This is a genomic window from Caulobacter sp. GW821-FHT11E11, assembly GCF_058808315.1.
Window position 1 is genome coordinate 271,672 of the sequence record NZ_JBXARO010000007.1, and the last position, 56,591, is coordinate 328,262.

Annotated in this window: 47 protein-coding genes, 1 tRNA gene and 2 pseudogenes (2 of these 50 only partly in view); 24 read left to right on the forward strand and 26 right to left on the reverse strand. The window is 67.7% G+C overall.

From position 1 onward, the window contains the following. On the forward strand, positions 1–2,090 hold the 3' portion of the coding sequence (locus AC1RR5_RS18995; protein ID WP_492923907.1) for a TonB-dependent receptor. Its footprint begins 217 nt before the window's first position; 2,090 of the gene's 2,307 nt are visible here — the last part of the coding sequence; its start codon lies beyond the left edge, outside the window; it ends in the stop codon at positions 2,088–2,090. Between the two features lie 66 nt (positions 2,091–2,156). Here the strand turns inward: AC1RR5_RS18995 and AC1RR5_RS19000 are convergent, their stop codons facing one another. From AC1RR5_RS19000 to AC1RR5_RS19010, 3 genes are read right to left on the reverse strand one after another with little or no spacing between them, the layout of a single operon-like run. Continuing rightward, the gene (locus AC1RR5_RS19000; protein ID WP_492923909.1) at positions 2,157–2,309 is read right to left on the reverse strand and encodes a hypothetical protein; all 153 of its coding nucleotides are present in this window, start codon (positions 2,307–2,309) and stop codon (positions 2,157–2,159) included. Positions 2,310–2,357: 48 nt separating this feature from the next. Then, the gene (locus AC1RR5_RS19005) at positions 2,358–3,476 is read right to left on the reverse strand and encodes a PepSY-associated TM helix domain-containing protein (RefSeq protein WP_492923911.1); all 1,119 of its coding nucleotides are present in this window, start codon (positions 3,474–3,476) and stop codon (positions 2,358–2,360) included. After that, positions 3,476–5,635: a TonB-dependent receptor gene (locus AC1RR5_RS19010; RefSeq protein ID WP_492923913.1), complete on the reverse strand. Its 2,160-nt coding sequence runs from the start codon at positions 5,633–5,635 to the stop codon at positions 3,476–3,478. Before AC1RR5_RS19010 ends, AC1RR5_RS19005 begins: the two co-directional genes overlap by 1 nt. 168 nt (positions 5,636–5,803) lie before the next feature. Between AC1RR5_RS19010 and AC1RR5_RS19015 the strand changes: the two genes are divergently transcribed. The 5 genes from AC1RR5_RS19015 to AC1RR5_RS19035 all read left to right on the forward strand — a co-directional run bounded on the left by AC1RR5_RS19015 (position 5,804) and on the right by AC1RR5_RS19035 (position 11,777). Then, positions 5,804–6,745, forward strand: coding sequence for an amidohydrolase family protein (locus AC1RR5_RS19015; RefSeq protein WP_492923915.1), 942 nt, complete (start codon positions 5,804–5,806; stop codon positions 6,743–6,745). Between the two features lie 270 nt (positions 6,746–7,015). Then, entirely contained in the window at positions 7,016–8,239 is a 1,224-nt protein-coding gene (locus tag AC1RR5_RS19020) for an SGNH/GDSL hydrolase family protein (RefSeq protein ID WP_492923917.1), read from the forward strand. 3 nt (positions 8,240–8,242) lie between these two features. After that, complete coding sequence (locus tag AC1RR5_RS19025; protein WP_492923919.1) at positions 8,243–9,145, forward strand: polysaccharide deacetylase family protein; 903 nt, start codon at positions 8,243–8,245, stop codon at positions 9,143–9,145. A 68-nt stretch (positions 9,146–9,213) separates the two neighbouring features. Beyond that, on the forward strand, positions 9,214–11,430 hold the full coding sequence (locus tag AC1RR5_RS19030; RefSeq protein ID WP_492923921.1) for a S9 family peptidase: 2,217 nt from the start codon (positions 9,214–9,216) through the stop codon (positions 11,428–11,430). 137 nt (positions 11,431–11,567) lie between these two features. Then, on the forward strand, positions 11,568–11,777 hold the full coding sequence (locus AC1RR5_RS19035; RefSeq protein WP_492923923.1) for a hypothetical protein: 210 nt from the start codon (positions 11,568–11,570) through the stop codon (positions 11,775–11,777). On the opposite strand, the gene AC1RR5_RS19040 is transcribed toward AC1RR5_RS19035, so the two are convergent. Continuing rightward, positions 11,758–12,276 (reverse strand): GNAT family N-acetyltransferase, encoded by a 519-nt coding sequence (locus AC1RR5_RS19040; protein ID WP_492923925.1) that lies wholly within the window; start codon positions 12,274–12,276, stop codon positions 11,758–11,760. The genes AC1RR5_RS19035 and AC1RR5_RS19040 overlap by 20 nt on opposite strands. Before the next feature lie 62 nt (positions 12,277–12,338). Here AC1RR5_RS19040 and AC1RR5_RS19045 point away from each other — a divergent pair, with 62 nt between their 5' ends. The 3 genes and pseudogenes from AC1RR5_RS19045 (at position 12,339) to AC1RR5_RS19055 (ending at position 16,629) form a co-directional block, all read left to right on the forward strand. Beyond that, positions 12,339–13,127, forward strand: a complete 789-nt coding sequence (locus AC1RR5_RS19045; protein ID WP_492923927.1) for a thioesterase family protein — start codon at positions 12,339–12,341, stop codon at positions 13,125–13,127. Positions 13,128–13,139: 12 nt separating this feature from the next. After that, positions 13,140–14,730 (forward strand): annotated as a pseudogene (locus tag AC1RR5_RS19050) (amidase). A 99-nt stretch (positions 14,731–14,829) separates the two neighbouring features. After that, positions 14,830–16,629: a vWA domain-containing protein gene (locus AC1RR5_RS19055; RefSeq protein ID WP_492923929.1), complete on the forward strand. Its 1,800-nt coding sequence runs from the start codon at positions 14,830–14,832 to the stop codon at positions 16,627–16,629. Between the two features lie 194 nt (positions 16,630–16,823). On the opposite strand, the gene AC1RR5_RS19060 is transcribed toward AC1RR5_RS19055, so the two are convergent. From AC1RR5_RS19060 to AC1RR5_RS19085, 6 genes and pseudogenes are all read right to left on the reverse strand, one after another. After that, positions 16,824–16,991: a hypothetical protein gene (locus AC1RR5_RS19060; protein ID WP_492923931.1), complete on the reverse strand. Its 168-nt coding sequence runs from the start codon at positions 16,989–16,991 to the stop codon at positions 16,824–16,826. Next, a complete protein-coding gene (locus tag AC1RR5_RS19065; RefSeq protein WP_492923933.1) occupies positions 16,985–17,482 on the reverse strand; it encodes a hypothetical protein in 498 nt (165 codons plus the stop codon). The genes AC1RR5_RS19060 and AC1RR5_RS19065 overlap by 7 nt, the downstream gene beginning before the upstream one ends. Continuing rightward, entirely contained in the window at positions 17,479–19,002 is a 1,524-nt protein-coding gene (locus tag AC1RR5_RS19070; protein ID WP_492923935.1) for a right-handed parallel beta-helix repeat-containing protein, read from the reverse strand. The genes AC1RR5_RS19065 and AC1RR5_RS19070 overlap by 4 nt, the downstream gene beginning before the upstream one ends. After that, positions 18,947–20,504 (reverse strand): annotated as a pseudogene (locus tag AC1RR5_RS19075) (tetratricopeptide repeat protein); the annotation flags it as partial. The gene AC1RR5_RS19070 and the pseudogene AC1RR5_RS19075, both read right to left, overlap by 56 nt. 263 nt (positions 20,505–20,767) lie before the next feature. Beyond that, the gene (locus AC1RR5_RS19080) at positions 20,768–21,991 is read right to left on the reverse strand and encodes an acyl-CoA dehydrogenase family protein (RefSeq protein ID WP_492923937.1); all 1,224 of its coding nucleotides are present in this window, start codon (positions 21,989–21,991) and stop codon (positions 20,768–20,770) included. Between the two features lie 15 nt (positions 21,992–22,006). Next, positions 22,007–23,122: an acyl-CoA dehydrogenase family protein gene (locus AC1RR5_RS19085; RefSeq protein ID WP_492923939.1), complete on the reverse strand. Its 1,116-nt coding sequence runs from the start codon at positions 23,120–23,122 to the stop codon at positions 22,007–22,009. A 147-nt stretch (positions 23,123–23,269) separates the two neighbouring features. On the opposite strand from AC1RR5_RS19085, the gene AC1RR5_RS19090 reads away from it, so the two are divergent. Next, the gene (locus AC1RR5_RS19090; protein WP_492923941.1) at positions 23,270–23,827 is read left to right on the forward strand and encodes a hypothetical protein; all 558 of its coding nucleotides are present in this window, start codon (positions 23,270–23,272) and stop codon (positions 23,825–23,827) included. Here AC1RR5_RS19090 and AC1RR5_RS19095 read toward each other — a convergent pair. Beyond that, on the reverse strand, positions 23,824–24,471 hold the full coding sequence (locus AC1RR5_RS19095) for an OmpW/AlkL family protein (protein ID WP_492923943.1): 648 nt from the start codon (positions 24,469–24,471) through the stop codon (positions 23,824–23,826). The two genes, AC1RR5_RS19090 and AC1RR5_RS19095, sit on opposite strands and share 4 nt — an antisense overlap. 98 nt (positions 24,472–24,569) lie before the next feature. Further along, complete coding sequence (locus AC1RR5_RS19100) at positions 24,570–25,463, reverse strand: CPBP family intramembrane glutamic endopeptidase (RefSeq protein WP_492923945.1); 894 nt, start codon at positions 25,461–25,463, stop codon at positions 24,570–24,572. Positions 25,464–25,564: 101 nt separating this feature from the next. Between AC1RR5_RS19100 and pepN the strand changes: the two genes are divergently transcribed. Beyond that, positions 25,565–28,156, forward strand: coding sequence for an aminopeptidase N (gene pepN, locus AC1RR5_RS19105; protein ID WP_492923947.1), 2,592 nt, complete (start codon positions 25,565–25,567; stop codon positions 28,154–28,156). Between the two features lie 165 nt (positions 28,157–28,321). After that, positions 28,322–30,850 (forward strand): cell cycle histidine kinase PleC, encoded by a 2,529-nt coding sequence (gene pleC, locus AC1RR5_RS19110; RefSeq protein WP_492923949.1) that lies wholly within the window; start codon positions 28,322–28,324, stop codon positions 30,848–30,850. A 25-nt stretch (positions 30,851–30,875) separates the two neighbouring features. Here pleC and AC1RR5_RS19115 read toward each other — a convergent pair whose 3' ends face one another. From AC1RR5_RS19115 to AC1RR5_RS19125, 3 genes are all read right to left on the reverse strand, one after another. Further along, entirely contained in the window at positions 30,876–31,163 is a 288-nt protein-coding gene (locus tag AC1RR5_RS19115; protein ID WP_492923951.1) for a hypothetical protein, read from the reverse strand. Between the two features lie 192 nt (positions 31,164–31,355). After that, a complete protein-coding gene (locus AC1RR5_RS19120; RefSeq protein ID WP_492923953.1) occupies positions 31,356–31,889 on the reverse strand; it encodes a hypothetical protein in 534 nt (177 codons plus the stop codon). Continuing rightward, positions 31,886–32,083, reverse strand: coding sequence for a hypothetical protein (locus tag AC1RR5_RS19125; protein WP_492923955.1), 198 nt, complete (start codon positions 32,081–32,083; stop codon positions 31,886–31,888). Before AC1RR5_RS19125 ends, AC1RR5_RS19120 begins: the two co-directional genes overlap by 4 nt. Positions 32,084–32,905: 822 nt before the next feature. Between AC1RR5_RS19125 and AC1RR5_RS19130 the strand changes: the two genes are divergently transcribed. Together AC1RR5_RS19130 and AC1RR5_RS19135 are read left to right on the forward strand one after the other, a co-directional pair. Beyond that, positions 32,906–33,055 carry a hypothetical protein gene (locus AC1RR5_RS19130; protein WP_492923957.1) on the forward strand — a complete coding sequence of 50 codons (150 nt, stop codon included), beginning with the start codon at positions 32,906–32,908 and terminating at the stop codon, positions 33,053–33,055. Between the two features lie 148 nt (positions 33,056–33,203). Then, positions 33,204–33,545 carry a UrcA family protein gene (locus tag AC1RR5_RS19135; protein ID WP_492923959.1) on the forward strand — a complete coding sequence of 114 codons (342 nt, stop codon included), beginning with the start codon at positions 33,204–33,206 and terminating at the stop codon, positions 33,543–33,545. A gap of 13 nt (positions 33,546–33,558) precedes the next feature. Here AC1RR5_RS19135 and AC1RR5_RS19140 read toward each other — a convergent pair whose 3' ends face one another. Genes AC1RR5_RS19140 through AC1RR5_RS19150 form a run of 3 tightly spaced genes read right to left on the reverse strand, consistent with a single transcriptional unit; the run spans position 33,559 to position 35,649 of the window. Continuing rightward, positions 33,559–34,005 (reverse strand): NUDIX domain-containing protein, encoded by a 447-nt coding sequence (locus tag AC1RR5_RS19140; protein ID WP_492923961.1) that lies wholly within the window; start codon positions 34,003–34,005, stop codon positions 33,559–33,561. A gap of 7 nt (positions 34,006–34,012) precedes the next feature. Further along, positions 34,013–35,041, reverse strand: coding sequence for a phospholipase C/P1 nuclease family protein (locus AC1RR5_RS19145; protein WP_492923963.1), 1,029 nt, complete (start codon positions 35,039–35,041; stop codon positions 34,013–34,015). Positions 35,042–35,061: 20 nt separating this feature from the next. Continuing rightward, on the reverse strand, positions 35,062–35,649 hold the full coding sequence (locus AC1RR5_RS19150) for a glutathione S-transferase family protein (protein WP_492923965.1): 588 nt from the start codon (positions 35,647–35,649) through the stop codon (positions 35,062–35,064). Positions 35,650–35,849: 200 nt separating this feature from the next. Here AC1RR5_RS19150 and AC1RR5_RS19155 point away from each other — a divergent pair, with 200 nt between their 5' ends. Both AC1RR5_RS19155 and AC1RR5_RS19160 read left to right on the forward strand, forming a co-directional pair. Further along, a complete protein-coding gene (locus AC1RR5_RS19155) occupies positions 35,850–36,365 on the forward strand; it encodes a 3D domain-containing protein (protein WP_492923967.1) in 516 nt (171 codons plus the stop codon). Between the two features lie 80 nt (positions 36,366–36,445). Beyond that, complete coding sequence (locus AC1RR5_RS19160) at positions 36,446–38,605, forward strand: acylase (protein ID WP_492923969.1); 2,160 nt, start codon at positions 36,446–36,448, stop codon at positions 38,603–38,605. A gap of 57 nt (positions 38,606–38,662) precedes the next feature. On the opposite strand, the gene AC1RR5_RS19165 is transcribed toward AC1RR5_RS19160, so the two are convergent. Beyond that, a complete protein-coding gene (locus AC1RR5_RS19165) occupies positions 38,663–39,298 on the reverse strand; it encodes an outer membrane protein (protein WP_492923971.1) in 636 nt (211 codons plus the stop codon). Between the two features lie 249 nt (positions 39,299–39,547). Between AC1RR5_RS19165 and AC1RR5_RS19170 the strand changes: the two genes are divergently transcribed. Further along, positions 39,548–40,246, forward strand: a complete 699-nt coding sequence (locus AC1RR5_RS19170) for a response regulator (RefSeq protein WP_492923973.1) — start codon at positions 39,548–39,550, stop codon at positions 40,244–40,246. Continuing rightward, positions 40,243–41,430 (forward strand): ATP-binding protein, encoded by a 1,188-nt coding sequence (locus AC1RR5_RS19175; protein WP_492923975.1) that lies wholly within the window; start codon positions 40,243–40,245, stop codon positions 41,428–41,430. The genes AC1RR5_RS19170 and AC1RR5_RS19175 overlap by 4 nt, the downstream gene beginning before the upstream one ends. Here AC1RR5_RS19175 and AC1RR5_RS19180 read toward each other — a convergent pair. Genes AC1RR5_RS19180 through cobA form a run of 5 tightly spaced genes read right to left on the reverse strand, consistent with a single transcriptional unit; the run spans position 41,427 to position 45,537 of the window. Continuing rightward, a complete protein-coding gene (locus AC1RR5_RS19180) occupies positions 41,427–42,161 on the reverse strand; it encodes a phosphoadenylyl-sulfate reductase (RefSeq protein WP_454714900.1) in 735 nt (244 codons plus the stop codon). The genes AC1RR5_RS19175 and AC1RR5_RS19180 overlap by 4 nt on opposite strands. After that, positions 42,161–42,685, reverse strand: coding sequence for a DUF934 domain-containing protein (locus tag AC1RR5_RS19185; RefSeq protein WP_492923977.1), 525 nt, complete (start codon positions 42,683–42,685; stop codon positions 42,161–42,163). The genes AC1RR5_RS19180 and AC1RR5_RS19185 overlap by 1 nt, the downstream gene beginning before the upstream one ends. Continuing rightward, positions 42,669–44,327, reverse strand: coding sequence for a nitrite/sulfite reductase (locus AC1RR5_RS19190; protein WP_492923979.1), 1,659 nt, complete (start codon positions 44,325–44,327; stop codon positions 42,669–42,671). The genes AC1RR5_RS19185 and AC1RR5_RS19190 overlap by 17 nt, the downstream gene beginning before the upstream one ends. 11 nt (positions 44,328–44,338) lie before the next feature. Beyond that, positions 44,339–44,704 carry a DUF2849 domain-containing protein gene (locus AC1RR5_RS19195; RefSeq protein ID WP_492923981.1) on the reverse strand — a complete coding sequence of 122 codons (366 nt, stop codon included), beginning with the start codon at positions 44,702–44,704 and terminating at the stop codon, positions 44,339–44,341. Continuing rightward, on the reverse strand, positions 44,701–45,537 hold the full coding sequence (gene cobA / locus AC1RR5_RS19200) for a uroporphyrinogen-III C-methyltransferase (protein ID WP_492923983.1): 837 nt from the start codon (positions 45,535–45,537) through the stop codon (positions 44,701–44,703). Before cobA ends, AC1RR5_RS19195 begins: the two co-directional genes overlap by 4 nt. Before the next feature lie 189 nt (positions 45,538–45,726). Between cobA and gcvA the strand changes: the two genes are divergently transcribed. Both gcvA and AC1RR5_RS19210 read left to right on the forward strand, forming a co-directional pair. Continuing rightward, entirely contained in the window at positions 45,727–46,683 is a 957-nt protein-coding gene (gene gcvA / locus AC1RR5_RS19205; RefSeq protein WP_454714894.1) for a transcriptional regulator GcvA, read from the forward strand. A gap of 48 nt (positions 46,684–46,731) precedes the next feature. Beyond that, positions 46,732–47,061: a chorismate mutase gene (locus tag AC1RR5_RS19210; RefSeq protein ID WP_492816786.1), complete on the forward strand. Its 330-nt coding sequence runs from the start codon at positions 46,732–46,734 to the stop codon at positions 47,059–47,061. A gap of 33 nt (positions 47,062–47,094) precedes the next feature. Here AC1RR5_RS19210 and AC1RR5_RS19215 read toward each other — a convergent pair whose 3' ends face one another. Further along, positions 47,095–47,922: a TIGR00266 family protein gene (locus AC1RR5_RS19215; RefSeq protein WP_492923985.1), complete on the reverse strand. Its 828-nt coding sequence runs from the start codon at positions 47,920–47,922 to the stop codon at positions 47,095–47,097. 402 nt (positions 47,923–48,324) lie between these two features. Here AC1RR5_RS19215 and AC1RR5_RS19220 point away from each other — a divergent pair, with 402 nt between their 5' ends. After that, the gene (locus AC1RR5_RS19220; protein WP_492923987.1) at positions 48,325–51,483 is read left to right on the forward strand and encodes a TonB-dependent receptor; all 3,159 of its coding nucleotides are present in this window, start codon (positions 48,325–48,327) and stop codon (positions 51,481–51,483) included. Between the two features lie 121 nt (positions 51,484–51,604). On the opposite strand, the gene AC1RR5_RS19225 is transcribed toward AC1RR5_RS19220, so the two are convergent. Then, on the reverse strand, positions 51,605–51,943 hold the full coding sequence (locus AC1RR5_RS19225) for an Hpt domain-containing protein (protein ID WP_492923989.1): 339 nt from the start codon (positions 51,941–51,943) through the stop codon (positions 51,605–51,607). A gap of 81 nt (positions 51,944–52,024) precedes the next feature. On the opposite strand from AC1RR5_RS19225, the gene AC1RR5_RS19230 reads away from it, so the two are divergent. The 3 genes from AC1RR5_RS19230 to AC1RR5_RS19240 form a co-directional block, all read left to right on the forward strand. After that, a tRNA-Lys gene (locus tag AC1RR5_RS19230) sits at positions 52,025–52,100 on the forward strand. Positions 52,101–52,376: 276 nt separating this feature from the next. Beyond that, positions 52,377–53,678 carry an efflux RND transporter periplasmic adaptor subunit gene (locus AC1RR5_RS19235; protein ID WP_492923991.1) on the forward strand — a complete coding sequence of 434 codons (1,302 nt, stop codon included), beginning with the start codon at positions 52,377–52,379 and terminating at the stop codon, positions 53,676–53,678. 8 nt (positions 53,679–53,686) lie between these two features. Further along, positions 53,687–56,591: the 5' portion of a multidrug efflux RND transporter permease subunit gene (locus tag AC1RR5_RS19240; RefSeq protein ID WP_492923993.1), read on the forward strand. It continues 227 nt past the right edge of the window; only the first 2,905 of its 3,132 coding nucleotides appear in the window; its start codon is at positions 53,687–53,689; its stop codon lies off the right edge, out of view.

The window sequence follows — 56,591 nt, forward strand, 5'->3', positions numbered from 1 at the left end:
CTCTGAAGGCCGTCGACAAGCTGCCGGGCGTCACCTTCCAGTCGGCTGATGCGTTCGGGGCCTACGAGTGGTCGACCCGCATCTCGATCCGTGGCTTCAACCAGAACCAGTTGGGCTTCACCCTGGACGGCGTGCCGCTGGGCGACATGACCTACGGGAACCACAACGGCCTGCACATCAGCCGCGCCACCGCCACCGAGAATCTCGGCCGCGTCGAGCTGGCCCAGGGCGCGGGCGCCCTCGGCACCGCCTCGACCTCGAACCTGGGCGGCACGCTGCAATTCTTCTCGCGCGATCCGCAGGAGACCCTGGGCGGCGAGATCGACGTCACCGGCGGTTCGGACAGCATGCACCGCGTGTTCGGCCGTTTCGAAACCGGCGCAATCGAGCAGCTGGGCGGCCTGCGCGCCTACCTCTCGGTCGCCGACCAGAAGGCCGACAAGTGGAAGGGCGGCGGCGAGCAGAAGCAGCGCCAGTACGACCTGAAGGCCGTGATGCCGCTGGGCGACCGTGGCGAGCTGTCGGGCTTCTACCACCGCTCGGAACGTCGTGAGCAGGACTACCAGGACCTGTCGTTCGAGATGATCAGCCGCCTGGGCCGCGACTGGGACAACACCCAGCCCAACTGGGCGCTCGCGATCGCCGCGGCCCGCGCCTACAACACGCCGGGCGCCACCCTGCCCGCGCCGTTCAAGACGGTCGACGACGCCTACTACGCCGGCGCCGGCATCCGCGACGACGACCTGTTCGGCGCGGCCCTGAAGCTGGACGTGACCGACAACGTCAAGCTGGACGTCACCGCCTACGAGCACAAGAACAAGGGCCAGGGCCTGTGGTACACGCCCTACACCCCCACCCCCGGCTTCGGCGCGGCCGGTTCTGACGCCGCCCCGCTGTCGATCCGCACCACCGAGTACGACATCAGCCGCGGCGGCATCACCGGCGGCCTGACGATCGACCTGGGCGCCCACCGCATCGGCGTCGGCGGCTGGCACGAGATCAACCACTTCAACCAGGCCCGCCGCTTCTACGGCGAGACGATCTCCAAGCCCTCGCGCGATGCGTTGGACTTCCAGGAGAACCCGTTCTTCACCCAGTGGCAGTACCGCTTCGAGACCAAGACCACCGTCGCCCACCTGGAAGACGAGTGGACGATCAGCGACGCCTTCAAGGTCAATTTCGGCTTCAAGTCGATCAAGGTGACCAACGCCGTGACCACCGTCGTCGGCAATCCGCTATCGGGCGAGATCGAGAGCAAGGACAACTTCCTGCCGCAGGCCGGCTTCGTCTGGAAGGCCACGCCTGACTTCGAAATCTTCGGCGGCTACACCGAGAACATGGGCGCCTACGTCTCGGCGGCCACCTCGGGTCCGTTCAGCTCGCTGAACCAGGACAACGTCAACTACGTCGCCAACAAGCTGAAGCCGGAAAGCTCCAAGACCTTCGAAGGCGGCGCCCGCTATCGCACCGACCGCTTCCAGGGCGTGGCCGCCGTCTATCACGTGGCCTTCGACAACCGCATCCTGGCGGTGCAGCAGGGCTCGTCCATCCAGGGCAACGCCCCGGTGCTGTCGAACGTCGGCTCGGTCGAGACCAAGGGCGTCGAGCTGGCCGGCACGTACCGCCTCACCGACGCCTGGAGCCTGTACGGCGCCTATACCTACAACGACTCCAAGTACGACAACGACGTCGTCTCGCTGGACGGCAAGCTGCAGGCCCGCACCAAGGGCAAGACCGTGGTCAACACGCCCAAGAACATCTTCAAGGGCGAGATCGCGTTCGACCAGGCCGGCTTCTTCGGTAAGCTGGGCGTCGCCTACACCGACAAGCGCTACTACACCTATGAGAACGTCGGCGGTCAGGTCCCCTCGACCACCGTCGCCGACCTGACGGTGGGCTACCGCTTCGCCGAGGACAGCTGGGGCAAGGGCTTCGAGATCCAGGCCAACGTCACCAACCTGACCGACAAGGACTACATCTCGACCATCGGCTCGGGCGGTTTCGTCAACAGCGACACCAAGGGTGAAGCCATGACCGTGTTGCCGGCCCCGCCGCGTCAGTTCTACCTGTCGCTGAAGAAGACTTTCTAAGGTCCTTCAGGGTCGAAACGACGAAGGCCGGGAGGGCGACCTCCCGGCCTTTTTCGTGTGTGGTGTTCAGGCTTCCGGCTTCTTGCCGCCGAACTTGATGATGCCGAAGCACAGGGCGAAGCCGACGATGACGCCAATGGCCATGTTGTCGATCAGCGCGCCCAGGATGATCCCGGCGACGATCCCCATGGGGCCGCCAAGGAAAACGGTCTTGTTCATCGGACGCCCCTTACCCTTCAACCCTCGCATGAACCGCGCGGCGGCGGTTCACGTCAAGGTCGCGGCGGCCGGCTTCGGGACGGGCTTGGCCTTTGGCTTCTTGCGCTTGGGCACACCGGCCGGATTGCCCCAGAAGGTGACCACCGCCAGCGTGCCGAGCAGGGTCAGCGCCAGGCCCGAGATCGTCATCACCAGGCGATAGGCCAGGCCGCCGACCTTGGCCGCGTGCAGAGGGTAGTCGAGATTGGCGATGCGCGATCCCAGCGGCATGCTTTGCGCGTCACGGCTGGCGACCATCGCGCCGGTGGCCGGATCGAACCAGGCCATGCTGCGGCCATTGGGCAGCCACTCGGCCTGCTGGCGCAGACGGATCGAGACCAGCGCGCCTTTCTTCTGCGGCAAGCTGATGATCCGCACCTCCGCGCCGGGGAAGCGCGCCTGGGCCTGGCCGATGACCTTGGTCCAATCCATATCCTTGGCCATCTTGCCGCCGTTGATCTTGGGGACGGCCGAGGCCTTCTCCATCACAGCCGCCGACGAGAACGGCGCGCGCAGGGCTTGCGAGAACCACTTCAGGTTCATCGCCGCGCCGGTGGTCAGCGAGAGGATCAGCAACGGCGCGACCAGCACGCCCAGGTCGCGGTGATGATGCACGATCGCCGCCCGCTTCATCATCCGGGGCCAGGCGCGCAGGTGGAACATCCGCCGCGTCGGCCACCACAGGATCAGGCCGGTGATCACGAAGCCCAGGCCGGCAAGGCCCGCGACGCCGCCGACAATCGAGCCGGTGTCATCGGCGAACAGGTGGTGGTGGAAGTCGAACAGCCAGACTTCGGGCCGGGCCCAGTTCGACGTCCAGGCTTGGACGATATCGCCGTCCTGGTCGGCGAAGGCCGCCTGCTGCTCTTTCTTGTAGGCCAGCCTGTGCAGGCCCAGCCGCTCGGTCGCCAGCACGATCGAGCGCGGACGGTCCTGGGCGGCGAAGACCTTGGTCGTCATCGCCGCCAGGGTGGCGGTGTCCTGCCGCTGGGCGTCGGCGGCGTGGGGCACGGTGGCGCGCAGGAAGGCGTCCTCATGCACCAGCAGCGCGCCGGTGAAGCCCAGCAGAGCCAGCAGCAATCCGATCAGGCCGCCGGTCCAGCGGTGCAGCAGGCGCAGGGTCTTCATCAGAAGCGGGTTTCCCAGCCGAGCGTCGCGGTGCGGCCACGGCCAGCGTAGAACTTGTCCCGCGCGGGCAGCGTCGTGTCCGAATGGTAGGTGATGTACTGCTTGTCCAGAAGGTTCTGGACGCCCAGCGACAGCGCCCCGACCGGCAGTTCGTAGCGCACGAAGGCGTCGACCACGGAGTAGCCGTTGAAGTCGTCCTTCACGGTCGCCGTCTGCATGTTGCGCGACATGTACTTCTGCATCTGCAGGCGCAAGGCCCACTTGCCGGTCTGATAGTCGGCGGCCAGGTTCAGGCGGTCGGGCGAGATGTTGGCGCCGTCCAGGTCGGTGTCCATCTTGCCGTCGCGGTTCGTGTCGGTCTGGCCGCGTAGGCGGGCATAGCCGGTCGAGACGTCCAGGCCGGGCACGGGCGTGCGGGCCTTCACATTGACCTCCAGGCCCTCGATGGCCACGCCCTGGCGCTGCACGTCGAAGATGCCGTCGGCATTGCGCACCAGGAACTGGCCATACTTCGACTTGGACCAGAAATAGGCGACGCTGGCGTCGAACGGGCCGCGCTTGACCTCGGCGCCCAGCTCGCGGTTGTTGGACACGATCGGCTCGATCGCCAGGTAGGTGTCGACGTCCTGATTGGGGATGTTGATGCCGCGCAGGATACGACCCACGTCCGGTACGGTGTAACCCTCGGCATAGCTGCCATAGACGCGCACGCCCTTGGCCGGTTCGAAGACGACGCCGCCGTTGATCAGCGTGGACTTGAACTCGGGATTGCCGCCGCCGACCTTGCGCGAGCCATAGGAGGCCAGGGTGGTGAAGTCGTCGACCTTCAGCTCGACGTTCTCGAAACGCACGCCGCCGGCCAGGCGCAGCTTGCCGTCGAACAGGGCGTAGTTGCCCTGGATGAACGGGGCGATGCTCTGGAACTTGGTCGGCGGCACCCAGGCGCGACCGGTGGCGGTCAGCAGTTGCGCGGTGGTGTCGGTCAGGGCGTCCAGGCCGGCGGTGGCGACCAGGCCCTCGATCCCCGGCACGGCGCGCTCGTAGCTCATCCGCGCGCCCAGCTTGCGCGAGCGGTTCGCGGACTGGTCGAACAGCGTGTTGAGCGGCGCGATGCTGGCGTCCTGGAAGGTGGCGCTGATGTCGCCACCGAAGGTGTCGCGCGTGCGGTTGAAGAACAGCTGGGCGTTCAGCACGCCGCCGTAGAGGTCGTCATTGACCAGCGACGCCGAGATGGTCTCGACGCGGTTGGCCGCCGGGTCGCCCGGGACCACGCCGCGGACGGCGGTGGTCGGCAGGCGCAGGGCGATGTTGCCGTCCGTCGGCAGGATCAAGGCGGCCGGCGTACGGCCAGCGGTCGGGGCGGTCACATAGTCGCCGTCGCCCTTCAGCTCGAAGCGGCTGCCGATCACGTCCAGGCGCATGCTGGGGCTGAGCTGCCAGCCCACGCGACCGAACAGCGACAGGGTCTTGCTGTCCTGGACATCGCCCTGGGCGGTGTCCATGCCGATGCGGCGGCCATTGCCGTCGTAAAAGGCGCCGCGCGTTTCATAGGCGACGCCGCCAGTGGTGTCGAAGGCGCCCGAGCGCCAGCCGACCAGGCCGGCGACCTTGGCTCCCACCGAGTCGCCCAGCTTGTTGCCGCCCGAGGCCTGGATCAGCGTGCGGCCCGAGACGCCGTCCGCCTTCGGCGGTCCCACGGTCACCTGGTTGACGACGCCGCCGGTGGCGCCGATGCCCTGCAGGGCGTTGGAGCCGTAGATCAGCTCCACACGATCGATGAAGAACGAGTCGATCGTGTAGCCATCACGCGAGCCGTCGCGGATCGGGGTCGACTGCGGGATGCCGTTGATGGCGTACAGCGGCGAGCGGCCGCGCAGGCTCTCGCCCGCCCCCGACAGCTTCTGGCGGGTGGGCGAGAACGACGGCGACAGGGTCGACACCGCGTCGATGATCGAGCCGCTGATCGCCACCTGCTGGTTCAGGGTCTCGTTGTCGAGCACGTCGACCGTCAGCGGCAGGGCGCTGGCCGGCAGCCGCGTGCGCGCGGCGGTGATCACCACCTGGTCGACATCGCTCCCGCCGGACTGGGCATGGGCCGCGCTGGCGCAGGCCAGGGCCAGCAGGGAGACGGCGGCGAGACGACGGGCTTGGGGCGACATGGGCAGGGATCCGGACAGCGAAGGTCCGGCGGCGGGTATAGCTTTTGCGACTGATTTGCAATATCGAACGTCAGGACGGCAAAGCTTTGAAACATGACCTGCGGGGTCATGTCGCCGCGTCGCCGCCTGCTCTACTCCAGTTCACACACGTAACTCGGGGAGAGACGGATGACCTTCGGACGCAGAACCTTCCTGGCGGGCGCGGGCGCGCTGGCCGCCTCTACCGCCCTCGCGGCGCCGGCAAAGCCGCGCAAGATCATCGACGTGCATATGCACGCCTACCCGGCGACGACGGTCTTCGACGACCCGATCGTCAATCCGATCACCGGCAAGAAGAGCCCGATCCGCACCGGCGCCGACCATATGGAGGCCTGCATCGCCGAGATGAAGCGCCGCAACGTGGTCATGGGCGTGGTCAGCGGCGGCGATGGCGACCGGCTGAAGGCGGCCACTGACTGGCACGACCGCGACCCGGCCCGCTTCATCGCCGGCGCCGGCGTGCGCGGTTCGGACGACACGCCGCTGCCGCCGCTGGACGTGCTGCGCAAGGCCTTCGCCGACGGCAGCCTCAAGGTGCTGGGCGAGGTCACCTCGCAATATGCCGGCCTGCCGCTGGGCGACCCCAAGTACGAGCCCTACCTGGCCCTGGCCGAAGAGTTCGACATCCCGGTGGCCCTGCACACCGGCTCGATGCCGGGCGGCACGACGTTCGACGCCTGCTGCCGCACGGCGCGGGCGCGCCTCGGCAATCCCGAATATGTCGAGGAAGCGCTGAACCGGCATCCCAAGCTGCGGCTGAACCTGATGCACGGCGGCTGGCCCTATCTGGAGCAGACCATCGCCATCCTGATGCTGTATCCGAACGTCAATCTGGACACCGGCGCCCTGGCCTGGCTGCTGCCGCGTCCGGCCTTCCACGGCATCCTGCGCCAGCTGATTGAGGCGGGGCACGCCAAGCGGATCATGTTCGGCTCGGACCACATGTTCTGGCCAGACGCCATCGGCCTGTCGATCGACGCGGTCGAGGCCGCGACCTTCCTCACCGAGGCTCAGAAGCAGGACATCTTCTTCAACAACGCCGCCAAGTTCTACAAACTGCCGGTCGCCTGATTTCACCCCATGCCAGCGGTGACACGCAAAAGAAAAGCCCGGCCAAAACGACCGGGCTGAAAGTTTATAGGGAGGAAACGCCCAGGAAGGGCAGAGGCGCTCGGCGCCTCACGGGATCCTGATAGCGCTACCATCAGCCTAGATGCAAGCGATTCCTGACAGACGCGGCGACCTGCCGCACTTTGATCGCTCGCGACGCTTTACGGCGCGGCCCAGAGGTCATACCAATGTTACCGCTACCGACAGCAAGCCGGGGCGGGAGAAACGCTGATGAAGATGTTCGCGCGGCCTGCGTTCGTCGCCGCTGGTCTGGCCTTCGCGCTCGCCCTGCCCGCCCATGCCGAAACCCAGCGCTGGGTCGGCAGCTGGGCCAGCGCCCAGGTGGCGCCGGACGCCAAGAACAGCCTCGCCGCCGAGGACTATCCCGACGCCACCCTGCGCCAGGTCGTGCGGCTGTCGATCGGCGGCGACAAGATCCGCGTGCGGCTGTCGAACGCCTTCGGGACACAGCCTCTGACGATCAAGGCCGCCCGCGTCGCGGTATCCGCCGCCCTCAATAGCGCCCGCATCGAGCCCGCCACCGACCGCCCCCTCACCTTCTCGGGCCGGACCGAGGTGACCATCCCCGCCGGCGCCGACTACTGGTCTGATCCGGTGGCGCTGAAGGTCACACCCCTCACCTCCCTCGCCATCAGCCTGCACTATGCCGCAGCCCCCAGCGTCCAGACCGGCCACCCCGGCTCGCGGGCGACCTCGTACGTCCTGGCCGGCGACCACACCGCTGACGCCGACCTGCCGGGGGCCAAGACCGCCGACCGCTGGTTCCAGATTTCCAGCGTCGACGTGGTGTCTTCGAAAGCCGGCGTGATCGTCGCGTTCGGCGACAGCATCACCGACGGCTACGGCGTCCAGCCCAACACCAACCTGCGCTGGACCGACGGCCTGCTGGAGCGCCTCAAGGGCAAGAACCTCGGGATCCTGAACCTGGGCATCGGCGGCAACCGCGTGCTGCTCGACGGCTCTGGCCCCAACGCCCTGGCGCGGTTCGAGCGCGACGTCCTCAGCCAGGCCGGCGTCACCCACCTGATCCTGCTGGAGGGCGTCAACGACCTGGGCGTCCTGACCCGCGACGCGCCCGCCACGCCGGAGGCGCACAAGGCTCTCGTCGAGCAGGTCATCGGCGCCTACCGCCAGATGATCGTCCGCGCCCGTGCGAGGGGGATCAAGGTCATCGGCGCGACCGTCCTGCCCTACTCGGGCTCGGCCTATTACCACCCCGGCCCCGAGAGCGAGGCCGACCGCCAGGCGATCAACGCCTTCATCCGCGCGCCCGGAAACTTCGACGGCGTCATCGACTGGGACAAGACCCTGCGCGATCCGGCCCGCCCGACCTATCTGCTGAAGGCCTATGACAATGACGGTCTTCACCCCAACATGGCCGGCTACAAAGCCATGGCGGACGCGATTCCGCTGAGCCTGTTCGAAAGCAAGTAACCGATGCGCCTTGTACTCGCCGCCGCTCTCGCCCTGGTCACCACGACGGCTCAAGCCGCCGACAAACCCGTCATCGCCTTCACCTGGGACGACCTGCCCGCTCACGCGGCCCTGCCGCCGGGCGTCACCCGCACCCAGATCGCCACCGACCTGCTGAAGGCCTCGGCCGACGCCAAGGCTCCGGCGTTCGGCTTCATCAACGGCGTCCAGACCGAGCGCGAGCCCGGCTCCGATGCGGCGCTGAAGCTGTGGCGCGAGGCCGGCCAGCCGCTGGGCAACCACGGCTGGTCGCACCAGAACCTGGCGACCCTGACGCCTGAGCAGTTCGCGGACGAAGCCGCCAAGAACGAGCCGATGCTCAAGGACCTGATGGCCGGCCAGGACTGGCGCTGGCTGCGCTTTCCGTTCCTGTCGGAAGGCGACACGCCGGAGAAGCGTCTCGCCGTTCGCGCTTGGCTGGCGACCAACCAGTACAAGATCGCCAGTGTCACCATGAGCTTCGGTGACTGGGCCTTCAGCGATCCCTATGCCCGCTGCGTGGCCAAGAACGACCAGGCCGCCATCGCCCGGCTGGAGACAATCTATCTGGATGGCGCGGCCGCCGTCGCCGACCGCTCGCGGGCCATGGCCAAGACCCTGTACGGCAAGGACATTCCCTATGTCCTGCTGATGCACGGCGGCGCCTTCGAGGCCCGCATGGCGACGCGCCTCTTCAAGCTCTACCAGGACAAGGGCTATGGCTTCACCACGCTGGAGAAGGCCGAGAGCCACCCGTTCTACAAGACGGACGTGGACCCCAGCCTGCCGCCCGAGCCCACTACCCTAGAGGACGTCCTGAAGGCCAAGGGCCTGCCGGTCCCGGCGCTTCCGATCGACCTGGCGGCTGTGCAGGGAATGTGTCGCTGAGCGACGTTTCAGTTCCGCAACAACTTCCCTGCTGACAACGGCGACGCTCACGCCTAGCGTCCCGCGCCATGATCAAGCCCTCGCTCACGGCGCTCGCGGCCGTCCTCGCCCTCTCCACCCCGGCCATGGCGGAAAAACTCACCCCGGAACGGGTTTTCGCCGATCCCAGCCTGTCTGGCCCGACGGCCAAGGGCGTGGCTCTGTCGCCGGACGGCAAGCGGGTCACCTATCTGAAGGGCAAGCCCGAGGCGGCCAACGTCCAGGACCTGTGGGCCGCGGACGTCAAGGGCGGCGAGCCCTATCGCCTGATCGACAGCGCCGCGTTGTCCTCGGGCGCCAAGGAGCTGTCGGAGGCCGAGAAGGCCCGCCGCGAACGCGCCCGCGTCTCGGCCCGCGGCATCGTCGAATACAGCTGGGACAAGCAAGGCCGCTTCATCCTGGTCCCGCTGGATGGCGACCTCTATCTGGACAGCGTCGCCGACGGCAAGGTCACCCGCCTGACCGAAACGCCGGGCGATGAGGTCGACGCCAAGGTCTCGCCCAAGGGCGGCTACGTCTCCTACGTCCGCGACCAGAACCTCTACATCAAGCCCCTGGCGGGCGGGGCAGAGACGGCCCTGACTACCGAGGGCAAGGACACCTTGTCGTTCGGCGTCGCCGAGTTCGTGGTGCAGGAAGAGCTGGACCGCTTCACCGGCTACTGGTGGAGCCCGGACGAGAGCCGCATCGTCTACACCCGCGTCGACGAAAGCACGGTCGACGTCGTGCCGCGCGCCGACATCGGCCCGGGCGGCGCCACCGTGGTCGAGCAGCGCTATCCCCGCGCCGGCCGCCCCAACGCCGTGGTCGAGCTCTTCGTTCGCGACTTGGCCTCCGGCCAAATCCGCAAGCTCGATTTGGGCGCCAACAAGGACATCTACCTGGCCCGCGTCGACTGGTCGGCCGACGGCAAGACCGTCTACGCCCAGCGCCTGTCGCGCGACCAGAAGACCATCGACCTGATCGCCTTCGACGCCGCCACCGGCGCGGCCAAGACCATCGTCACCGACACCGACGCCCACTGGGTCGAGGCGCGCGACGACTTCTATCCGCTGAAGGACGGCACCTTCCTGTGGTCGTCGGAGAAGGACGGCAACACCCACCTCTACCGCTATGGCGCCGACGGCAAACAGATCGCCCAGATCACCAAGGGCGACTGGCCGATGGCCGGGCTGGAAGGCGTCGACGAGGACCGCAAGGTGGCGATCTTCATCGCCTCGATCGACACGCCGCTGGAGCGCCGTCTGTACGAAGTCAGCTATGCCAAGCCGGGCAAGCCCAAGGCCCTGACCTCGGCCGGCGGCTGGTGGTCGGCCAAGGTCGCCGGCAGCGGCGGCGCCTTCGCCGGCACCTATGAAGATCCCAAGACCCCGCCCCAGACCGCGCTCTACGACAACACCGGCAAGCGCGTGCGCTGGATCGAGGAAAACAAGCTGGCCGAGGGCCATCCCTACTGGCCCTACGCCTCGACCCTGCCGGTTCCGGAATACGGCTCGCTGAAGGCCGCGGACGGCGAGACGCTCTACTACGAGATCCTCAAGCCGCAGAACTTCGACGCCAGCAAGAAGTACCCGGCGCTGCTGGCGGTCTATGGCGGCCCGCACGCCCAGCAGGTCAAGCGGACCTGGCAGAGCGTGTCCGAGCGCACCTATCTGGAAGCCGGCTACGTCGTCTTCCGGATCGACAACCGCGGCAGCGGCAGCCGCTCGGCCAAGTTCATGCGCGCCCTGGATCGCAACCTGGGCACGGTCGAGGTCGAGGATCAGCTGTTGGGCGCTAAGTTCCTCAGCAACCTGCCCTATGTCGACGCCGACAAGCTGGGCGTGATGGGCTGGTCGTACGGCGGCTTCATGACCCTGATGTTGTTGACCGCCGACAACACCCCGTTCAAGGCTGGCGCGGCCGGCGCGCCGCCGACCGAGTGGAGCCTGTACGATACGGCCTATACCGAGCGCTACATGGGCAAGCCGGACGACAACAAGGCCGGCTACGCCTATTCGGATCTCAACACCCGGATCGGCAAGCTGGCGCCCGGCAGCCTGCTGCTGCTGCACGGCATGGCCGACGACAACGTCATCTTCGAGAACAGCACCCGGCTGATGTCGGCTCTGCAGGCCAAGGCCGTCCCGTTCGAGATGGCGCTCTACCCCGGCGAGCGCCACAGCGCGCCGCGCAGCAAGACCAAAGGCCTCAGCGTGCTGACGAAGCACCTGGAGTTCTTCGACCGCAAGCTCAAGGGCCAATAGGCCTGGCGCGCCGTTCGCGTCCTTTAAGGGCGCGGACGGCCTGCGACACCCTGCCCGCCCCCATTGACCTTATGTCGCAGGGTGCTCGGGCCGGGTACAGCTTATGGTTATCGGCGCTGGTTCAGGAAAAACGCGCCATGACCAAGACTACCGAAGCCGCCGTCGAATGGCTGATCGAGACCGTCAAGGAAGCCCTCGAGGAAGGGCGCGCCACCGAGACCGAGCTCGAAGAGTGGCTGCTGGCCGCCATCCTGCTGGAAGAAATGGCCATCGAGGAACAACAGGACGAGCAGGAAGCCCGCACGCTCGGCGCCTGGTTCGCCCAGGCTAACGGGACGCTGCACTAGCGCGCCACGCCTCTGCGTCCAGGCTCAGATAGACGCTGTCGCACCATTCCTCCCCAACCAGCCAAGTCTTCTCCTTTCGCCCCGTCTCCACGAATCCCAGGCGCGTCAGCAGCTTCAGGCTGGCGTCGTTGCGTGGGTCGACGTCGGCGATCGCTTCCGGCCGCGATGCGAGCCCTCGATCCAGCACCGCGCTCAGCGCCTCGCCGGCGAAGCCCCAGCCCCAGTGGTCGGGATGGAAGATGAAGCCGATCTCTGGGTAGCGATAGAAGCCGGCCTTGCCGATCACCACGCCCTGGTGTTCGACGACGAAGTCTTCGCCCTCTGTCGGGTCGATCTCGATCATCCCCGTCAGCCAATCCCGTGACTGCTCCAGCGTCGCGTGCGGCGGCGTCGACCAGAACCGTGTCGCGCGCGGGTCGCTCAGGATCGCGTGGATCGCCGGGAGATCCCCCTCCTCGGCTTTGCGTAAAAGCAGCCGTTCAGTGCGAAGCGTGGTCATGGCCCTCGACTAGCACGACACCCGCTTGACTTCCGTAGCGAAAGAAAACGAACCTTCGTTTCATGACCAGCTACACCGATCTCGTCGCCGCCATCGCCGCCACCGACACTGGCTTCTCGGCCCACGTCTCCGACGACTGGAAGCAGGGCCGCACCACCTATGGCGGCCTGAGCGCCGCCCTGTGCGTCGAGGCGGCCCAGCGGGCGTTTCCGGAGGCGCCGCCGCTGCGTTCGGCCCAGTTCGCCTTCGTGGGCCCGGCCGCCGGCGAGCTGTCGATGCAGGTCAGGACGCTGCGCCAGGGCAAGTCGACGCTGTTCGCCAATATCGACCTGGTCGGCGAACAAGGCGTGGCCACCCACGGAACCCTGACCTTCGGCGCGGCCCGCGAGTCACACCTGGCGCACGAGGACGTCCCCTGCCCGGCCGTCGCGCCGCCGGACCAGTGCGAGCCGTTCCACAAGGGCGACACCAGCCAGGCGCCCAGCTTCATCCGCCAGTTCGACTTCCGAGTCGCCGGCGGCGGCCGGCCAGGCACGGGCGAGCCGCCGGAATATCTGCTGTGGATCCGTCACCGCGACGCGGCCGCGACCTCGCTGTCAGCTCTGATCGCCCTTGGCGACGCCCCGCCGCCGCCGGCCATGACCCTGTTCAAGAAATTCGGCCCGATCTCGACCATGACCTGGGCGCTCGACGTCGTGGGCCTTCCGGGCGAGGACGACGACGGCTGGCGCCTGCTGCGCAGCAAGTCCGAGACCATCGGCGACGGCTATTCCACTCAGGAGATGCACCTGTGGGACAGCCGTGGCCGTCCGCTGATCCTGGCGCGGCAGAACGTGGCGATCTTCGTCTAGCCGCGCACGAACCTGCCCAACGGCCCTTGGCGCGCGCGGATTTTTGACCTCATGCTCCCCATCCGGTCCGCGCCCTGAGAGTCGCGAGGCCAAGTTCGGGGAAACGCTCATGACCAAGATCGCCTGTCTGGCCGGCGTCGCTGCTCTCGCGCTGCTCGCCGGGGCCGCATCGGCCCAGACGTCCGAAGACGCGACCAAGGGCTATCTGGCGGTCATCAAGGACAAGAACCCCGTCCTCAACGCGGTCATCGCCACCAACCCGCACGCCCTGGCCGACGCCCGCGTGCTGGACGCCGAGCGCAAGGCCGGCAAGATCCGCTCGAACCTGCACGGCGTGCCGATCCTCCTGAAGGACAATATCGAGAGCGCCGACGACACGGCCACCACCGCCGGCTCGCTGGCGCTGAAGGACAATGTCACCGGCCGCGACGCCCCGATCGTCAAGCGCCTGACCGATGCGGGCCTGGTCATCCTGGGCAAGGCCAACCTGTCGGAATGGGCCAATATCCGCTCGTCCAAGTCGATCAGCGGCTGGAGCGCGGTGGGCGGCACGGTGCGCAACCCCTACGTCCTGGACCGCAGCGCCTGCGGCTCGTCCAGCGGCTCGGGCGCGGCGGTGGCGGCGGGCTTGGCGCCTCTGGCGATCGGCACCGAGACCGACGGCTCGATCACCTGCCCGGCGGCGATCAACGGGCTGGTCGGGATCAAGCCGACCCTGGGCCTGGTGTCGCGCACCCACATCGTGCCGATCAGTCACAGCCAGGACACCGCCGGCCCGATGACCACGACGGTCGAGGACGCGGCCAAGGTGCTGACCGTCATCGCCGGCAGCGACCCCGCCGACCCGGCGACGAAAGACGCCGACGCCCGCAAGACCGACTACGCCGCGGGCCTCTCCAAGGACGCGCTGAAGGGCGTCAAGCTGGCGGTGGCCCGCTTCTACACCGGCTATTCGCCCAAGACCGACGCGGTGTTCGAGGCGGCGCTGAAGGAACTGCAGGCCCAGGGCGCGATCCTGGTCGACGTCAAGGAGTTCGACGAAGGCCCGATCGGCAAGGCCGAGGGCGTGGTGCTCTATACCGAGCTGAAGGCCGACATGGCCGCCTACCTGGCCTCGACCGATCCGAAGAAGGTGCCGAGCCGCACCCTGGCCGACCTGATCGCCTTCAACAAGGCGACCCCCAAGGAGTTCGAATGGTTCGGCCAGGAGAGCTTCGAACGCGCCGAGAAGACCAAGGGCCTGACCGATCCGGACTACCTGAAGGCGCTGGCCGACTCCAAGCGCCTGGCCGGCCCGGAAGGCATCGACAAGATCCTGAAGGACACCGGCGCGGTCGCCATCATCGCCCCGACCACGGGCCCGGCCTGGACCATCGATCCGCTGAACGGCGACAACTATGGCGGCTCGTCGACCACCCTGCCCGCCGTGGCCGGCTATCCGCACCTGACCGTGCCGATGGGCGCCGTCACCGGTTTGCCGGTGGGCCTGTCGTTCATCGGCCCGGCCTGGAGCGAGAAGCTGCTGCTGAACCTGGGCTACGCCTATGAGCAGGCGACGCACCATCGCAAGCCGCCGCAGTTCTTGAAGACCATCGCGCCGTAGACCGGCGCTGAAATCACCCCTAGGTTGACCTCCCTAGCGCCCAGCTTTCGTCATATTACGATTGTAATTGATTGGGCGTCACAGGCAGGGAGATCGGCCATGGTTCGTCGAGGGCTTCGCGTCGCGGGCGTCAGCCTGCTCTCTCTGGCCATGGTCGGCGCGTCGCCGGCCTCGGCCCTACCGCCCGGCGACGGGATCGTGACGCCGGAGGCCTGCGCGGCCCTGGGCTTCGCGGCCGTCTTGAGCCGAGACGACATCGTCGTATCGGGGGTGCGCAAGCATGTCTCCGGCGTCACCGGCCGGGCCCCCATCGCGGAGTATTCGGCCCGGGTCGGCGCGCCGCCGCCACCGCCGCCGCCTCCCCCACCGCCCGCCCCGGCATACGCGACGCCTCCGCCGCCACTGCCGATCCCGCCGGTGCAGTCGCGCCTCGCCGCGCCCCAGAACATCGGCGCCTTCCCGTCCATCCAGGCCCCACCGCGCGACACCGAGCGCTATCCCAACGCGGCCGCCAACCCGGTCAAGCGCGTGGCCGAGGAGCCGGTCTCGACCTTCTCGATCGACGTCGACACCGCTGCCTACGCCAACACCCGCCGCTTCTTAAACGACGGCGCCGCCCCGCCGCGCGACGCCATTCGCGTCGAGGAGCTGGTGAACTATTTCGACTATGGCTATGCCCGTCCGGCCAGCGCCGAGACGCCGTTCCGCGCCACCGTCGCGGTCGCGCCCTCGCCGTGGTCGAAGGAGCGTCAGATCCTGCATATCGGCCTGCAGGGCTATGCCGCCCCGCGCGCCGCCGATCCGCCGCTGAACCTCGTCTTCCTGGTCGACACCTCGGGCTCGATGATGAGCGCGGACCGCCTGCCTCTGGCCCAGAAGGCGCTGAACGTGCTGATCGACCAGTTGCGCCCGCAGGACCGCGTGGCGATGGTCGCCTATGCCGGTTCGGCCGGCGCGGTGCTGTCCCCGACCGACGGCCGCTCCAAGCTGAAGATGCGCTGCGCCCTGGGCGCGCTCCAGGCGGGCGGCTCCACGGCCGGTGGTCAGGGACTGGAACTGGCCTACGCCCTGGCCAAGCAGAACTTCGCCAAGGGCGCGGTCAACCGGGTGATCCTGGTCACCGACGGCGACTTCAATGTCGGCATCTCGGACCCGACCCGGCTGAAGGACTTCGTCGCCGACCAGCGCAAGAGCGGCGTCTACCTGTCGGTCTACGGCTTCGGGCGCGGCAACTACAACGACACGATGATGCAGGCCCTGGCCCAGAACGGCAACGGCGTGGCCGCCTATGTCGACACCTTGAATGAGGCCCGCAAACTGCTGCGCGACGACTTCCAGGCCAGCCTGTTCCCCATCGCCGACGACGTGAAGATCCAGGTCGAGTTCAATCCGGCGCGGGTCGCCGAGTACCGCCTGATCGGCTACGAGACGCGCCTGCTGAACCGCGAGGACTTCAACAACGACAAGGTCGACGCCGGTGAGGTCGGTTCGGGCGCGTCGGTGACGGCGCTGTACGAGATCACCCCGGTCGGGGCGCGACCGTCGTCGGATCCGCTGCGCTACGGCGAGCAGAAGCCCGCGCCGGTCGCGAGCGGCGAGTTGGCCTTCCTGAAGGTGCGCTACAAGCCGCCGGGCGGGACGACCTCGAAGCTGATCGAGCGCCCGATCGGCAAGGCGGACAGCTACGCCACACTATCGGCCGCGCCGGAATCCACCCGCTTCGCGGTGGCGGTCGCGGCCTATGGACAGAAGCTGCGCGGCGATCCCTGGCTGGACAACGGCTTCGACTGGCCTGCCATCACCACTCTTGCGCAAGGCGCGCGCGGCGATGATCCCGACGGTTTGCGCGCGGAGTTCGTGCAGCTGACCAAGGCGGCGCGGGACGTGAAGGCGCGGTGATCGTCAGCCGAACCAACCAACTTCGCCTTCCTAGGCCTTGTGCCTAGGACCCATCGTTCCGCAGCTGCTGCGCTGACCGGATGCTCGCCTACGCTAGCGGAGCCTCCAGGAAACGGCCGCATCCAGCCGCGCCATGGGTCCTAGGCACAAGGCCTAGGAAGGCAGGTGAGTTGGATAGGTCGGGATTTTCTAGTCTACGGAATACGCGGCCGGATCGTGTCGATCGGCGGCGGGGGCGGCGTCACCTTGTGCGGGTTCGGCGCCGAGGGGGCCGGCGGGCCATGGTACGGCGGATAGGGCCGAGCACCGCAGGCCGCCAGGGCCAGGGCGACGAGGCCCAGGGCCAGGGCGGGTCTCAGCATCGACGGTCGCCCGGGCCGCCCAGGCCCAGGCCCGAACGGAAGCAGCGGTTCTCGTAGCGCGGGTCCCACACCTCGGTGTGGCCGTCGCTGCGGGTGAACTGCCAGCGCTCGCCACGATCGTCGCGGCCCGAGATGCTGACCTGGCCCGGACGGTCCGAGGTCACGCCGTACGACTCGCGGGTGATGCCGTCGACGGCGCAGGACGAGACCAAGCCCGGTCGGCTCAGATCGCCGGTCAGGCCCGCGGCCGAGCCGGTCTGGGCGTTGTAGGTGGCGATGTCGGCGCCGCCACCACGCCCGCCGCCGACGAACACCTGGGTGCCCGTCGTGCTGTCATAGGTCATGATGTCGGGGGCCTGGCCGGTGATCGGCGCGCCGCAGATGTCGCGACGCTTGGGACCGCCCTGCCCCGGCTGGGCCGAGGCCTGGGCCGCGACCAGGGTCGAGGCGGCGACCAGCGTGACCGCGAAAGCGCGAACCAGCTTGCTCATCGGGGAGCTCCTTGAGCCGAGGGCGGCGAGACTTTCTCGTAGGTCGGCGGCGCGCCCACCGGACCGGGAACGGTGCGGTAGACGTCGGGCTTGCGCTGCGGACCGCCGGCCAGGCCGGAGGCGGCGGCGTCATCGGCCAGTTCCGGCGGCGGGTTGGACGCGGCCATCGGGGTCGAGGCCCCGATCGCGTCAGCGGGCCAGTAGGTGTCGTAGTCCAGGCGGGCCCGGTCACGCTGGGTGCGATAAAGCTCCGGCGCCTCGAACCACGGACGGCAGGTCAGCTCGCCGTCGAAGAAGCCGCTGACCAGGGCCTTGCAGCCTTCGGGGCGGGCATAGATGCGGTTGTCGACAGCGCGGATCTGGCCGCCGGCGTCGGCGTAGATGCCCGAGCGCATGACGCCCACGATCTTGTTGTGGCTGGCATAGGCGATGCCCGAGGCCACGTAGAGGCCGACATCGACCGCTTCCAGCTCGCCGTCGTTGAGGCGCAGGTTGGCGTTCTCGACCGTCACGGCCCAGTCGCTGTCGCGGACCACGGGGCGCAGCAGGGTCGTCTCGTCGCCGCCGCCGATGTAGACGCCGCGCGAGAAGCCGTCGACGTACAGGCCGTCGATGGTCACCAGCTGCTGGCGGTTCATGCCGCTGATCACGAAGCCGGCCGAGTTGCGGGTGCGCGACGAGCCTGTCCAGTCGCCCAGGCGGACGATGCGGATGTCGCGCAGGCGGCTGTCGCCGGCGGTCTCGAAGGCGCCGCCGATTGCCGTGGCGGCGATCTCGACGTTCGAGGCCATGATCGTGCCGGTGGCCTTGACCACCGCCGAGCGGGTGCGGCCGATGAAGACGGCGTTGGACAGCTCGATGCGGCTGTCGCCGATGTCGAAGGCCGAGGCGTCGCCGTCGTAGCGGACCGAGACGTCCTTCAGGGCGATCTCGGTGGCGCGGCCGACGATGCACGAGGCCGAACCGCCGCGGCGGGACTCGATGCCCAGGCCTTCCAGCACGACGAACTGCACGCCCGGCGCGATCTTGATGCAGGGCTGGTCGGCCGGGGCCACCAGGATCGGACGGCCCGGCGCGGGCTGGTAGTTGCGCACCACGATCGTCACCGACTGGGTGATGTTCAGCGACTCGACGCAGGCCCCGCCCTCGCTGGAGGTCAGGGTCAGGGTGTCGCCGTCATAGAGGCGCGCCAGCGTGTCGGAGACCTGGCCCGGATAGGCATAGTCGCAGTTGATCTCGCGCGGCACATAACCGCCGCCGCCGGGACCGTAGCCGCCACCGCCGCCCATCACGCAGCGACCGCTGCGGGCGCGATAGTAGCCGCGCGGACAGGGCCTGGGCTTGGCGTAGCGGACCTTGCAGCCATGCGAGAGGTTCGGCTGGATCAGCAGGCCGAAGCAGGGCCGGATCTGCTGGTCGATCTTGGCGTCGGGCGAGGCGAAGGCGACCTCGGGGGCGGCGGCCGTCACGCCGAGGATCAAGGCGGCCCAAAGCGCCATCAGGCGGCTGAGGCGCAGCATCAGTAGTCCCTTTCGCTATACGGACGACCACGATCGGCCGCGGGCCGAGGCGGACGCGAGACCTGGGCCAGCAGCTGTTGCAGGCGGTAGGCCGACGGCTTGAAGCCCGAAAGGGCCCCATCCAGCTGGTAGACCACCGCCTTGGCGCGGTCCTGGTCGGCCACGCCCTGCAGGCCCAGGGAGAAGAAGGTCGACATGGCGTACTTGGCCTCGGCCGAACCCTGGCGCTCGGCTTCCGAGTACCAGTGGTAGGCGCGGGCGTAGTCGCGCGGCACGCCGACGCCTTCGGAGTACATGACCGCCAGCACCAACTGGGCCTTGGACGAGCCGTTGACCGCCGCGTACTGGATGGCCCGCACCTTCTCGATCGCGGCCAGGCGGCCGGTGGCGGGACGGCCCAGCATGCTTTGCAGCGTCTGGGCGTCGTTCACGGTGAGCAGCTTCTCGTCCAGCATCGGCGACGGGATGACCCGCAGATAGGTCAGGGCCTCGGCCACGTGGACGAAGGGCAGTTCGTTGATCCGGCTGAGCGCGGCCTCGCGCGCCTCGCCCGACAGGTCCGACTCGTCGGAATGCGGCACGCCCGAGTCGGGCGATTCCGGCGGATAGAACTCGTAGGTCGGGATCCAGCGCTTAGCCTTGGTCTCGACGAACGAGCCGTAGGACGCGCGCTGCGGCGAGGACCGTTCGAAGTCTTTCAGCATCACATAGGCCGACACATCGCCGGTCTGCACCGCCAGGTAGTTGTACAGATAGGCGTCGACGTCGTTGCGACGGAACAGGTCCAGAGCCGCCGGCGCGCCGGGCGTGCTGGGCTTGCCGTAGGCCTCGATGGCCTGGAGGTTGTCCGACGGCTCGCCATAGGGGCCGAAATAGCCGTCGTGGATGCGCGCCAGGGTGCGGAAGCCGTCCGCGCCCTGCGCCGACAGCACGTAGATCACGCGGTTGCGGACCTTCTCGCGCTCTTCGGTCGACATGCGCGACAGCAGGCGGTCGAGGGCGCCATAGGCGCTGCGACGCTCGAAGGCGCGGCAGTCGTCGAAGCGCGAGACGGCGCGCGATTCCTTGCCGCGACGCTCATAGGCCGCGATCGGCGCGTAGCCGCCCGAATTGGACAGGGCCATGGCGTACCAGACGGCCGCCTCGACCGAATCCTCGAGGTTCTTGTCGACCGCGCGTTGGCCTTCGTAACGACGGGCCAGCTCCAGCTGGGCGAAGAAGTCGCCGCGGAAGCCGCCCTGGCGCAGGGCGCGAATCTCTTGCTGCTGCTGATTGAACTGGCCCGACACGCCCTGGGCCGCCTGCGGCCGGGGGCAAGCGCTGGCGCGCTTGTGGAACCAGAAGCTCGGGCCTGTGTCGCAACCAACGAGGGGAATCACCACCGCCGCCACGATCGCGCCCACGGGGGCGCGACGCAGCCAGACGGAACGACCGGCGTAAGCCCGCCGGGCCGCTTCGCGGAGCATCGCAAGGCGCGCAAAAGCGTCGCCGGCCTGCCGCATGAATCCCCCTTCAGCCCAGCCCGTTAACCATAAAACAACGATCTCTCATGTGCCCGGCAGCGAGCACTGTCAAGGTCAGCTCAACCCATCCGGGGATGAAGTCTTTGTCACGACAGTGAAGGTTCGCTCGACAGGCGAATTTTCGGGATTTCCCGGCATTTCGCCGTCGACGGAACAACTTGAGAGAAGCGTCGAGAAGCCGACGGCAGTCTTAAACCGCCGCCGACTCTCTCATAGCGAAGCTAGACGAAGATTCGACGAAGCTAACGACCAGTCGGCATGTCCTTGAAGGCCACGTCCTTGTCGACCCGCACATCGCCGGGCAGTCCGAGGACCCGTTCGGCGATGATGTTCTTGAGGATTTCGTCCGTGCCGCCGGCGATCCGCAAGCCCGGGGCCCACATCAGGCTCTGCTGAAAGGCCGCTTCGGCCGGGGCCTGATCGGGATCGACGAGGATGCCGTATTGGTCCTCCATCTCGACCGCGGTGTTGGCCAGTTCCTGCAGCTGGTTGGCCGAGATGATCTTGCCGATCGAGCTTTCCGGCCCCGGCGTCTGGCCGCGCGACAGGGCGGTCATGGTGCGGAAGCGGGTGAACTTCAGCCCCTCGGACTGGACGTACCAGTCGGCCAGCTTTTCGCGGAACGCCTGATCCTTCAGCGCGGGGCCGGTAGCGCCGGCTAGGTCGCGGGCCAGCTTCATGATCTCGCGATAGTTCGGGCCGGCCGAGCCACCCACGGCCAGGCGCTCGTTCATCAGGGTGACCAGGGCCACCTTCCAGCCCTCGCCGACCTCGCCCAGGCGCTGGCTGTCCTTCACGCGGAGGTCGGTGAAATAGACCTCGTTGAACTCGCGACCGCCCGACATCTGGTGGATCGGCCGGCACTCGACGGCGGCGTCGCGCATGTCGATCCAGAACATGGTCAGGCCCTTGTGCTTGGGCACGTCGGGGTCGGTCCGCGTCAGCAAGATGCCGTAGTCGCAATAGTGGGCGCCGGTGGTCCAGACCTTCTGGCCATTGATCACCCACTCGTCGCCGTCGCGCACGGCGCGGGTGCGCAGCGCCGCCACGTCTGAGCCGCCGGCCGGTTCGGAGAACAGCTGGCACCAGATCTCCTCGCCCTTCACGGCGGGCGAGACGAAGCGCTTCTTGGTCTCGCCGTCGGAGAAGGCCATGACCGTCGGTACGCACATGCCCAGGCCGATCGTGAAGTAGCCGTAGCCGAGCCCGGCCTTGCCCTCTTCCTGGCCGAAGATCACCGACTGGATCGGCGTGCCGCCGCCCCCGCCGATGGCCGCGGGCCAGGTGATGCAGGCATAGCCGGCCCCGGCCTTGGTCGCCTGCCAGTCCTTGGCGGCGGCCATGTGCTCGGGCGTGTTGGGCTTCAGCTCACCGAACTTGGCGCGGTGCGCGGCGGCGTTCTCGGCCAGCCAGGCGCGGGCCTTTTCGCGGTAGGCGGCTTCTTCGGGGGAGTCGTTGAAATCCATGGTCCTCGCGCTCCCTTAAGCCGCGTTCTTCTGTTCGAGCTGGCTGACGAGCCGCTCCTTCCAGACCTTGGGCGCGCCGGCGACCAGGCTGAGCTGCCGCGAACGGCGGTAATAGAGGTGGCAGTCCACGTCCCAGGTGAAGCCCATGCCGCCATGCACCTGGATGCTTTCCTTGCTGGCGAACCAGAAGGCTTCCGACGCCGCGATCCGCGCCGCCGAGGCCGCGATCGGCAGCTCCGGCGCGTCGTCGTTCAGGGCCCAGGCGCCGTAATAGGCGTTGGAGCGGGCGACCTCGTTCTTGACGTACATGTCGGCCAGCTTGTGCTTGATCGCCTGGTAGCCGGCGATGACGCGGCCGAAGGCGTAGCGGCCAAGCGCATATTCCTTGGCCATCTCCAGGCAGCGATCGGCGCCGCCCAGTTGTTCGAAGGCCAGCAGCACGGCCGCGCGGTCCAGGATCGCCTGGACGATCTCAAAGCCCGCGCCCGCCTCCCCCACCCGCTCGGCGACCGCGCCGTCGAAGGTCAGCTTGGCCACGCCGCGCGTGGGATCCAGGCTCTTCAGGGTCTCGCGCTTCACGCCGGCCTGTTTCAGGTCGACCAGGAACAGGCCCGGACGGCCGCCCTCGCTGGCCAGCACCAACGCGGTGTCGGCCACGTCGCCGTCGGTGACCGGGATCTTGGTCCCGGTGAGCTTGCCACTCTCGACCCGGCTCTGCAGCGTGTTGGGGCCGACGACGCCCGGACCTTCCGAGGTCGCAAGGCAGCCGATCAACTCGCCGGCGGCGACGCGCGGCAGGATCGCAGCCTTCTGGCCATCCGTGCCGTGGGCCAGGATCCCCTCGGCCAGGAAATAGACGGTGGAGGCGAACGGGATCGGCGCGACGGCGCGGCCCAGTTCCTCGGCAATGGCGCACAGCTCGATGCGGCCCAGGCCCAGGCCGCCGTGCTCCTCGGGGATCGAAGCGCCCAGCCAGCCCTGCTCGGCTACGCCCTTCCAGAGCTTCTCGTCGAACGAGCGGTCGGCATTGTCGAGCACACCCCGCACGACGGCGACATCGCAATGGGCGGCGAGGAACTTGCGCGCCTCGTCCTTCAGGAACTTCTGGTCGTCGGAATAGTCGAAATCCACGAGCGTTCTCCCTGGACCGGGCTCTTTACGGCCGATCTCGGGGACCACACTGAACGACGTTCACGCGAAGGGAAAGATTGACCCGGCGTCAAGAATTTCAGGTTCTTATGGCGACCTTTCGTATCCAGTCGGACGTTACCCCACGGCATGGCCAAGACCGTCTTCCAGAAGAACCAGAGGGTGTGGGTCGAGAGCGTCGGCTGCTGGGCGACGGTCGACAAGATCGTGCCCATCTGGGCCAAGGGCTTCGACGAGCCGGTGCGCGTGACCTACGACGTCGGCCTGGGCCGCGAGTTCCTGGCCCACGAGCTGAAGGCCGAGGACAAGGTCGACCCGCAGGAAGGGGGCCTCGCCTCCAACTGGCGGATCCTGCGAGCCCGCAACAAGTGGCAGCAGGAGAACGACTGCGCCCACCATCCCTACCCCGGCACCTATCCGGTGGTGGTCACCGACGCCCAGGACTGGGGCGGGTGGCGCACGCCAGGGGCGGAGTACGACCGCGACCCGCACAAGATGGAATACCAGGCTCGCCTGATCGCCAGCGCCCCGCGCCTGCACGCCATCGCCCGCGAACTGCTGACCCTGGTCGCCGACAATCCCGAGGACGCCCCGCCGGCCCTGACCGGCCTGGCCCAGAAGATCGTCGCGATCGAGCGCTACCTGCAGGAAGCGCCCGCCGCTGGCCCCGCGTCGGACGAAGACTAGAACCGCCTTCCGAAGCCGACCGAGACCACCAGAGGGTCCAGCTTGACCTTGGACGTCAGCGCGCCGCCATTGATCTTGGCGTCGGTGTCGAACCACACCTTCTTGACGTCCAGGTTCAGGCTGTAGGCGGCGTTGATCGGGATGTCCGCGCCAGCCTGCAGGGCGTAGCCGAAGCCGTTGTCCAGGTCGACGGTGAAGCCGTTCGCGTCCTTGCCGCTGTAGAACAGCATGTAGTTCAGCCCCGCCCCGACATAGGGGCTGAAGCGTGCGCCGGGCAGCGGGTGGTATTGAAGCGAGACGACCGGCGGCAGGACCCAGGTCTTGTGGACCGCCACGTCCGTCCCCGCCCCCACGGCCTTGACCGTGTGCTGGGTCGTGCCGGCGATGACCTCGACGGCCAGCTTGTCGGTCAGGAAGTAGCTGAGGCCGATGGTCGGCTTGATGTCGTCCTTGACGTCGGCCTTCAGGCCCGTGGCCGCGCCGGCGGCGGTCAGGATCGGGTCGCCTGCGTTGGGCGCGACGTCCGTGAGCCGGACGTTCAGGACGATGTCGCCCTTGGCTTTCGGCGTGACCTGCTGCGCCAGAACCGGCGTCGCGCTCAGGCCCGCGACCACGGTCAGGGCCAGGAAAAGCTTGGTGGTCATCGGTATCCCCTTTCGACCTTTGCTGTGTCGAAAGGGGTTTGCGCCCGCGTTCAGGCCGGCTCGTTGACCCGCCTCAAAAGACCACAATAATTTTGTGACTATTCCACTGCCGCGTCCGGCTTGGCCTTGAAGTTCCCCTTCTTCCAGGCCCACCACAGCACCACGACCGCCGTCAGGGTGCCGACCACCATGGCCGGCAGCGAGGCCTCGGGACCGAAGGCGCCGCCGCTCAGGAACTCGGGCGCGCCGGGCTTGGGCTTGCTGACCAGCCAGCTCTCGACCACCGGGATGCCCGAGACCGAAGCCCCCCACACCCAGCCCTGGGTGAAGTTCCAGGCCGCGTGGACGCCGATCGACATCCACAGGCGCCCGGTCAGCAGATAGAAGCCGGCCAGCATCAGACCCGCCTCGATGGCGATGGCGGCGGCGGCGACCGGGCTGGCGTTGGGATTGGCCAGGTGCAGGGCGCCGAACAGCGCCGCCTGCAGCACCAGGGCCGGCCAGATGCCGAAGGCGCGCATCAAGAGGCGCAGGACGATGGCGCGCATCAGCAGCTCTTCCATGACGCCGGACTCGACGGCCATGGCGATGGTGCCCCAGGCCGAGGCCGGGCGCGGGCCGCTGATGTCGTAGACGCCCAGGGCGTAGAGCCCGGCCACCGCCGCGCTCAGCATGGCCGCCCCGACCACGAGGCCGATGGCCAGCTCAGCCGGCGCCTCGCGCAGGTTCAACTCCTGCGGCCAGCGTCCCTCGGCCAGCCAGACGATCCCGCCGTAGAGGGCCAGGCCCGCGACGCAGATCGCCGTGACCTTCAGCACGTCCAGCAAGTGGCCGCCTTTCGCGAACAACGGATTGCCGACCGCCTGGGCGCCCGCATAGACGAGGCTGAAGACGATGAAGAGCAGCACCATCCAGCCGGTCGCGCGCAGCCAGCGCAGCGGCCCGGGATGCAGGAACCGCCTGCGCCCGACTTCCAGTCCGCTCTCCGCCATGACGCACTCCCCCCGCTGATCCGATGCGCAACCAGCCAATAATTCGAGCTTGGCCGCAAGGTCCTCTCGCGGAGGCGATCCCGCGGGACTAAGTAGGACGTATGCGCACCGACACGCCCCAGCCCGTCCGCCTGGCGGACTATCGCCCGTTCCCCTTCGCCATCGAGACCACCCGGCTGATCTTCGATCTGCACCCGTCCCAGACGCGGGTGACAGCCGAGCTTTCGGTCAGCCGAACCGGGGCCAAGAGCGAGCCGCTGGTGCTGGACGGCGAGCGGCTGAAGCTGCTGTCGATCGCCATCGACGGCCAGGCCCTGAGCGCCAACCAGTACACGGTCGATCCCGAGCGCCTGACCCTGCACGAAGTCCCCGACCAGTTCGTGCTGACCACCGAGGTCGAGATCGATCCGTCGGCCAACAAGGCCTTGATGGGCCTCTACATGTCGGGCGGCCGGTTCTGCACCCAGTGCGAGGCCGAGGGCTTCCGCACCATCACCTACTTCCCTGATCGGCCGGACGTGCTGAGCCGCTACAGCGTGCGCGTCGAGGCCGACGCCCAGTTCCCGCACCTGCTCAGCAACGGCAACCTGGTCGACCAGGGCGCGCTGGACGGCGCGCGCCACTTCGCCGAGTGGACCGACCCCTTCCCCAAGCCCTGCTACCTGTTCGCCCTGGTGGCCGGCGACCTGGACGTGCTGGCCGACACCTTCGTCACCATGAGCGGTCGCGAGGTGGCGCTGAAGGTCTTCGTCGACCCCGGCCAGGCCCCGCGCGCGGCCTATGCCCTGGATAGCCTGAAGCGGGCCATGAAGTGGGACGAGGAGGCGTTCGGCCGCGAATACGACCTGGACCTGTTCATGATCGTCGCCGTGCGCGACTTCAACTTCGGGGCCATGGAGAACAAGGGGCTGAACATCTTCAACAGCTCCCTGCTGCTAGCCGATCCGCAGACCGCCACCGACATGGACTACGAGCGCATCGAGGCGGTCGTGGCCCACGAATACTTCCACAACTGGACCGGCAACCGCATCACCTGCCGCGACTGGTTCCAGCTGTGCCTGAAGGAAGGCTTCACGGTCTTCCGCGACCAGAGCTTCAGCGCCGACATGCGCGGCGCGGCCGTGCAGCGGATCAAGGACGTCAAGGCCCTGCGCGCCCGCCAGTTCGCCGAGGACGCCGGCCCGCTGGCCCACCCGGTGCGCCCCTCCAGCTATCTGAAGATCGACAACTTCTACACCGCGACGATCTACGAGAAGGGCTCGGAGATTATCCGGATGCTGAAGACCATCCTGGGCGCGGAAGCGTTCCGGAAGGGCAGCGACCTCTATTTCGAACGCCACGACGGCCAGGCGACCACGGTCGAGGCCTTCATCGCCTGCTTCGCCGAGGCCTCGGGCCGCGACCTGTCGGACTTCTTCGGCTGGTACGAGCAGGCCGGCACGCCGACCGTGGCGATCGCCACCGTCTATGACGAGGCCGCCCAGAGCCTGACCCTGACCCTGGCCCAGGCGACCGCCCCCACGCCCGGCCAGCCGCTGAAGAAGCCCCTGCCCATCCCGGTCGCCATCGGCCTGCTCTCGGCCGACGGCGCGGTGCTGCGCGACACCGAGGTCTTACTGCTGGACAAGCCGCTGCTGACCGTCCGCTGGGATGGCGTGACCAGCGCCCCGGTCCTGTCGGCCCTGCGCGGCTTCTCGGCCCCGGTGAACCTGTCGACCGACGCGCGGCCGTCCGACCGCTACGTGCTATTCGGCTCCGATCCCGACCTCTTCAACCGTTGGGAAGCCGGCCAGACGTTGGCCGGCGACCTGATCCTGGCCCGCGCCGCCGGGACGCCCGACGAGGTCGGCGAGGAACGCTACGCCGAGGCCCTGGGCCACGCCCTGGTCGACGAAGCGGCCGAGCCGGCCTTCAAGGCCCTGCTGCTGTCCCTACCGTCCGAGCCGGACCTGGCCCTGATGTCCGAGGCCGCCGATCCGGCCGCCCTGCACGAGGCCCGCGACAACCTGCGCGCGCGGATCGCCATCCATCTGGGCGACCTGCTGCGCCGCCTGCACGGCGAGATGCAGAGCGAGGGCGAGTTCTCCGACAGCGCCCAGGCCGCCGGCCGCCGCGCCCTGCGCAACGCCTGCGCCGACGTCCTGGCGGCCGATCCGCACGCCGACAACCTGATGCGCCTGGCCGGCCACTTCGAGGCGGCGCGGAACATGACCGACATGATCGGCGGCCTCAATCCGCTGATCGCCACGGGCGGCGACGCCCGCGACAAGGCGCTGGCCAGCTTCCACGACGCCTGGAAGGCCGAGCCGCTGGTGCTGGACAAGTGGTTCGCCGCCCAAGGCCGCGATCCGAACGAGGACGCCCTGGAACGGGTGATCGCCCTGACCCGTCACGTCGACTTCGAGCCGACCAACCCCAATCGCCTGCGGGCCCTGGTCTCGACCTTCGCCAACTTCAACCCGTCGCGGTTCCACGACCCCAGCGGCGCGGGCTACCGCTTCCTGGCCGACCAGATCCTGGCCGTCGACGGCTTCAACCCGATGACCGCCGCGCGCCTGGTCGAGCCCCTGGGCAACTGGCGGCGCTACAAGCCCGAGCTCGGCCAGCTGATGCGTCAGCAGCTGGAACGCGTCGCGGCCCATCCGGAGCTGTCGAAAAACGTCCTGGAGCTGGCGACCAAGGCCTTGGCCTAAAAGAGGATTTCACGAGTCGCCGCCGCCTGGGTTGCGACCAATGGGCTCACAAGCACGGAATCCGCCTTTCCGGCGGTGACGCGATCACGGCCGGTACGGTAGATTCACCATCTTGGCGAAGTGACTCGCCGCGTGAATCTGGAGCCGGGTGGTTTGGACAGGGGTATGGCTAGACACGGGGGGCCGGCGGCTGCCGGACCAGCCGCGCCTGCGGCCGTGCGCGCCAAATCCGTCCAGGCGCCCTCTCAAGCCTTCGTCCGCGTGGCCATCTTGGCGGCCCTGCTGCTGCTGGCCGTCTACACCGCGTTCGGCGTCCGGCGCCTGCAGCACGAGGCCACGGCCCAGCCGGGCGGCGCGCCGCTGTCGGCCAAGGCCGGGCTGATCGCCGGCCGGGTCGAGACCGGCCTGGCCGCCCAGCGCGCCGGCCTGTCGGCCGCCGCCGACCTGCTCAAGCGCGATCCGGGCGCGACCATGGACGCCGCCGAGACCGCCCTGCGCGCCGCCGGCGGCGAGGCCGCGGCCATCGCCGTGGTCAGCCCCGCCGGCGTCGTCTCCGTCGCCGGCCGCGACGACGGCGCCGACTGGAAGTCCGCCGCCCAGGCCGCCGCCGCTTCGGGCCGCACCACCTGGACCGGCTCGGTCGGCGACAGCGGCCGCCTGTACGTCGCCACCACCGCCACCCTGGACAAGACCCGCGCCTTCGTGATCGCCAGCGGCGACGCCACGCGCCTGATCGAGGATCCGGAAAAGGGCGACAGCGGCGCCCTGGCCCTGCCCAGCGGCAAGCTGATCGCCGCCCGCGGTCGCGCCTCGCAAGGCGCCGCCACCCTGCGCGAAGCCTTCGCCCTCGCCGCCGAGGATATCGGCGACGGCCCCGTCGCCCTGCGCGGCCAGGCCGTCGACGGCGCCGCCCTGGACCTGGCCGTCCGCCCGGTCGCCGAGGGCGCCCTGCTGGTGCTGGCCGCCTCGCCCACCCGCAGCGTCGCCAACCTGGACCGCCAAGTCATGGAAGGCGCCTTCAACCTGCTGGCCCCGTTGGCCGTCGGCATCGCCCTGGCCTTGCTGCTGATGATCCAGAGCCGCAAGGCCGAGCGCGCCCACCGCGAATTCATCGATAGCGAGCAGCGCTTCCGCCTCGCCGTCGAGGCCGCGCGCTGCGGCATCTGGGAATGGGACCTCAACGCCGACCAGGTGTTCCTGTCCGACGTCACCGGCGCGATGTTCGGCTGGGGCGGCGGCGGCGTGGTCTCGGGCCAGGACCTCTTGGAGCGCATCTCGATCGACCACCGCGAACGTGTGCGCCAGGCGCTGGCCAACGCGGCCATGTACGGCGCCTTCGACGTCTCGTTCCGCGTGCCGGCCACCGAGCATGGCCAACGCTCGCTCTGGATCGACGCCCGCGGCCAGGGCTTCGGCAAGCCCGGCGCCGACGGCTATGTCCGCATCATCGGCGTCGCCTTGGACGTCACCGAGGAGCGCATCGCCCAGGCCCGCGCCCAGGCCGCCGAGAACCGCCTGCGCGACGCCATCGAAAGCGTGTCGGAAGCCTTCGTCCTGTGGGATCGCCAGGGCCGGCTGCTGATGTGCAACCGCAACTACCGCAGCGTCTTTTCGCTCGAACCGAAACTGCTCAAGCCCGGCGCCGCCCGCGCCGAGGTCAACCGCTTCGCCGCCCTCGCCATCAAGCAGGACCACCCTGCCCCCGACGGCGCCAAGGGCGTGCGCGAGGCCGAGCTGATGGACGGCCGCTGGATCCAGATCAGCGAGCGCCGCACGGCCGAAGGCGGCCTCGTGATGACCGCCGCCGACATCACGGCGATCAAGACTCAAGAAGAAGCCCGCCGCCTCAACGAGGAGCAGCTCCAGAACGCCATCACCGGCCTGGAGCGCAGCCAGGAGCAGCTGGCCGAGCTGGCCCGCAAGTACGAGACCGAGAAGGTCAAGGCCGAGAGCGCCAACAAGGCCAAGTCCGAGTTCCTGGCCAACATGTCTCACGAGCTGCGCACGCCGCTGAACGCCATCAACGGCTTCTCCGAGATCATGATGAACGAGATGTTCGGCCAGCTCGGCGACAAGCGCTACAAGGGCTACAGCCAGGACATTCACTCGTCGGGCCAGCACCTCCTGGCGCTGATCAACGACATCCTCGACATGTCGAAGATCGAGGCCGGCAAGATGAACCTCAAGTTCGAGCCGATGCATCTGGAGGACGTGGCCGAGGACGCCGTCCGCCTGATCCGCAACCGCGCCGAAGCCGCCGGCTTGAAGCTGGCCATCGAGTTCCCGCACCTGCCCGAGATCGAGGCCGACTATCGCGCGGTCAAGCAGGTGCTGCTGAACCTACTGTCGAACGCCATCAAGTTCACCCCGCGCGCCGGCAGCGTCACGGTCCGCGCCGAGGTCCGCCGCGACCCGTTCGGCGACATGGTCAAGGTGTCGGTCACCGACACCGGCATCGGCATCGCCAAGGAAGACCTGGCCCGCCTGGCCAAGCCGTTCGAGCAGGTCGAGAGCCAGTTCTCCAAGACCACGCAAGGGACCGGCCTGGGCCTTGCTCTGACCAAGTCCCTGATCGGCATGCACGACGGCGTGCTGGAGATGCACTCCCAGCCGGGCGAAGGCACCACGGTCAGCTTCACGCTGCCGGTGCGGCAGAGCGACCACAAGGCCACGCGCGACTTCGTGGCGGCGTAAGGGGGTTAGCCTGCCAGCCGGTTCCCTATCGATCTGGCGATCCGGCCCGGCCCTTGCTCGCCAACAGCATTATCGGCAAGACAAGCAGCATCGTCAGCGCGACCGCCGTGAAAAGCGCTAGACCGACCGCGATCTTCGCGGACGCTGCCACTTCCCTTAGCCAAAACTCTGATGTCCCTCCGACGCCTACGTAGGTCAGCGCGAATAGCAGCTTGATGGCGGCGGCCAATGCGCCGACCTGCACCGCACCGACCGCGACCGATCTCAACATCTTCTTGAGAGCATCGCTCCGCTGAGGCTGGTCTTCGAGCATGCTCCAAGGTGGCCAGACTAGCGGGCGGTCCGCAATGAGTGGAGTGCGGATGTTCCGGCTGATCACTCTGAACGTCCGATTGGCACCAATCGCGGACTTTGCCATGCCTCCAGAAACTGGACTTATCGAACAGCGCACCGAGGGGGCTTCCTGCTCAGTCGCGTTAAAAGGTGAAGCATGGCCTGGGCGGTATTACTTCTCTTCGACCTGCAACACGGTGTTGAGGGTGCTATGCGCTCGTTTCACCATGCTAGGAGCTACCAGCACGAGTAGGAGACCAACCAAGATTAGCGCCACAGCGCCAACGATGGCCCGCAGCGCCTGCTCCGCAATCCATTTCAGCGCATTAAAGAAACCGGCAGTAGGCTTGAACCAATCCAGAAAAAGCTTGAGCAAGCCGGCCGCGCTCTGGGCGGCTACATAGGTTTTCAGCCCTTCACCTGCCTCTGCCCGGAGTTCGCGAAGCTGCTTCTCGGTCAGATCGTCCCAGACGCTCCAAGCGATCTGTTCGTCATAAGTGCCGTTGCATTTATGATCTTCGGCTAGCCAGCGGTCCTCTACGAACCGACCGATTGCGATCAGCCACTCAATCTCGTCAAACTTCTTCCCAGCGGTCGCCGACTCGGAAAGGAATCTATCACGGATGCTAACATACGGCACGATCGCATGATCCGCCGAACTGTTGCCCTTCCGCGATTTACGGGCCTTCGCAGGCTGCTCGGTCAAGCAGCCTCGATCCGAGCGCGGATCTCTCTTTGGGCATCGAGCTCATTGTCGAGCAAACCGGCGGCTTGCAGGCGCTCACGCGCTCGCTCGCTGGCAGCACGGAGTTTCTCGCGGTCGCGAGTGATAAACGTGCCGTAGGCAGCCCGATCGTGCGAACCGTAGCCGCTGAGCAGGCGTGCCAGAACTTTGACCATTAGTCGTCCCGTCATCACAAGCTCCGGCGACTTAGGAAGCCGAAGCGTCACCATAATTTGGGTGATGCTTCGTATTGTCAAGTTTGGGATCAACGCGCCTGCCGCGACTTGTTTCCACAATTCAGCACTTTTCGTGGCGATTGCGATGGGTGTGGGTCTTGCATTTCAGCCTTCCGGTTCGACCTGCATCGACTCGCAGCGGCGAACGAATTGGGTCAGCAGCATGGATGACGTCCGCCCGGGGTCGGAAGCGGACACGCGCGTCCCGCTTCAACAGAACGGGCATTGAGAATCGCCAATCCCCGGCATTCGCGGTCTCGACCCCAGCGAAATCAACGGCTTCCAACTTTTACATCCGCGCGAATGATCCGCGCTCAGCTCCGCCCCATAATCGTCCTCACCCGATGGCCTGGAAGGGACGTCCGGCCGGCGAACTGGGCGGCTGTCGGGGGTGGTCGAGCGGGCGTGTTCGGCGGCGCGGGGATAGACCCGCAACGGCATCTCTCTGGCGGCGGTCGGCCCTGGAACACAGAAACGACGTGGGATGCTGGCCGGCGACACGACAGGCGGATCGAAAGGTCCGCATCCGGGACCGGGCTTGCCGCCCGCCCCGCCCGTCGGAGGCTTCAAGGACGGCCAGGCGCCAACAGCGTCGGGACGTCGCGCTTCCGGATAACGACCGCGCGGGGCGTTGCGCTTCGTCGAAACGGTAAGTTTTTCCATCTGCTCCGGGCGAGGTCCCGGCGTCCCACTTCCCTCCCCGTCCCCTCCGGCGCAGACGCGTCGGAGCGCTTCGACCTGCCTGAAGGAAAGAAAAGGCCCATGCCGCGAACCTCAAGCCCTCATCCGCCCGATCCCGAATGGCCGCCGGCCCGCAAGGCCCAGCTGCGCCGGAACGTCTGGAAGAAGATGCGCAAGTTCAGGAACTCCAAGGAGTTCGCGCGGATGGCCGCCAAGGACAAGCCAACATGAACTTTTAGAAATATTACTTGGACTTCATAGACTTAAATCGACGTCATGAAGCACTCGTAACGAGTATTCAGCCGGCAGCCAGACTACACCCTCATTCAACGGATCGCCGCCGCGGGCGACCACAACAAAGACTAGAGGGACATTAGTCATGAGCAAGATCGTCAACCGTATCGCCGCCGTCGCCGCCCTGGCCCTGGCCGCCACCCCGATCATCGGCCTGACCGCCGCCCACGCCGCTCAGCCGGTCCAGCCGGTGGCTCGCATCCTGGTCGGCGACCTGACCCTGTCGGACCCGACCGACGCCCGTGAGTTCGAGCGCCGCGTCGATCGCGCCGCCGCCAAGACGTGCAACGGCCTGCGTGGTCTGTCGGCCAAGGCCTGCCGCATGGACTTCGCCATCGACGTCAAGGACGCCATGACCGAGCAACAGGCCGGCGACCTGAAGATCGCCCAGCGCGCCGGCGCCAACATCGCCCTGGCCTCGAACTAAAGGAACTCGGGGCCTAGCCCCGGCGCATCCAGGCCGCGACCGCCCAGGCATGGGCGTCGTGGCGGAGGGCCACCACCGCGTCACGCGGGTCCAGCCACACCAGCTGGTGGTCGTCCTCGATCTTCAGGCCCGGCTTCTCGCCGGTGACCTTCACGACGTAGATCCCGCCATGGTTCAGGACGGGCTCGCCGTCGGACTTCAGGAAGTGCTGCGACACCGTTTCGATCAGGGACCCGGCCTGGACCTCCAGGCCGGTCTCCTCGCCGAACTCGCGGGCGACAGCTTCCTCTTCGGCTTCATCGCCATCCACCGCCCCGCCGGGCAGGTCGAAGTACGGCGCCTTGCCGGGCTTGGTGACCTGGGCCAGGGCGATCCTGCCTTGCCCGTTCTCGGCCACGCCGAAGGCGGCGCGGCGGTGGCGATAGGTCAGCCCCTCGACGGGCTTTCCGAAGTCCAGCATTCCCGGATCAGTCCTTGCCGTAGAGGTCGAACCACGGATCGGCCTTGCCGGCCGCGACGTCCGCGACGCTGATCTCGGGACGATAGCCGATCTTGCCGTTGGCGCTTTCACGCCAGGCGTCGGTCACCAGGTCGCGCAGGGCCGTGGCGCCGGCCGCGATGCGGACCTGGACGAAGGTCTTGGCGCGCGGGTCGGTCGCGACCATGCCGCCGGCCTTCTCCAGCGCGTACAGCGGCTCGGTCTGCTTCCAGGTGTCGGTCAGATAGCCCACGATCCGGGTCTCGATCGAGCACTCGCAGGCCTTGTAGGCCGGCACCAGCGCGGCGACCGACTTCTCGTCGCCCACCGCCGCGGCCAGCGGGCCTTCGAACGCGCCGTGCGTCTGGCGCGAGTTGGTGTAGCCGTTGGGGTTCGGATAATCGCCCCAGCCGTTGTAGTGCACCGACAGGTGCAGCGGCTGGCTGCCGTCGCCGACATAGTGGGCCCAGACACCCAGGTCGCGCAGCAGCAGCTGCTCGCGACGCTTCAGGTCGGCCTTGTAGTAGGCCAGCCTGGTCTTGTCCTTCTCCAGCTTCACGGCGGCGGTGAGGATGCGCCAGTAGGTGAAGTCCTTCACCAGCTGCTGGTAGCCGTCGATGATCGCGTACGGCAGGTAGCCGGCCTTCCAGCTGTCGACGCCGGCGGCGCGCAGGGCGGTCTCGTAGTCGACGCGGGTCGGCGGCAGGGTCGCCACCGTGAACATCGGACCGCCGTACATCCGGCCCTGGTCGTCGACGTCCAGGAAGTGGGCGGCGTCACGGTCGGTGTCGTGGATCTTGCCCGAGCCCTTCCAGCGGTCCGGCTCGCGGGCATATTCGCCGATCGCGGCGATCCCTTCCGGCGTGCGCAGGAAGGCCGGCACGTCCGATGGCAGGCTCTTGGCGCCGACGACGCCCACCACGCGGTGGCCCGAGGCGCCCCAGGCGAAGGCCGAAGCGGCCGGCGCCGACAGCACGGCGGCGAGGGTCAGGACTTTCAGGCTGGTCGACAGACGCAAGAGGGACGCTCCGAGAAGGATCAGATAATGCCGAGCGCGGTCTCCATCCGCCCCACCCAGGCCTTCACGGCCGGATACTGCGAAAGGTCGAACCCGCCCTCGTGCGCCACGCGGGTGTAAGCCACCAGGGCGATGTCCGCCAGGGTGAGACGCTCGCCGACCAGAAAGGGCGTTTGTTTCAGCTGTGTTTCCAGGCGCGCCAGGGCCGCGTCGCCGCGCTCGATCAGCTTGGTTTCCAGGCTGTCGCGGCTCCTGCCCAGATAGGCCATCTGGAAGCGGGCCACCGCCACATACGGCTCATGGCTGTACTGTTCCCAGAACAGCCATTCGAACATCTTGGCGCGGTCATAGGCTTCGGCCGGGATCAGCACCGAGCCCTCGGCCAGATGCAGCATGATGGCGTTGGACTGCGACAGCGGCCGGCCGTCCTCCAGGATCACCATCGGGACCTGGCCGGCGGGGTTCAGGGCCAGGAACTCGGGCGTCCGGCTCTGCGCCTTCAGGATGTCGGTCTCGATCCAGTCGAACGGCAGATGCAGGCGCTCGGCCGTCCACTTCACCTTCAGGCAATTGCCCGAAATCGAGTCGCCGTAGATGCGCAACGTCATGCCGGGTTCCTTCTGCGAAGCTTCTGAATCGTAAAAAAGTGAGTCTTTACAGCACAGTTTCAAGCCTCTGAATCCTTGCCGTTTTTTCGCCCACCAAGCGAGCGTGACCGCAGGTGCGACGCCTGCCGGGGTTGTCACGGGTCCGTGATAGGGCTACCCAGACCCCGCCCGACAGATACGCCGATAAGAGGACACCCTCGATGCGACGCAAGCTCGCCGGAATTTTGGCCACCGCGGTCATCTCCGCACTCGCCATTCCCGCTCTCGCCAATGCCGCCGAATCCACGCCCGCCACGGAAGTGCGTTCGGACCCGCTTGGCGACCTGATCAGCACCGCCCTGGGCGGCGGCGCCCTGCCCGGCTCGGTCGAGTTCAAGATGCGGGCGACGATGTATCACGCCGGCGCCAAGGGCATCCGCGCGCTCGACTCGCTGGGTTGCAAGGTCGCGGCCATGCGCACCGTCGCGGTCGATCCCAAGGTGATCCCGCGCCGCACCGTGATCTTCATCAAGGAAACCGTCGGCCTGACCATGCCCGACGGCGCCAAGCACGACGGTTACTGGTACGCCTCCGACATCGGCGGCGCGGTGAAGGGCCTCAAGCTCGACCTCTTCAGCGGCGTCGGCGCCGCCTCGATGAAGGCCTTGGGCGGCGTGGACCTGACCAGCTTGTCGGTCAGCACGGTCGGCCAGTTCAAGGGCTGCCCGCCGCAGTAGCACTTAACGTCCGCGACCTACGCGCGGACTGGCATTGATCTCCAAACTGAGCTTGGATCCCCACCTTTATGGGGGTTCGCATGCGTAGTCTTTCGGTCAGCATCCTGGCCCTGGCCGCCGTCCTGGTGACGGCTCCCGCCCGCGCTGACGACCTCCCCCGCCTCAAGACCCGCGCGGCCGCCGTCTCGATCACCCGCGACGACTGGGGCATCGCCCACATCCACGGCAAGACCGACGCCGACGCGGTGTTCGGCATGGCCTACGCCCAGGCCGAGGACGACTTCAACCGCGTCGAGACCAACTTCATGACCTCGCTGGGCCGCACGGCCGAGGCGGAGGGCGAGAAGGCGATCTGGGCTGATCTGCGCCAGAAGCTGTTCATCGATCCGGCCGTGCTGAAGGCCGACTACGCCAAGAGCCCGGCCTGGCTGAAGGCGCTGATGAACGGCTGGGCCGACGGGCTGAACTTCTACCTGGCGACCCATCCGGACGTGAAGCCGCGGGTCATCACCAAGTTCGAGCCGTGGATGGCGCTCAGCTTCTCGGAAGGCAGCATCGGCGGCGACATTGAGCGCGTGGCCCTGACCCAGTTGGAGGCCTTCTACGGCCAGCGCCAGCTGGCCATGACCGCCGACGAGAAGGGCCTGCTGTTCAAGGAGCCCACCGGCTCGAACGGCATGGCCATCGCGCCCAAGCTGACGCTGGAGGGCCACGCCCTGCTGCTGATCAACCCGCACACCAGCTTCTTCTTCCGGTCCGAAATGCAGGTCAGCAGCGACCAGGGCCTGAACGCCTATGGCGCGACGACCTGGGGGCAATTCTTCATCTACCAGGGCTTCAACGCCAAGGCCGGCTGGATGCACACCTCCAGCGGCGTCGACGTGGTCGACGAGTTCGCCGAGACGATCGTCGAGAAGGACGGCCAGCGGTTCTACCAGTACGGCAAGGAATTGCGCCCGCTGAAGAGCGAAGTCATCGCCGTCCCCTACCGCGCCGCCGACGGGTCGATGGCGCAGAAGAAGTTCACCGTCTTCAAGACCCACCACGGCCCCATCGTCCGCGAAGAAGGCGGCAAGTGGATCAGCATCGCCCTGATGAACAAGCCGGTCGCGGCGCTGGAGCAGTCGTTCCTGCGCACCAAGGCCACCGATCTGAAGAGCTTCATGAAGGTGGCTGAGCTAAAGGCCAATTCGTCGAACAACACCCTGTTCGCCGACAGCAAGGGCGAGATCGCCTATCTGCACCCGCAGTTCATCCCGGTGCGCGACGACCGCTTCGACTACACCAAGCCGGTCGATGGCTCTGATCCGGCCACCGACTGGAAGGGCCTGCACGTCCTGAAGGACGCCCCGCATGTGGTGAACCCGCCAAACGGCTGGACCTTCAACACCAACAACTGGCCCTACACCGCCGCCGGCCCCTACAGCCCGAAGAAGGCCGACTATCCCAAGTACATGGACACCTTCGGCGAAAACCCGCGTGGCCTCCACGCCGAGCTGGTGCTGAAGGACGCCAAGAACCTCACGCTCGGGGGCCTGATCGACAAGGCCTACGACCCGTACCTGACCGCCTTCGCGCGGCTGATCCCGACGCTGGAAGCGGCCTATGCCGCCGCCCCCGATCCCAAGCTCACCGAGCAGGTCGCGGCGCTGAAGGCGTGGGACTGCAAGTGGTCGGCCCGCTCGACCGAAACCTCGCTGGCCGTCTTCTGGGGCGAAGCGATGTGGGCCAAGGCCGCGCCGGCCGCCAAGGCTCAAGGGCTCAACACCTATGACTACATGGCCGACAAGCTGACGGCCGCCGAGAAGGTGGCGGCCCTGGCCGAAGCCTCCGACCGCCTGACCGCCGACTTCGGATCGTGGAAGACGCCGTGGGGCGACATCAACCGCTTCCAGCGCAACGACGCCGCCATCGTCCAGACCTTCGATGACAGCAAGCCCAGCATTCCGGTGGCCTTCACCTCGGCCCAGTGGGGCTCGCTGGCCTCGTTCGGGGCCAAGCGCTGGCCGGGGACCAAGAAGTATTACGGCACGCTGGGCAACAGCTTCGTGGCCGTCGTGCAGTTCGGCGACAAGGTCCGGGCCCGCGCCGTCTCTGCCGGCGGTGAAAGCGGCGACCCCGCCTCCCCGCACTTCAACGACCAGGCTGGCCGCTATGCGATCGGCAATCTCCGCGACGTGTATTTCTACCCCGAGGACCTGAAGCCGCACGCCGTGAAGACGTATCGTCCCGGGCAATAGAGAGAGTAGGCGTCATCCCGCGAGAGGGCTGAAGGGCGGGATGACGCCACGCGCCCTCTAGAACCGGATCACGGCTCCGAGGTTCAGGCGCGTCTCGGCGCCATCCAGCTTGAGCTTGTCGCCCGTCGCGAAGGAGGCGGCCTTGTCGTCGTAGCGCACCCGCAGCAGCTCGCCGCGCATGGCCAGGTTGGCGGTCAGCTGCTGCTCGTAGCCGATGCCGTAGACCAGGCCCTTCTCGGTGACCTTCTTCCTGGAGCCGATGATCGAGGCCTCGACCTTGCGGCGCTCCAGCCCGACCTTGGCGTACAGCAGGGCGTCGTCGGCCACGACCAGGCCGGCGCGAGCGGCCACGCCATAGCGCAGGCCCGAATCGACCGTGACCTTTGCGCCCGACAGCGTACGCGAGGCCTTGCCGCCGCCCGCGCCCAGGCTGGCCTCGGCGCCGAGATAGAGACCATTGCCGATCACCGACCCGTAGCCGATGAAGCCGCCGTAGTCGAAGCCGGTCTTGTTGGCCGAGCCCGAGGCGGGCGCCCCGGTCTTGGGCGTGAAGTTCAGCTTGGTCTTGGGCTTGCCGTAGCCGACCTCGGCGCCGCCGTAGAAGCCGCTCAACGAGTCGGCTTCCTGGGCCATGGCGGGGGCGGCGACCGCGGCGCTCAGCAGGGCCGCGGCGATGATCGTGGTTTTCAGCATGGGAGAGACTCCACCTTCGTTGATGTCGCCGGTCGGGAGGCCGGCTTGAGGTGGAGCCTTGGTGGCGGCGGGCCATGGAGGGTCGGCGCGCGAAGTGTGGAGGCCGTGTGGGCGCGACCTTAAGAGTAATTCATTTGCCAGAACGCCGGTCCGTGGGCCCTGGCTAGGCTGGCCGGATGTTCACGGGGTCTCCACGGACCCTCGACAGTCGCGCGCCAGGATCGCCCGCTCACACCGCAGGACGGAAGAATGGAAAACGCGCTGATCTGCGTGGTCGAGGACGACCCCGACATCGCCCGCATCCTGCAGACCTATCTGGAGCGCGAGCGCCTGCGGGTGATCTGCGCGGCCGATGGCGAGACCGCCCTGCAGCAGCATCGCAGCCTCAATCCCGATCTGCTGCTGTTGGACGTCAACGTGCCCAAGAAGGACGGCTACGCCGTGCTGGCCGAGGTGCGGCGGCGCGGCGACACGCCGGTGATCTTCGCCACCGCCATGGCCGAGGACATCGACCGCCTGACCGGCCTGCGAATGGGCGCCGACGACTATGTGGTCAAGCCGTTCAACCCGGCCGAGGTCGTCGCCCGTGTGAAGGCCGTCCTGCGCCGGACCAGCGGCGGCGGCGCCCGGGCCGAGCTGCTGCGTCACGGTCCGATCGAGGCCGACCTTTCGGCGCACATCGCCCGCGTGGTCGATCCCGGCGTCGGCGCGATGGCGCTGAACCTGACGCTCAGCGAGTTCCGCATCCTGGTGCAGTTCCTGAACGCCCCGATGCGCGTGCTTACTCGCAGCGAGATCCTCGACGCCTGCCTGCCCGACAGCGACGCCCTGGAGCGCACGGTCGACAGCCACGTCAGCAACCTGCGCCGCAAGCTGGAAGCGGCCGGCGCGGTGGGCTTCGTCGTCAATGTGCGCGGCGTCGGCTATCGCCTGGCGGCCGGCGCGTGAAGGCCACCCCTACCCTCGCCGGTCGCCTGGGCACGGCCATCGCCTGGATGTTGGCCGGCGCGGTCGTGTTCATCGCCACCGCCTCGGCCGGCCTCGACAAGCTAATCGAGCTGGAGATCAAGAGCCGCCAGTCCCCGCGCCTGCTCCACGCCATCGAGGTCCTGGACAAGAACCAGGTCCCCTCGAATGCGGACATGCTGCTGCTGATCCAGACCATGGCCGTCGAGCAGCCGCGCGCCATGATCCTGAGCTATGCCGGCGTCGCCCTGCTCTCGCTGGCGGTCATCATCCTCTATGTCTGGATGGCCCGGCGCATCGCCAACCGCTTCGCCGCGCCCGTGCTGGCGGTGGCTGAGGGCGCCAAGAAGATCGCCGCCGGTGACTTCAGCCATCGCATCGCCTCGCCGCCCCGGCTGACCCGCGAGCTGGAGGGCCTGGTCGACGGCTTCAACGCCCAGGCCGAGGCGCTGGAGGGTTCGGAGCGGCGCATGCGGTTCCAGACCGCCGCCGTCGCCCACGAGCTGCGCACGCCGCTGACCGTGCTGAACGGCTACATCCAGGGCGCGCTGGACGGCGTCTTTCCCCGCGACGACGCCCATATGCGGATCCTGCTTACCCAGGTCAGCGACCTGTCGCGGATCATCGACGACCTGCGCACGGTCAGCCTCGCCGCCACGGGCGCCCTGGGCCTGGAAGTCGCCGACTGCGACCTGGCCGAGGAGACGCGGTCGGTGCTGCACGCCCTGACCCCACAGTTCGCGGCGGCCAGGATGACGGTGGAGACGGCGCTGGTCCCTGCCCTGGTCCGCGCCGATCCCGCCCGGATCCGGCAGATGCTGCGGGCGGTGCTGGAGAACGCTCGCCGCTACGCCGCCGAGGGTGGTTGCCTGAACGTCAGCACCTTCGTCCAGGACGCCGAATGCGTGCTGCGGATCGACGATCGTGGCCCTGGCTTTCCCGCGGACCATCGCGCGTTCGAAGGCTTCTGGCGCGCGGATCTCTCGCGCACGCGGGCCACCGGTGGTTCGGGCCTGGGGCTGTCGGTGGTCAAGGCATTGACCGACGCCCACGGCGGCGAGGTGACGATCCGCAACCGCCGCAACGGCGGGGCGCGGGTCGAGCTGCGGTTCCTGGCGCACGACGAGGCGATGCGCCTGGCGCTGCCGCGCCTGACGAAGGTCTAGATGTCGCCGCCGACGTTCGACGCCACGCCAGGTGCGCGGGCGACGTGGATGCCGCACTCGGTCTTTTCCTGGCCCTGCCAGCGGCCCGAGCGGCCGTCGTCCGAGGGCTTGGTGCAGGGCCAGCAGCCGATCGAGGCATAGCCCTGCGCCACCAGCGGGTGGGACGGCAGGTCGTGCTCGGCGATATAGGCGTCCAGCTCGGCCTTGGACCAGTTGGCCAGCGGGTTGAACTTCAGCTTGCCCTCGGCCTCCTCGACCACGGGCAGGCTCAGGCGGTCGCCGCCGTGGAAGCGCTTGCGGCCGGTGATCCAGGCGTCGAAACCGCCCAGGGCGCGGTCCAGCGGCAGCACCTTGCGGATGTTGCAGCAGCCGTCGATGCTGGTGCGCCACAGGTCAGAGTTCGGGTCTTGGGTCGCCAGGTCGGCAAAGGCCGGGCGCAGGTCACGCACGTCGGTCAGGCCGAAGCGCGCGGCCAGGTTCTTGCGGTAGTCCAGGGTCTGACCAAACAGCATGCCGGTATCGAGGAACAGCACCGGAATGGTCGGCGACACCTGCGAGACCAGATGCAGCAGCACGGCCGACTCGGCTCCGAACGACGAGACCAGGGTCAGCCGGTCGCCGAAGTGGTCATAGGCCGCCCGCAGGACGGTCAGGGGATGGGCGTCACGCAGCTCGGCGCCCAGCCGGGCCGCGAGGCCTGCCGCGGTCCCGCCGATCTGGTCGTACGCCATCAGCCTGCCCTTTCCTCAAAGGCGGCTCTTTCGTCGAGAGCAATGGGTCGATCATCGGCGGCGCGCTGATAGACGTGGCGGAAGCGGCTGGCTGCCTTGCTCCAGGCCTCGGGCGTCGCGCCATCGTTCGGCTCGAAGGCGTCGAAGCCGCAGCGGATCATGAAGCCGGCCTGCTCCTGCAGCACGTCGCCGACGGCGCGGATCTGGCCCTCATACTTAAAGCGCTCGCGCAGCAGCCGGGCCGAGGTGTAGGCGCGACCGTCGCGGTACTTCGGGAAGGCCAGGGCCACCACCGCGATGCGCGGCAGGTCATAGGCCAGGACCTCGACCTCCTGGTCGGACTCGATCCGCACGCCGACGCGGCGGCTGTTCGACGCCAGCAGGGCGTCGCCCTCGGCCTCGAAGCGGGCCAGCGACAGGATCACGTCGCCGCTCTCGGGGATGGCGTCGTCGTCGGTGACGTTGACGAAGGCGTTCTCGGCCCAGCGGGCCTCGCCGTTAGCCAGCTCAATCAGCTTGGGCATAGACAGCCTCCTTGAAGGGCTCGAGGCCGACGCGGCGATAGGTGTCGAGGAAGCGCTCGCCGTCGGTGCGGACGGTGAGATAGGCGCCGACCAACTGGTCGACGGCCGTCGCCACTTTGTCCGCGGGGAGAGCCGGGCCCAGGATCTTGCCGATCGAGGCGTCTTCCGCGCCCGAACCGCCCAGCGACAGCTGGTAGAATTCCTCACCCTTCTTATCGACGCCCAGGACGCCGATGTGGGCCACGTGGTGGTGACCGCAAGCGTTGATGCAGCCGCTGATCTTGATCTTCAGCTCACCCACGTCCTCGGCCCGATCAGGATCGGCGAACTGGCGGGCGATGTCCTGAGCGATCGGGATGGCGCGGGCGTTGGCCAGGGCGCAGTAGTCCAGGCCCGGACAGGCGATGATGTCGCTGATCAGGTCGATATTAGCCGTCGCCAGCGCCGCCGACTGCAGGGCCGCGAACACGGTCGGCAGGTCGTCCAGCTTGATGTGCGGCAGGACGAGGTTCTGAGCGTGGGTCACGCGCACGTCGTTGAAGCCGTAGCGCTCGGCGAGATCCGCGACGACTTCCATCTGGTGGGACGTGGCGTCGCCGGGCGTCTGCTCCGTGGCCTTCAGCGAGATCTCGACGATCGCATAGCCCGGCTGCTTATGGGCGCGGACGTTGTTGCGGACGAAGCGGGCGAAGGCGCTGTCCTTGGCCTTGGCCAGTTCGAAGGCTTCCGACGTGGCCGGCAGGGTTTCGAACGGGGTGCCGGCGAATGACGCGCGGATGCGGTCCAACTCAGCGGCGGGCAGGTCGGCGCGGTTGGCGTCGATCTTTTCCCACTCTTCCTGGACCTGGCGCGCGAACTCTTCGGCGCCCAGGGCGGCGACCAGGATCTTGATGCGGGCCTTGTAGATATTGTCGCGGCGGCCGTGGCGATTGTAGACGCGCAGGATCGCTTCCAGGTAGCTCAGCAGACGATCGGTCGGCAGGAACTCCTTGATGGTCGGGCCGACATAGGGCGTGCGCCCCTGGCCGCCGCCGACGATCACTTCGAAGCCCAGCGCGCCGTCACGGCCCTGGCGCATCAGCAGGCCGATGTCGTGCACCTTGGCCGCCGTGCGGTCCTTGGCCGAGGCGGTGATGGCGATCTTGAACTTGCGCGGCAGGAACGAGAATTCCGGGTGCAGCGTCGACCACTGGCGGATCACTTCGGACCAGACGCGCGGATCGTCGACTTCCTCGGAAGTCGCGCCGGCATAGGGGTCGGACGTGGTGTTGCGGATGCAGTTGCCGCTGGTCTGGATGGCGTGCAGGTCCACCTCGGCCAGCTTGTCCAGGATGTCGGGCGCATCCTTCAGCTTGATCCAGTTGAACTGGATGTTCTGGCGCGTGGTGAAGTGGCCGTAGCCCTTGTCGTAGTCGCGGGCGATCTCGGCCAGGCGACGCACCTGGGCCGGGTTCAGCGAGCCGTACGGCACGGCGACCCGCAGCATGTAGGCGTGCAGCTGCAGATAAAGACCGTTCATCAGGCGCAGCGGCTTGAACTGGTCCTCGGTCAGCTCGCCGGCCAGGCGGCGGGCGACCTGGCCCCGGAACTCGTTCGAGCGGTCGACCAGGAATTCTTTGTCGATGATGTCGTACTGGTACATGGCTTTTCGCCCTACTTCCGGCGGATCAGGTCGACGCGACCGGTCGAGCGCGCGGCGCCGGCGGCGTGGCGCAGGGCCTCGACGACATCGCCGCCCTCGGCCTGCTTGCCGTGCGTGGGTTCATTGGTGGGCCCGAGCGCCCGGATGCGTTCGCGATAGCTGACCGGGGCCCAGTGGCCTTCCGACGGGGTCAGGTCGATCGGATAGACGTCGACCACGACGGTCGGCTGGCCCTTGCCCGTGGCGACGGCGGCCTCGACATCGGCCTCGGTTCCCTCGCCGAACAGCTGGGCGTCGCCGAAGTGGTCCACCCACTGGCCCGACTTCCAGAACACGACATCGCCGTCGATCAGGCGATTGGCGGTGATAGCTTTCATGAGCGGGAACTCAGCTCGAACGGAGGAAACTGGGGGACGGCGACGGGCGAGACGTCGGCCATGGCCATCGACTCGCCGACCATCAGCAGCGCCGGGCCTTTGACAGTCTCGGCGGCCTGCGCCAGGCCCGACAGCGTGGTCAGGATGCGGCGCTCGTCGGCGCGGCTGGCGTTCTCGACGACCAGGGCCGGGGTCGAGCCCACGCGGCCGGCGGCGGTCAGGCGCTCGGCGATCAAGCCGGCGGTCGAGACGCCCATATAGACGACGACGGTCTGGTTCGGGCGCGCCAGGGCGGTCCAGTCCAGGTCAGGTTCGCCGTGGGCGGCGTGACCGGTGACGAAGGTGACGGCCTGGGCCGAACCACGATGGGTCAGGGGCGCGCCGGCATTGGCGCTGGCGGCCAGGGCGGCGGTGACGCCGGGCACCACGTGGCACTCGACGCCGGCCTCGCGGCAGGCCAGCAGCTCCTCGCCGCCGCGGCCGAACAGGAACGGGTCGCCGCCCTTCAGGCGCACGACGTTCAGGCCGTCCAAGGCCAGGCCCACGATCAGCTGGTTTATGTCGTCCTGCGGCAGGGTGTGGCGCGACTTGCGCTTGGCCACGTTGATGCGGCGGGCGCGGCTGGGCGCCAGGTCCAGGATCTCGTCGGAGACCAGGCCGTCATGCACCACCACGTCGGCGGCGCGCAGGGCGTTGAAGGCGCGGAAGGTCAGGAGGTCCGGATCGCCGGGACCGGCGCCGACCAGCCAAACGGCGCCCAACGCACGGTTTGCCCGCGTCCCGCCGACGACGACGAGACCTGGCTTGCTGCGACGGGCCGGCTGGCGGGCCATGGGCTTTAAGAACCTCTATCAAGGCGCTTGGAATAAAACGGTAGAACGCAACGCGGGGTCGCCCTTAACAGACGACCCCGCAAGCGCCCACTGACGAAAAGGGCCAATCCGTCAGCGAACGCTTGCAAAGTCGTCGCGAAGGGCTCAATTCGCAAACAAGGACTTCTGCCGGGGCGTTCAGTAAAACTCATGGAAAGACCGAACGAGCGCCGTCGCTTGCCGCCGCTGAACGCGCTGCGGGCGTTCGAGGCCGCCGCTCGCCATCTGAACTTCAGCCGTGCCGCCGACGAGCTGTCGGTGACGCCCGGCGCCGTCAGCCAGCAGATCCAGAATCTGGAAGACTATGTCGGCGCCGCCCTGTTCAAGCGCACGCCCAAGGGCCTGCTGCTGACCGACGCGGCCCAGACCGCCCTGCCCGCTTTGCGTGAGGCCTTCGACCGCCTGGCCGAGGCCGCGTCCCTGCTCACCGCAGCCGTCGACGGGCGCCGCCTGACCCTGACCGCCGCCCCGTCTTTCGCCGCCAAATGGCTGGTGCCGCGCCTGGGCAAGTTCGAGCAGGCCCATCCGCAGGTCGATGTCTGGCTGTCGGCCGGCATGGAGGTCGTGGACTTCGCCACCGGCGAGGTCGACATGGCCATCCGCTACGGCTCGGGTCGTTATCCGGGCCTGGAAGTCATCCGGCTGATGCACGAGACCGTAGTGCCGGTCGCCAGCCCTGAGCTGCTGGAAGCCAACGCCCTGGAGCGTCCCGAGGACCTGGCCCACCACATCCTGCTGCACGACGGCTCACCCGACGCCGACGACAGCTGCCCCGACTGGGCGATGTGGCTGGCGGCGCGCGGCATCAAGGGCGTCGACGGGGCGCGGGGCCCGCGCTTCAACCAGTCCAGCCTGGTCATCGAGGCCGCCGCCAACGGCCGCGGCATCGCCCTGGCCAAGCGCACCCTGGCCCAGGCCGACCTCGACTCGGGCCGTCTGGTGATCCCGTTCGAGGCCTCCACGGCGGTCGACTTCGCCTATTACGTCGTCCATCCCAAGGCCAAGGGCCGCCTGCCGCAGGTGAAGGCCTTCGTGACCTGGCTGCGCAGCGAGGCCGAGGCGCATGAGGCCGCCCTGCTGACCATGGACAACGGGTCGGGGATTTAAGCCCTTACGGCTCTGGTTTCTGTCGCCGGAACCGGCTTAAAGGAGCCCATGAAAATCACGACTCTCACAGTCGACGAGCACCTCGCTCCCGCCGACTGCCAGACCATGGCTGATGTCCGCCAGGGCGTGGACGCCCTGGACCGGGCCCTGGTCCAGCTCCTGACCGAACGTCAGGGTTTCATGGACGCCGCGGCCCGCATCAAGGCCGACCGCTCCAAGGTGTTCGACCGCGCGCGGATCGAGGACGTGGTGGAGAAGGTGAAGGCCGCCGCGCGCGAGTCCGGCCTGTCGGAAGCCATCGCCGAGCCGGTCTGGCGCACGCTGATCGACCGCTGCATCGCCTACGAATACGACAGCTGGGACAAGACCAAGGGTTGAGGAAAAGCGCCCCCTTGCGGGGCGCTCCCGCTCTTAGTTCCCATCGATCATCCGGCCCAGGCCGCCCAGGATCGAGCCCTCGCCCTGGTTGCCGCCCTGGCCTTGCGCGGCCTGCATCATGCGGCCGGCCAGGCGCGCGAACGGCAGCGACTGGATCCAGACCTTCCCCGGCCCCCGCAGTCGGGCGAAGAACAGGCCTTCGCCGCCGAACAGCACGCTCTTCACGCCGCCGGCCATGACCAGGTCAAAGTCGACGCCCGGCGTATAGGCGGCCAGGCAGCCCGTATCGACGTGCAGCTCCTCGCCCGCGGCCAGTTCGCGCTCGACCAGCGTACCGCCCATCTGCACGAACACCCAGCCGTCGCCTTCCAGGCGCTGCATGATGAAGCCTTCGCCGCCGAACAGGCCGGTCATCATCCGCTTCTGGAAGTGGATGCCGATCGACACGCCGCGCGCGGCGGCCAGGAAGCTGTCCTTCTGGCAGATCAAGGTCCCGCCCAACTGGCCCAGGTTCAGCGGCAGGATGGTGCCCGGCGTCGGCGAGGCGAAGGCCACACGCGCCTTGCCTTGTCCCGTGTGCGTGAAGACGGTGGTGAACAGGCTCTCGCCCGTGACCAGGCGCTTGCCCGCGCCCAGCAGCTTGCCCATGAAGCCACCGCCCTGGTCGGCCGAGCCGTCGCCGAAGACGGTGGTCATCTGGACGCTGGCGTCCTTCCAGACGAAGGCGCCGGCCTCGGCCACGGCGCTCTCGCCGGGATCCAGTTCGATCTCGACGAACTGCAGGTCCTCGCCCTTGATCTCGAAGTCGATATCGTCGGCGACGCTGGCGCTGCGCTGGTGGCTCCAGGGGCTCGTGGGCATGGGGGAGAACTCCTCTTGTCTCGAACACCGTTCTTAGCGAGCCCGCGCCCGCGCCGCCAATTACGCTTCCTTTAAATGCGCCTTCCGTAGGGGGCGGTCATGCCAGACGGTAAATCTGGTCATACCATTGGTCGGACAAATGACGCCATCGAACCGCCATGATCCCGCGAACCCGAAATGCGGACGAACGACAGGTTTTCCCTCGAAATTGCGCGCATCAAGTCAATAGCCCGCTGGACGCGCTTCCAACGCGCGAGCGGCTTACCCGCATCCTGAGGTTTGGCCTGACCAAGTGGTCGCCCCATTCTCACAAGTGGCATTACCAATTCTTGACAAGGCCACAAACTGGTCGGATAAGTCCTCTCAAGGGCGCCAAATCAGTGCGCCGGGGGAGGCCATCTCATGATCCAAGCACGCAATTCCTTTGCTCTCCGCGCCGCCTTGATGGCGTCCTGCGCGGCCCTGGCCGTCGGTTCTGCCGCCCAGGCCCGCCAAGCCGGCGAGCAAAAGCCGGAAACGGAAACCGTCGAAGCTGTTGTGGTAACCGGTTTCCGCCAGGCCTACGCCAACGCCATCGCCACCAAGCGCGAGACCCTGGAAATTTCGGACGGTATCTCGTCGGACGGCCTGGGCCGCTTCCCCGACCTGAACGTCGGTGAAGCCATCCAGCGCATCCCGGGCGTCCAGATCAACCGCGAAGCCGGCAGCCGCAACGCCACGATCAGCCTGCGCGGCCTGCCGGGCAGCTTTGCCCGCACCACGCTGAACGGCGGCGCGTTCGCCGACCCGATCCTGAACGGCTCGACCCCGCTGGGCGCCTTCAACTCCGACATTTTCACGGCGATCAACGTCATCAAGTCGCCGTCCGCCTCGAACCTGGCCGGCGGCCTGTCGGGCAATGTCGATCTGCGCATCAACCCCGCCCTGGCCCGCAAGGACGGCGGCTTCGCCAAGCTGTCCTACGAGTATAATGACCTGGGCAACCTGGGCAGCCCGCTGGCTTCGCTGGGCTACAACAAGCACCTGACCGACGACTTCGCCGTGTTCGGCGTCGTGGCCTGGAAGGACGAGAAGTTCCGCCGCGACTCGATCACCGTGAACTCGTGGGGCAACCGCATCGGCGGCATCCAGCTGGGCAACCAGGCGGCGGTCGCGACCACGGTTGGCGGCGTCCAGACCTACATCCCCGGCGCCAACGCCGCTTATGACGCCATGCAGGCCGCCCTGCCCGACAGCTATAAGGCGCAGTTCGCGCCCGGCCTGGCCCCCGTCTACTATCCCAGCCAGACCCGCCAGTTGGTGAAGTTCAACCGCGGCTCGACCCTCTCGGCCGCGACCGGCTTCGAATGGCGCATCAACGAAGAGTGGAAGTTCGGCGCCAACGGCTTCATCACCAAGCGCAAGCTGGATGAGGCCACCAACAACCTGCTCTATATCGACGCGGGTCCGGGCAACAACACCTTCACCGGCCTGACCGCCACCTCGGCCGTCGCCAAGCTCAGCAACCTGGGCACGCCCTACATCGTCCAGACGCCGAACGGCCCGCGCGCCTACATCAACAGCTTCAAGGCTGAGAACATCAACACGTTCGACTCGGTCCGTTCCGAGCCGGCCGAGAACCAGACCTGGGCCATCAACCCCAGCCTGGAGTTCAAGAACGACACCTGGAAGGCCAACGCCGCCCTGACCGTCTCGCGCGCCAAGGCCTATGCCAACCAGATCGAGTTCGACGTCGTCCAGAACCCCTACCGCAACCTGGGCCCGGCCGGCCTGAACGGCATCGTGGCCACGGTGTTCACGGGCGGCGCGAACTTGGGCGACTACACGGCGACCCTGGTAACGCCGCACGCCACCCACCTGCCGACCGGTGGCTTCGTGATCCCGGCGACTCCGACCGCGCCAACCCAGGCGGGCGCAGTGATGCCAGGCCAGGCCGCCAACATCGCCGCCGACCGCTTCGGCATCACCGGCACCAACGGCCAAGCCGACAACGACCTGGATTCATTCCAGCTGGACTTCGAGCGCTCGCTGGACGGCTTCGTGGACGCCATTCAGTTCGGCGGCCGCGCCGAGCATAACAAGTTCACGTCCATCGGTTCGCGCAACACCGCCCTGGGCGCCCAGACCCAGAACATCACGCCGGACATGGCCTATCAGCTGTCGTACGCCAACGACTTCTTCGGCGGTAAGGCCGGCGGCGCGACCAGCAACTGGATGAACGTCGACGTCGCTCGCGTGCTGAAGGCGATCACGCCGGTCAACACCAACCTGCGCACGACGCTGAACCCGAACGGCCTGCCCGACCAGTTCCTGCTGGGCGCGCCGGGCGTGTTCCTGACCCCGTACGGCGTGGTGAACAACTACACCGACGGCAACTACTGGAATAACAACTTCAGCAACCAGAACGACGTCTTCTCGGCGTACGTGGCGGCCAAGTTCAAGGGCGACCTGTTCAGCATCCCTGTCCGCGGCACCGTCGGCACGCGCTACGAGCGCACCGACCAGAAGATCGTCGCCCTGAACTGCAAGAACTGCGCCTCGGCCCTGGCCAATGTGGCCGGCCCGATCAACCACTCGCTGACCACCACCACGACCAAGAACAAGTTCGACTACTGGCTGCCGTCGGCGATCTTCATGGCCGACCTGCGTGACGACCTGGTCTTCCGCGCCGCCGCCTATCGCACCTATGTTCGCCCGCAACCGCGCGACAACGTGCCGACCACCTTCGTGCAGGTGCCGGTCGACATCACGCCGCGGGTCGACCCGGTCTACACCGTCACCCTGGGCGCCACGGACATCAAGCCGTACACCTCGAACTCCTACGACATGTCGCTGGAGTGGTATAACCGTCCGGGCGGCCTGATCTCGCTGGCGGCTTACCGCAAGGAAGTGAAGGGCTATATCGGCCCGATCACCGACCAGTCGATCCTCTGCCCCGCCAGCGGCAAGATTGAAGGCGTCGACGTCGACCTCGGCACGCTGACCATCGACAACCAAGCCGGCACGCCGCGCTGCGTGAGCTCCAACACCTTCCTCGGCGCGGCCGGCACTCCGGTGCGAGCCCAGGTCAACATCAGCGGCAAGACCAACCAGTCGCCGATGACCGTCACCGGCCTCGAGTTCAACATCCAACAGAACCTGGATTTCCTGCCGGGCTTCTGGAAGAATTTCGGCGGCGCGTTCAACTATTCGTATACGAAGATCGACGGCAAGGACACGGCAGGCAACAAGATCACTCTGCCCAGCGTGTCGAAGAACAATCTGAACGTCATCGGTTATTACGAAGCCAAGTGGGGCGGCCTGCGCCTAGTCTACAACTGGCGTGACAAGTACGACCTGGCGGCCGGCAACTCGTTCGTCGGCGACGCCCGTACGGTCAAGGCCCGCAGCCAGCTGGACGCCTCAGCCTCGTTCAACGTCACCGAAGACCTGACGGTCTCGGTCGACGCGTTCAACCTGACCGACGCCCAGCGCGCCGAGTATGAGAACGACCCGAACCTGCCGCGCTTCATCGACTACGACGGCCGCACCTACCAGGTGACCATCCGCGCGAAGTTCTAGCGCCAGACGATCGCGGTCGCCCTCGGGCGACCGCCCCCTCTCCTCCTCGAAGGGGCCGAAGTTCGCTTCGGCCCCTACTTTTTTGTCGAACCTACGACCCGCTGATAAAGAGTCAGCTGCTCTATCCCTTCAGCGACCGCAGGGCCTGTTCGTGGACGTAGGCGGCGATATCCATCAGAGCCGCGTCCAGGGCCGTCTTGACGGCTTCCAGGCTCTCCTCGCCCGCCTCGCAGCGTTCACAGACCTCGCCCAGATGGACCGCCCCCACGCCGCGCGCGGCGCCCTTCACCGTGTGGACCGCGTCCCGCCAACCGGGATGGGTCGGATCGAGCATCGGAGTCCACAGGGCGGCCTGTTCGCGAAACAGCGCCAGCACCTCTTCGACGACCCCGGAATCCCCGGCCGCGAACCCTTCCAGGTAAGCGAAATCAACGGCGCCGCTAATATCTCGTCTGGCCAAAAAATAGTCCCTTGCGTTCCATGATTCTTTGAGTATGTTCCGCGCCTCGCCGCCAGGGCACGCAAGTGCTTCGGACCGAGCGGGCGCATAGCTCAGTTGGTAGAGCAGCTGACTCTTAATCAGCGGGTCGTAGGTTCGAATCCTACTGCGCCCACCATTTCTCCAGGAATTAGTAAGTTGTCGGGGGCCGCGCAAGCGGCCGAGAGCCCCTGCGCGTTGTAACGCAACCCCTCCGTATTCCGCGACAAATGACGGCTTTCCGACACCCAAGCGGAGCCATATCGCGGCGAGATCATTTCAGCTCTGAAAACCGGCGCACACGTTAGGCCTCTACGGGTCGGAGACCGTCAGCTTTCTTGACGGTCTCCCCGAGGGCGGCCCGTTGCGCCGCCTGCTCACGCCGCGCTGGTCGCGGCCGGCTCGAAGGCTGACGATGACCGACTTCCAGACCACCGCCCCGCGCACGCCTCCGCGCCGCCGGACGCTGATCCTCGGCGGGCTGATCGCCATCCTCGCGCTGGTCGGCGTCGTCTGGCTGGCCTGGACCCTGCTGCACGCCGACAAGGGCGAAGGCGGCGGCCAGGGCGGTCCGGGTGGCGGCTTCGGCGGTGGCGGCGGCCGACGCGGTCCGGCCAGCACCGTGGCGGTCGCCACGGCGACCTCCACCGACCTTCCCATCATCATCGAGGCCCTCGGCACGGTGAAGCCGGCCGCGACGGTGACGGTGCGCCCGCAGGTCGGCGGCACGATCACCCAGGTGATGTTCCGCGAAGGCCAGACGGTCTCACGCGGGCAGGCGCTCGTTCAGATCGACCCTCGCCCCTACCAGATGTCGCTGCTGCAGGCGCAGGGGAACCAGACCCGCGACGAGGCCCAGCTGGCCGCCGCGCGCCTGACCCTGACCCGCTACCAGACCCTGCTGACGCAAGACTCGATCGCCCGCCAGGAGGTCGACAACCAGGCCGCCACGGTCAAGCAGCTCGAAGGCACGGTCATGGCCGACCGCGCCGCCGTCGGCACCGCCCGCCTGAACCTGGGCTTTGCCCGCATCATCGCCCCCGTCAGCGGCCGCGTGGGCCTGCGCGTAGTCGATGTCGGCAACTATATCGGCGCGGGCGACGCGACCGGCGTGGCCGTGATCACCACCGTCTCGCCGATCGATGTCGAGTTCACCGTCCCGCAGGACGACGTGCCGCGCATCGCCGCCCGTCAGGGCCGCGCCAACGTGCCGGTCACCGCCCTGGATCGCACCCGCACCCAGACCTTGGACCGCGGCACCTTCTCCACGCTCGACAACCTGGTCGACACCGGCACCGGCACGGTGAAGGCCAAGGCGCGCTTCGCCAACAGCGGCAACACCCTGTTCCCCAGCCAGTTCGTCAATGTCCGCATGGAGCTGGAAACCATCAAGGGCGCCATCGTCGTCCCCGCCACGGCCGTGCGCCAGAGCAGCGACGGCTCGTTCGTGTGGCTGCTGAACAGCGACCGCACGGTCAAGAAGACCAAGGTGAAGACCGGCCAGGCCACGGGCGTCCAGGTGCAGATCACCGAAGGCCTCAAGGCCGGCGACAAGGTCATCACCGAAGGCGGCGACCGCCTGCGCGACGGCGGCAAGGTCCAGCTGCCCGGCGCCCGTCCGCAAGGCCAGGGCAAGGGCGAAGGCAAGGGCGGCGAGCGTCGCAAGCGTGAAGGCGGCCAAGGTGGCGGCGAAGGCCGTCGTCAGCGTCCGGAATAGCCTTAGCGATGAACCCCTCGCGTCCCTTCATCCAGCGGCCGGTCGCCACGGCCCTGTTCATGGCGGCCATCGTCCTGGCTGGCTTGGTCGGCTTCCGGCTGCTGCCGCTGTCGGCCCTGCCCCAGGTCGACTACCCCACCATTCAGGTCCAGACCCTGTACCCCGGGGCCAGCCCCGAGGTCATGAGCCAGACCGTCACCGCCCCGCTGGAACGCCAGCTGGGCGAGATGTCGGGCCTGGCCCGGATGAGCTCGGTCAGTACGGCCGGCGCCTCGATCGTCACCCTGCAGTTCAATCTGGGTGAGACCCTCGACGTCGCCGAGCAGGAGGTGCAGGCCGCCATCAACGCCAGCGGCTCGCTGCTGCCGGCCGACCTGCCCGCCCCGCCGGTCTACGCCAAGGTCAATCCGGCCGACGCGCCGGTGCTGACCCTGGCCATCACGTCAGACACCCTGCCGCTGACCGAGGTGCAGAACCTGGTCAACACCCGCCTGGCGCAGAAGATCAGCCAGGTCTCGGGCGTCGGCCTCGTGTCGCTCTCCGGCGGCCAGCGCCCCGCCATGCGCATCCAGGCCGACACGCAAGCCATGGCCAGCTACGGCCTGACCCTGTCGGACGTGCAGACCGCGATCAGCGCCAGCAACGCCAACAGCGCCAAGGGCAGCTTCGACGGCCCGACCCGCAGCTATACGATCAACGCCAACGACCAGTTGCTGTCCGTTGACGACTACAAGAACCTGATCGTCAGCTACAAGGACGGCGCGCCGATCCGCCTGTCGGACATCGCCCAGGTCGTCGAGAGCGCCGAGAACACCCGCCTGGGCGCCTGGGCCGGCAAGACCCCGGCCATCATCGTCAATGTCCAGCGCCAGCCCGGCGCCAACGTCATCAAGACCGTCGACGCCATCAAGGCCAAGCTGCCGGAGCTGCAAGCCGGCCTGCCCGCCACCCTGGACGTCCGCGTCCTGGCCGACCGCACCACCGGCATCCGCGCCTCGGTGCACCATGTCGAGATGGAGCTGCTGCTGGCCGTCGCGCTGGTGGTGCTGGTGATCTTCTTCTTCCTGCACAGCCTGCGCGCGACGGTGATCGCCAGCCTGGCCGTGCCGATCTCACTGATCGGCTCGTGCGGGGTGATGTACCTGATGGGCTTCTCGCTGAACAATCTCAGCCTGATGGCCCTGACCATCGCCACCGGCTTCGTCGTCGACGACGCCATCGTGATGATCGAGAACATCACCCGCCACCTCGAGAAGGGCGAAAAGCCCATGGCGGCGGCGCTGAGAGGCGCGCGCGAAATCGGCTTCACGATCATCTCGCTGACCATCTCGCTGATCGCCGTGCTGATCCCGCTGCTGTTCATGGGCGACGTCGTCGGCCGCCTGTTCCGCGAATTCGCCATCAGCCTGGCCATCACCATCCTGATCTCGGCCGTGGTCTCGCTGACCCTGACGCCGATGCTGTCGGCCCGCTGGCTGAAGCCGCACGAAGGCCAGAACCCCAAGGGGATCGCCAAGAAAAGCCAGGACCTCTTCGAAAAGGTCGAGGCCCGCTACGAGAAGGCCCTGGCCTGGGTGCTGCTGCGCCAGAAGGCCACCCTGGTCGTCGCTGTGCTGACCCTGGTGCTGACCGGCCTGCTCTATATGGTCATCCCCAAGGGCCTGTTCCCGACCCAGGACACCGGCCAGCTGCAAGCTCGCACCGAGATGTCCCAGTCGGTCTCGTACGACCGCATGGCGGCCCTGCAGCAGCAGGCGGCCGAGGCGATCATGGACGACCCGGCGGTCGAGAACGTCGCCTCGTTCATCGGCGTCGACGGCGCCAACAACGCCATGCTCCACACCGGCCAGATGCAGATCAACCTCAAGCCCGACCGCTCGGGCTCGCAGGAGAAGATCATGCAGCGGCTGCGCCAGCGCGTGGCCGAGGTGCCGGGTGTGACGCTGTACCTGCAGCCCACCCAGGACCTGACCATCGACGCCGAGACGGGCCCCACCCAGTACCGCCTGTCGCTGGAAGGCGCCGACACCGCCACGATCAAGGAATGGGCCGGCAAGCTGACCGCCGAGCTGGCGCATGTGAAGGCCGTCCGCAACGTCTACAGCGATGCCTCGGCCACCGGCCAGGCGGCCTATGTCGATATCGACCGCGACACCGCCGCGCGTCTTTCCATCACCGCCTCGGACGTCGACGATGCGCTCTACAGCGCCTTCGGCCAGCGGATCGTCTCGACCATCTTCACAGAGACCAACCAGTACCGGGTGATCCTTGAGGCCAAGCCCGGCGTCCTGACCGACCCGACCACCTTGGGTAACCTGAACCTCAAGACCGGCGGCGGGTCTCCTGCCCCGCTGTCGGCGTTCTCGACGATCAAGACGCAAGCCTCGCCGCTGCAGGTCACCCACGTCGCCCAGTTCCCGGCCACGACGATCGGCTTCGACACCGCCCCCGGCGTCTCGTTGGGCCACGCGGTCGACGAGATCCGCAAGGCGATGAAGGCGATCGACATGCCGGTGGCCGTCACCCACACCTTCCTGGGCGCGGCGGGGGCCTATCAGAACTCGCTGTCCAATCAGCTGTGGCTGATCCTGGCGGCCGTAGTCTGCGTCTACATCGTGCTGGGCGTGCTCTATGAGAGCTACGTTCACCCGCTGACCATCCTGTCGACCCTGCCCTCTGCGGGCGTGGGCGCCCTGCTGGCCCTGTGGATCACCGGCAACGACCTGGGCGTCATCGGGATCATCGGCATCATCCTGCTGATCGGCATCGTCAAGAAGAACGCGATCATGATGATCGACTTCGCCATCGACGCCGAGCGCGAGCAAGGCAAGAGCCCGCACGACGCCATCTTCCAGGCCGCCGTGCTGCGCTTCCGGCCGATCTTGATGACCACCTTGGCGGCCCTGTTCGCGG

Bases quoted from the DNA above. Each gene is read 5' to 3' on its own strand.
- AC1RR5_RS19035 (WP_492923923.1), top strand. From the start codon at position 11,568: ATGACCAAGACTACCGAAGCCGCCGTCGAATGGCTGATCGAGACCGTC.
- AC1RR5_RS19070 (WP_492923935.1), bottom strand. From the start codon at position 19,002: ATGCTGCGCCTCAGCCGCCTGATGGCGCTTTGGGCCGCCTTGATCCTC.
- AC1RR5_RS19000 (WP_492923909.1), bottom strand. From the start codon at position 2,309: ATGAACAAGACCGTTTTCCTTGGCGGCCCCATGGGGATCGTCGCCGGG.
- AC1RR5_RS19010 (WP_492923913.1), bottom strand. From the start codon at position 5,635: ATGTCGCCCCAAGCCCGTCGTCTCGCCGCCGTCTCCCTGCTGGCCCTG.
- AC1RR5_RS19140 (WP_492923961.1), bottom strand. From the start codon at position 34,005: ATGCTGGACTTCGGAAAGCCCGTCGAGGGGCTGACCTATCGCCACCGC.
- AC1RR5_RS19055 (WP_492923929.1), top strand. From the start codon at position 14,830: ATGGTTCGTCGAGGGCTTCGCGTCGCGGGCGTCAGCCTGCTCTCTCTG.
- pleC (WP_492923949.1), top strand. From the start codon at position 28,322: ATGGCTAGACACGGGGGGCCGGCGGCTGCCGGACCAGCCGCGCCTGCG.
- AC1RR5_RS19030 (WP_492923921.1), top strand. From the start codon at position 9,214: ATGATCAAGCCCTCGCTCACGGCGCTCGCGGCCGTCCTCGCCCTCTCC.
- AC1RR5_RS19165 (WP_492923971.1), bottom strand. From the start codon at position 39,298: ATGCTGAAAACCACGATCATCGCCGCGGCCCTGCTGAGCGCCGCGGTC.
- AC1RR5_RS19020 (WP_492923917.1), top strand. From the start codon at position 7,016: ATGAAGATGTTCGCGCGGCCTGCGTTCGTCGCCGCTGGTCTGGCCTTC.
- AC1RR5_RS19215 (WP_492923985.1), bottom strand. From the start codon at position 47,922: ATGCCCACGAGCCCCTGGAGCCACCAGCGCAGCGCCAGCGTCGCCGAC.
- AC1RR5_RS19115 (WP_492923951.1), bottom strand. From the start codon at position 31,163: ATGCTCGAAGACCAGCCTCAGCGGAGCGATGCTCTCAAGAAGATGTTG.
- AC1RR5_RS19040 (WP_492923925.1), bottom strand. From the start codon at position 12,276: ATGACCACGCTTCGCACTGAACGGCTGCTTTTACGCAAAGCCGAGGAG.
- AC1RR5_RS19015 (WP_492923915.1), top strand. From the start codon at position 5,804: ATGACCTTCGGACGCAGAACCTTCCTGGCGGGCGCGGGCGCGCTGGCC.
- AC1RR5_RS19100 (WP_492923945.1), bottom strand. From the start codon at position 25,463: ATGGCGGAGAGCGGACTGGAAGTCGGGCGCAGGCGGTTCCTGCATCCC.
- AC1RR5_RS19080 (WP_492923937.1), bottom strand. From the start codon at position 21,991: ATGGATTTCAACGACTCCCCCGAAGAAGCCGCCTACCGCGAAAAGGCC.
- AC1RR5_RS19045 (WP_492923927.1), top strand. From the start codon at position 12,339: ATGACCAGCTACACCGATCTCGTCGCCGCCATCGCCGCCACCGACACT.
- AC1RR5_RS19195 (WP_492923981.1), bottom strand. From the start codon at position 44,704: ATGAAAGCTATCACCGCCAATCGCCTGATCGACGGCGATGTCGTGTTC.
- AC1RR5_RS19190 (WP_492923979.1), bottom strand. From the start codon at position 44,327: ATGTACCAGTACGACATCATCGACAAAGAATTCCTGGTCGACCGCTCG.
- pepN (WP_492923947.1), top strand. From the start codon at position 25,565: ATGCGCACCGACACGCCCCAGCCCGTCCGCCTGGCGGACTATCGCCCG.
- AC1RR5_RS19220 (WP_492923987.1), top strand. From the start codon at position 48,325: ATGATCCAAGCACGCAATTCCTTTGCTCTCCGCGCCGCCTTGATGGCG.
- AC1RR5_RS19090 (WP_492923941.1), top strand. From the start codon at position 23,270: ATGGCCAAGACCGTCTTCCAGAAGAACCAGAGGGTGTGGGTCGAGAGC.
- AC1RR5_RS19125 (WP_492923955.1), bottom strand. From the start codon at position 32,083: ATGGTCAAAGTTCTGGCACGCCTGCTCAGCGGCTACGGTTCGCACGAT.
- AC1RR5_RS19155 (WP_492923967.1), top strand. From the start codon at position 35,850: ATGCGACGCAAGCTCGCCGGAATTTTGGCCACCGCGGTCATCTCCGCA.
- AC1RR5_RS19130 (WP_492923957.1), top strand. From the start codon at position 32,906: ATGCCGCGAACCTCAAGCCCTCATCCGCCCGATCCCGAATGGCCGCCG.
- AC1RR5_RS19170 (WP_492923973.1), top strand. From the start codon at position 39,548: ATGGAAAACGCGCTGATCTGCGTGGTCGAGGACGACCCCGACATCGCC.
- AC1RR5_RS19025 (WP_492923919.1), top strand. From the start codon at position 8,243: ATGCGCCTTGTACTCGCCGCCGCTCTCGCCCTGGTCACCACGACGGCT.
- AC1RR5_RS19065 (WP_492923933.1), bottom strand. From the start codon at position 17,482: ATGAGCAAGCTGGTTCGCGCTTTCGCGGTCACGCTGGTCGCCGCCTCG.
- AC1RR5_RS19150 (WP_492923965.1), bottom strand. From the start codon at position 35,649: ATGACGTTGCGCATCTACGGCGACTCGATTTCGGGCAATTGCCTGAAG.
- AC1RR5_RS19160 (WP_492923969.1), top strand. From the start codon at position 36,446: ATGCGTAGTCTTTCGGTCAGCATCCTGGCCCTGGCCGCCGTCCTGGTG.
- gcvA (WP_454714894.1), top strand. From the start codon at position 45,727: ATGGAAAGACCGAACGAGCGCCGTCGCTTGCCGCCGCTGAACGCGCTG.
- AC1RR5_RS19180 (WP_454714900.1), bottom strand. From the start codon at position 42,161: ATGGCGTACGACCAGATCGGCGGGACCGCGGCAGGCCTCGCGGCCCGG.
- AC1RR5_RS19060 (WP_492923931.1), bottom strand. From the start codon at position 16,991: ATGCTGAGACCCGCCCTGGCCCTGGGCCTCGTCGCCCTGGCCCTGGCG.
- AC1RR5_RS19005 (WP_492923911.1), bottom strand. From the start codon at position 3,476: ATGAAGACCCTGCGCCTGCTGCACCGCTGGACCGGCGGCCTGATCGGA.
- AC1RR5_RS19095 (WP_492923943.1), bottom strand. From the start codon at position 24,471: ATGACCACCAAGCTTTTCCTGGCCCTGACCGTGGTCGCGGGCCTGAGC.
- cobA (WP_492923983.1), bottom strand. From the start codon at position 45,537: ATGGCCCGCCAGCCGGCCCGTCGCAGCAAGCCAGGTCTCGTCGTCGTC.
- AC1RR5_RS19185 (WP_492923977.1), bottom strand. From the start codon at position 42,685: ATGCCCAAGCTGATTGAGCTGGCTAACGGCGAGGCCCGCTGGGCCGAG.
- AC1RR5_RS19135 (WP_492923959.1), top strand. From the start codon at position 33,204: ATGAGCAAGATCGTCAACCGTATCGCCGCCGTCGCCGCCCTGGCCCTG.
- AC1RR5_RS19210 (WP_492816786.1), top strand. From the start codon at position 46,732: ATGAAAATCACGACTCTCACAGTCGACGAGCACCTCGCTCCCGCCGAC.
- AC1RR5_RS19235 (WP_492923991.1), top strand. From the start codon at position 52,377: ATGACCGACTTCCAGACCACCGCCCCGCGCACGCCTCCGCGCCGCCGG.